Genomic DNA, 57,671 nt, shown 5'->3' with positions numbered 1-57,671 from the left:
AGGAGAAATGATGAAAATAGTGTACGATATTTTGTGTAGCTAGAGAAAGTAAACTAATCTCCTGGGGAAAAGACCGAAACCCTCAATCACAGAGGGTAAAAAACGGAACTATGAAAATTTTTCTAGACTTAATCTAAAGAGGTAGTAAAACAGATGGTTGCCTGAGGCAAATTGTTAGTGAGGTTTAAAGTGTACGTCAGGAGGAGAATTGGAAAAGAAACTAATGTTGAGGAAGGAGAAAGAGTTTAGAGAGGCAACTAAGGAATATTCTTTTAAAGTAGGAAAGCAAGTTTCAAAGATTATGTTTAAGGTCCTTTGCCGGTTAAGTACTAAGGAAACTGATAAGGGTTTAACGTCTGTGGTTAAGAAGTTAATAAGAAAGAAGGAGATTTATAAAGAAGTACAAAAGGAAGCTTACAGATTCTACCAAGAAGAGCAGGAATTAAAGGTAGGTAAGTATTTTGGAATTTTTAGTGTTAGTAAAGAAATTGCTATTAGAATAGCTTCAGATAAGGATGTGGGTCAACACTTGTTGTGGGATGAGGGTGATGGTAACATACCTGTTAGTGAGTTGAGAAGTGGAGGCTTATAGGGATGAGGAAGATAGGAACTCTGGTGATTTTGCTTTTGCTTTCGGTTTCCTGCGGGAGTGAGAAGGTAGAGGAGACGGCAGGAACGGCTTATGCGACGGTAAAGTTTGATTTAGAGGAGCGGGTTGCTGAGGCTTTAAAATATCTTGAGTCTTTAAAAGGGTTGAAAGAAAGTAAAAAATTTGTAGATGCGGTTGATACCTTAGAAGGTTTCCTTAAAGGTACTCACTCTGATGTAGGAGCGACTCTTAGAGCTCTGAGCTACCTTGAAAGACATTCAAAGTTTATCCCTCAGGAAAAATTGATTCAACTAAAGCAGCTTGTAGAGCTCCTTGTTTCTTACCGTCAGCCAGTGGTAGGTTGAAGAGAGGAGATGACGGCTAAGCTGTTTAAGAAACTTTTTGGAGTTTTCGTTTTTGTTTTTACTTTCTTAGTTGCTCCTGTGAACCTTGCAGCTGAGCCTTTTTATCTTTCTTACACTTATCCCGGTTCTATAGGGTTCTTTAAGCTTAAGGAAATACCTAAAAAAGCTAAAGTAGTAGTAAAGGCCGGAAACAGAGAATACACCTTTCCCGTTCTGTCTGAAAAGGCTTACTTTGTAATTCCCTACGGAAGTAAAGGAAAGGTTTTTGTTACTCTGTACGAGGATGGAAAGGAAAAGGATAGGAGAGTTATAAAAGTTGCTCGTAAAAAGTACAGGGTTTCAAGAATTTGGGTAAAAGAGCCGAAGAAGTATCCCCCAGAGCTCCTAAAAAGGATAAAAGAAGAGCAAAAACTTTTACGAACTATCTTCTCTCAGGTAACTCCGAAAAAGTTTAGTGAGACTTTTCTAAGGAGGCCTCTTAAAAAACTAAGGGTCTCAACGCCTTTTGGGGCAAAGAGGATAATCAACGGTAAAAAGCGCTCCGTTCATTGGGGAACAGATTTTAGAGCTCCCCTCGGCGCTCCCGTTTACGCTGCGCTCTCTGGCAAGGTGGTTCTTGCGAGGGAGCTCTACTTTACCGGAAAAACCGTAATAATTGACCACGGACTTGGGATTCATACCCTCTACGCTCACCTTTCAAAGATAACCGTTAAAGAGGGGCAGTTCGTAAAAGCTGGCCAGCTCATAGGAAAGGTTGGCTCTACGGGCAGGTCAACGGGACCCCACCTTCACTTTGGGTTTTACGTAAGCAGCGTAAGGGCGGACCCAATGCTTGTTCTAAAGTCCCGTCTTTGAGGGGAAAAAGGTGTTGCTTACCTGTATTTTTCCATTATCTCAATGACTTCTTCGTCGGTAGTTTGTGAAAAGTCATAGTAGAACTGTCCTACGGCGCTGAAAAACTCAGGGGCGTGAATGACAATTAGGTCGTCAACGAGCTCCTGAAACTCAGGGACTTTATCGGCAGGCATAACGGGAACGGCAAGGATAATTTTTTTCGGTTTTTCCTTTCTCAAGGAAGCTATTGCTGCTTTAACTGTTAATCCTGTGGCTATTCCGTCATCAACGAGGATGACCTCTCTTCCTGTTAGAGGTAATTTTTCCCTACTCCCGAGGTATTTTTCTTTCCTGCGTTTAATCTCTTCAATTTCTTGAAGAGCTTTCCTCCTTATGTAATCTTCTGAGATTCCGAGCCTGTAGGCTACATCGCCAGTAATGGAAGGGTTCATTAAGATTGTCCCGTCCTCTGTAACTGCTGCGACGGCAAACTCCTCGTTAAAGGGAGCTCCTATCTTCCTCGGTATAGCGAGTTCTAAGGGAGCGTTTAAAGCTTCTGCTATCGGCTCTGCGACAACTACACCGCCACGGGGTATTGCGACAACTACCGGGTTTTCAAGCGTTCCGTTGTACTTCTTAAGAATTGCCTCTGCAAGGAGCTCCCCCGCTTCTCTCCTGTCTCTGAATACCATTTCCTTTCCTTATAAACCTTAATCTAAGACTTAAACTTATCCTTCTCTTAGATACCTTCAAGGGACTTGGCCTTCTTCTTTGTCTGTTCTTCGTAGACAGCCCTGTCAGACTCAGCCGCTTTTGAATAAAGGTCAGGGTCTGTGTAAGATAAGTAGGTTGTAGTTGTAACCCATGGACAGTAGAGTTCTATTTCCACTCCGCCAATCTTCCAGAGGGCTCTTCCCTCTGAAACCTGAGGCTTTTTATAGCTCAAAGGGGTGCCGTACTTGTTCTTGAGCAGGTCGTAGTACATGTAGAATGTGGATTTGTCCATGAACTCTTCAAGACGATAGTCAATTTTCATCAGCTTCCCTTTGAAAAACCAGAAGTAGGCGCTTTTAAGCTTTTCAAGCGGAAGGCCTGCAACTTTATAGCCGGTTACATCGGGGTTGGATATGTCGTTTTTTATGACTCTGTAACCAGATTCAACTATCTGCCAGCCCTTATTTTTGACTATCTCTTTAAACTCGTCCTCAGTTGTAACGCCTACCGTTAAACCGAAAGGAGAAGGCCTCTCTTTGGTAAGGGAGATTTTCTTAAGTTCATCGCAGGCGGCTTGGTAGCCTAAGTTGCAGGAAGTGGATAGGAGTTCAGTAACTTTCTTTAAGCTTTCCTCATCCTTTTTACCAACTTTGTAAAGAAGCTTTCCCAAGTTGTAGCACCCCACCTTTTTAGCCGTTATATCGTCAGAAAGACAGGCTATATTGTAGAAATTGAGAGCTTTCTTAATGTCCTTTTTTGCTACTAATCCTCTTTCATAAATAATCCCTACATTGTTGCATCCCGGAGTATAGCCTAAATTGCAAGACTTGAGGAAAAATGAGAGGGCTTTGGAATAGTCCGTATCTACACCTTTTCCAAGAAAGAAAGCCAAACCGGAGTTGTAACATCCTATTTCTTGTCCAAAAGAATTTCTATTGCATGCTTTTAAAAAAAATTTTAAAGCTTTCTTAGGGTCTTTAGAGAACTTTAAACCCTCCATGTACATGATGCCGATGTCGCTACATCCGAGTGCAATTCCTTCTGAACAGGCTTTTGAGAGTAACTGATAAGCTTTATCCAAGTCCCTTTTAACTTCCCAGCCATTCATGTAGAATTCTCCAAGTGAAGCGCAACTTTCCTGATTTCCCGTCTTACAAGAAGCTTCCAAAATTTTGTAGGCTTCCTTGAGGTTACCGGATTTCATGGCCGTCATGGCTTTTTGAACTTCCGGAGATTCCGCAAGAGCGTTTGAAACGAGTAAAACCAAAGCAAGGAGAACTCGGAGTAACATCTTTTCCCCCTGTTAAAATAACCTACTGCTTGGTTTTGAGAAATTCTATCACAGTGGAGGTAGAGGTGGTTTTGGAGGAGCTCTTTGACGTTGCGGAAAAGGTTGTAGAAGGAGTTGAGGGAATTGAGAGCCTTGAGAAGTTTCCGGAGGAAGCAGAGCCTTTAAGGAAGCCCTTTGAAAACCCCTTTAGGCGTTCGGCTTTGATAGTTTCTGGTGATAGACCAAGGCACTTAAAAAAGGTTTTTCTGAGGGAAGCCGACGTTATCATCTTTAACGTTGAAGACGGTGTTGCTGAGAGTAATAAGAAGTTTGCCCGTCTTCTCTTGAAGAAGTTTTTAAAAAATGTTCCTTTTGACGGGAACAAGGAAGTTGTAATAAGGATTAACCCTCTTGATTCAGCGTTCTTCTGGGAAGACGTTTTGGAGCTCCTTCCCGTTGTTCCTCACGCTATAAGGCTTTCTAAGGTTGAAAAGCCTGAAGACGTTGTAGTTCTTGACGGAATTATGAAGGCCTACGAGCTTTCGGCAGGTCTTCCTGAAAAATCCATAAAAATCCAGCTTTCCATAGAAACGGGAAAAGCTGTAGAGAGGCTTTCTGAGATTCTTTCGGCATCAGAAAGGATAAACGCTGCTTACCTCGGAATTCTTGACCTGTTCGCAGACTTAGGACTTTCTCAAGAGCTCACAAAATCTTCCCCCCTTGCCACTTACTTAAAGTCAAAGTTCGTTTCTACCTGTAGAGCCTTTAACGTTTCTCCAATTGCTCCTGCCTATCAGGACTATGCAGACCTTGAAGGTTTTGAGAAAGAAGCCCTTGAGGAGAAGGAGCTTGGTTTTGCCGGTAAGATGTGTATCTCTGTAAAGCAGGTCGGCATAGCCAATAGAGTCTTTTCCCCAACGGAAGAGGAGATTGAGGAAGCAAAGAGGATAGTAGCGCTCTACGAGAGGGCTCTCAAAGAAGGGAGAGGAGGAATTACCTACAACGGAAAGTTCATAGACCAACCCATATACAGGGACGCCATCAATAAGCTCAAGTTCTTGGGGATTTAAACAGTTTGTCTATGTTTCCCCAGAGGACTCTTGCTGCCGGGACGGGGGTGATATCTTTTCTCCTTATGGCGTAGAAACTCCTCTTTATTTCAAGTCCTTTAATTTTCACGGCCTTGAGCCTTCCACAGGATACTTCCTCGCTAACGGAGTATTTAGAGACGAGTCCAAAACCAGCTCCACGCTTGACTGCTTCCTTTATTGCAGTGTTACTCCCGAGAACGCCTGCAATTTTTAGCTCGGCAGGGTTTATACCGCTACTTTTGAGTGCCCTCTCAACTGAAGCTCTTGTTCCAGAGTCAGCTTCCCTTAAAAAGAGTGGGAGCTCCACAAGCTCGCTAAAAGAAATAGAAGGGCGTTTGAAATTAGGAGGGGCTATAAGGATAATTTCATCCTCTATAATTTTTTTCTTCTCAAGCCTCGGGTCGGAAACTTCTATCCCTACAAATCCAACGTCAAAGTCCGGGATGTTTTCGGTGAGTAGCTTAACTACTTTTCTTGAGTCAAGTATTTCAACAACTATGACTGTTTGAGGCAAAAGCTTCCTAAGTTCCGGAATGGCGTGGGGGATGAGGAAATCCCCCGGAATATTACTGGCGGCAATTTTTAGAGTTCCTTCTGAGTTACTGTCTAAGGAGAGGAGCTCTGCGATTGCCTCATCTCTCTTCCTCAAAATCTCTACTGCGTACCTGTAGAGGACCTTCGCCTCAACCGTTGGGACAACCTTCCTCCCTATGCGGTCAAAGAGGCGCTTTCCGAGGGCGTCCTCTAAGTGCTGAACGTGGGCACTAACAGTCGGCTGAGATATTCCCAGCTTCTCTGCAGCCTTTGAAAAGCTCTTTAGCTCAAAAACTTTTGTGAAAACTTCTAACTGCCTTATGTCCATCTAACTGCTATTCAAGGCCGAGAATCTTCAAAACTACGTCAACTGTGACAAAGAAGAGAACGCCGGACATTATGAGGGAAATCATAGTTCCGAATCCCCAGACGATTGGGGGAAGTTTCAGGTTTTTAACGTACTTTACGTAGAAGCTAAAGGTGAGAAGGGCAAAAAGTGCGGCAAGGGATAATTTGAGTCCCATGTAGTGCTTTAGGTCAAGGACACTTGAGAAAATCCCAAGTGGAAGCAAGGAAAACATTGACATCATCATAAAGCCAACGATTGTAGCCCCTAAACCCAGACCCTTTGCGAGGCCATCGTTAAAGCTCTTAGCCATAGTAACCTCCACAAGGCCGTTGGATAAAGTTATTAAGATTTTAGCAAATTTTAAATTTAGTTGGGTTTGTCCTCTCCCTTAACCCTTTCAACTACGAGCTTCCTGAGCTTTTCAGAAATTCCCTCCTGAGACTGCGCCTGCTTTGGTTCTTGCTGTTCTAACTGTTGTCCTTCTTTTATGAGTCCCTTCTTCTTGAGCTCCTCAAAGATTTCCTTTCCAAAGCTTACAGGCCTTCCCTGTGGGTCAATGAAGATGTGCTGCGTAAAGCCCACAGCTAAGACAACATCGTCCCTGAGGATTCTGTAGTCAAACCTGATTCCCCTTGAACCGATGTTCGTTATGGCGGTTTCAACGGTTAAAAGGTCATCGTAGGCAATTGGAGCCATGTACCTGCAGGCGGCCTCAACGACCGGCATGAGGATTTGCCTTTGCTGGAATATTTTCTTGTACTCAAAGCCAAGGGCCCTGAAGAGCTCCGTCCTTCCCCTCTCAAAGACGTCAAAAATTCTTGAGTAGTACATAACCCCGTAAGCATCAACCTCTGCCATTGAAACCCTGTAGGGCATACTTCCAACTATAACCTGAGGCTGTTTCTGTTCCTGTCCTTTCTTTTCGTCAGCCATTTTTCCCTCCGTAGTATTCCTGAAGTGAGCGAACGCTCATCTGTCCCTTTCTCATGGACTCTATAGCCATAACGGCAGCCTGAGCTCCCCTTATAGTTGTGTAGTAGGGGATACCGTAGTTGACTGCAAGTCTCCTTATGCTCTTAGCGTCCCTCTTAGATTTTGCTCCCGTTGGAGTATTTATTATCAGGGCTACCTCTCCATTCTTTATGAGGTCCTCTACGTTGGGACGCCTTCCCTCCTGAATCTTGTAGACAACCTCAACGGGTAGCCCCTTTTCTTTGAGGAACCTGTACGTTCCCTCCGTGGAGACAATCTTAAAGCCCATCTCCACTAACTTCTTGGCAATTCCGTAAACCCTCGGCTTATCCTTGTCCTTAACGCTTATGAAGACCTTACCCTTAGATGGGTCAAGGGGAAGCCTTGAGCCGGCTGCAAGCTGGGCTTTATAGAAGGCAATGCCGAAGTCCTTGTCTATTCCCATAACCTCGCCGGTTGACTTCATCTCGGGGCTTAAGATTGGGTCAACCTCCGGGAAGCGGTTGAAGGGGAAGACGGCCTCTTTTACGGAGTAGTAGTCCGGCTCTACTTCCTCAACTCCGAGTTCGTCAAGGGTCTTACCCATTGCAACTTTTGTTGCAATCTTTGCAAGGGGTAGTCCTATCGCTTTACTGACGAAAGGAACGGTTCTTGAAGCCCTCGGGTTGACCTCAATGATGTAGATTTCTCCGTCCTTAACGGCAAACTGGATGTTTATGAGACCTTTAACGTTCAGCTCTAAGGCTATCTTCCTCGTTATTTCCTTGATTTCTTCAACAATCTCCTTTGGAACTGAGAAGGTCGGAAGAACGCAGGCGCTATCTCCGGAGTGGATTCCCGCCTCCTCTATGTGCTCCATTACTCCACCTATTACGACGCGCCTTCCGTCACAGACGGCGTCAACGTCAAACTCAACGGCGTCTTCAAGGAACTTGTCTATGAGGACGGGCTTTTCTTCTGAGACCTCAACGGCTTCGGCCATGTACTGACGGAGCTCCTCCAAGTTATAAACAATCCTCATGGCCCTTCCACCAAGGACGTAGGAGGGACGCATGAGGACGGGGAAGCCGATTTCCTGAGCAACTTTCTCGGCCTCCTCTAAAGAGCGGGCAATACCGGATGGAGGTTGCTTTAGGCCAAGTTTGTTTAGGAGCTCCCTAAACCTCTCCCTGTCCTCTGCTATGTCAATGCTCTCAGAGGAAGTTCCAAGTATTTTTACCCCTTCCTTTTCAAGGGGAACGGCAAGCTTTAGTGGTGTCTGACCACCAAACTGAACGATTACTCCTTCCGGCTTTTCCTTTTCTACGATGTTTAGGGCATCTTCTAAGGTAAGTGGCTCAAAGAAGAGCTTATCGGAAGTATCGTAGTCTGTTGAAACGGTTTCGGGGTTACAGTTGACCATGTGGGCTTCATACCCAAGTTCCCTTAGAGCCCAGACTGCGTGGACACAGCAATAGTCAAACTCTACACCCTGACCTATCCTGTTTGGACCTGAACCAAAGACGGTAACTTTTTTCTTACTGCTCGGATTAGCCTCACACTCTTTTCCATCGTATGTTGAGTAGTAGTAGGGGGTGTAGGCCTCAAACTCTCCGGCACAGGTATCAACGGTCTTGTATAGAACAGGAACGGTCTTTTTCCTCTTTTCCCTGACCTCTTTTTCTGAAACACCAAGGAGCTCCGCAATATACCTATCAGAGAATCCCCACTTTTTGGCAAACTTCAGGACATCGGAAGGAAGAGTATCTAAGGTGTACTTCTTTATCTCCTTTTCAAGCTCAACTATCTGCCTTATGTTGTGGAGGAACCACCTGTCTATCCTTGATAGCTCGTAGAGCTTTTCAATGCTCCAGCCTCTCCTTAGAGCTTCTGCTATGTACCAGATACGGTCGGCGTTTGGAACTGCAATTTTGCTTTCAAGCTCATCGTCAGATACCTTTTCAGTACCTTTCATAAGGAGGCCGTACCTTCCAATCTCTAAGGAGCGTATCGCCTTAAGGAGTGCCTCCTTAAAAGTTCTGCCTATGGCCATTACCTCACCGACAGACTTCATCCTCGTGGTGAGGGATGAGTCGGCCTCCGGGAACTTCTCAAAGGCCCACCTTGGAAACTTAACGACGCAGTAGTCAATTGCCGGTTCAAAGGAGGCTGGCGTTTTCTTTGTTATGTCGTTTGGAAGCTCATCTAATGTGTATCCGACGGCGAGTTTCGCGGCTATTTTTGCAATTGGGAATCCGGTAGCTTTAGAAGCCAATGCCGAGGAACGGGAAACCCTCGGGTTCATTTCAATAACGATTACTCTTCCGTTTTCGGGGTTTACTGCAAACTGAACGTTTGAACCTCCGGTTTCAACTCCAATTTCCCTGATGATGGCAATGGCAGCGTCCCTTAGTATCTGGTATTCCTTGTCCGTTAGAGTCTGGGCTGGAGCTACAGTTATGGAGTCGCCGGTGTGAACACCCATCGGGTCAACGTTTTCAATTGAACAGATAATCACAACGTTGTCGTTTAAGTCCCTCATTACCTCAAGCTCGTACTCCTTCCAGCCTAAAACGCTCTCCTCTATGAGAATCTCGTTTATGGGGCTTGCATCAAGTCCTCTCTTTGCTATTTCCTTAAACTCCTCTATGTTGTAGGCTACGCCTCCTCCCTCTCCACCGAGGGTAAAGGCCGGCCTGATTATTGCAGGAAGGCCAACTTCTTTAACGACCTCTAAGGCCTCCTCTAAGGAGCGGGCAAGGCCACTCTTTGGAACTTCAAGGCCTATTTTGAGCATTGCCTCTTTGAAGAGCTCCCTGTCCTCTGCCTTCTTTATGGCCTCTACCTTTGCACCTATCAGCTCAACGCCGTAACGCTCAAGGATTCCTGCCTCGTGGAGCTCTACAGCCAAGTTGAGGGCTGTCTGTCCACCGACCGTTGGGAGGAGGGCGTCAGGCCTTTCCTTCTCAATGATTTTCTCAAGAACCTCAACTGTTAACGGCTCTATGTAGGTTCTATCGGCAACGCCGGGGTCTGTCATAATCGTTGCCGGGTTGGAGTTGACGAGAATGACCTCGTAGCCTTCCTCCTTTAAAGCTTTACAGGCCTGCGTTCCGGAGTAGTCAAACTCTGCGGCCTGACCGATGACTATAGGGCCAGAACCGATTATGAGGATTTTCCTGATGTCTTCTCTCTTCGGCAAAGGAGCCTCCAGCTTTAAAGTGTTTTGAAAATTTTACGATAAAAGTAGAATTGGGTTTTGCTAAGATTTAAAAGGGTAACGGAATAAAGGGTAAAGGCGCGATGAAGCTGCTTAAAGACATGTCCCTCGGGAAGAAAGTAACCCTCGGGGGACTGGTTGGAATCCTCGTCCTAACGCTCATTCTGGGCTTCTCCTCCTACAGGGCTACAAAAGAAAACCTCACTACAGAAACCTTCCAGAGGTTAACCGTTGTAAGGGAGGCAAAGAGCCAGCACATTGAGGACTACTTCTCCTACATGGAAAGCCTCCTTTCCTCAATTGCCAACAGTAGCCTCGCAAGGGAAAGTTTAAGGGCCTTTGAGGAGTCCTTCTACAGGCTTTCAGAGGAGTTAGACCTTGATATTGATGATGTTAAGAGAGCTTTAGAAGAGGAGTACGAAAGACACTACCTTAATCTGGTGAACTACGATATTCCCGGAGCTCCACCACGGCGGGAGGTTGAGTTCTACCTTCCTAAAAATCCCAACGGACTACTGGCGCAGTTTCTCTTTATCGTAGAGAACCCCTACCCTGTAGGGAAAAAGAACAGGCTCGTCTACAACGAAAAGTACCCCTGTTCATACGTGAAAGTTCACAAGAAGTTCCACCCAGACTTTAATCACCTCCTTAAGGAGTTTGGTCTCTACGACATATTTTTGGTTGATAAGAGGGGGACTATTGTCTACACGACCTTTAAGGAAAAAGACTTTGCAACAAACCTCATCTCAGGCCCTTACAGCGGTACAGGAATAGCTAAGGCCTTTAGGGAGGCCATAAGCTCCCCTCCCGGCAGGGTAGTTTTTTCAGACTTTAAACCCTATGAGCCAAGCTACAACCAGCCTGCAGCCTTCATAGCGACGCCGGTTTACGAAGGTAGTGAGAAAGTAGGGGTCTTAATTTTCCAGCTTCCAATAGACAAGATAGATGCGATAGTCAACTTTAACTACAGGTTTAAGGAGGCAGGGCTCGGTAAGACCGGGGAAGTCTATATTGCCGGCTCGGATTACACCCTTAAGAACAACATAAGGTTTCTCAGGGAGATAGATGACCCAATAGTAAGGAAGGCGGGAACCACTATAGGGATACTGAAGGTAGATACCCTACCGGTTAGGAAGGCCCTTAAAGGCGAAAAGGGAGTGGCGATTTCCGAGAACTTCTTCGGAAAGAGAGTCTTAGTCTCTTACGCTCCGATTAACGTCTTCGGAAATAGGTGGGCAATTGTGGCAGAAATAGAGGAGGATGAGATACTTTCAGGTATCACCTCTCCCAAGAAAAACAAGATGCTCATCTTCACCCTTCTTTTCCTCCTGATGATGGTTGCTGCCTTTTTAATCTTTGTTAAGAGGAGTATCGTTGCTCCCCTTAACGAGCTTATCCTTACAACTAAGGACTTAGCTGAGGGCGAAGGAGACCTGACGAGAGAACTTTCTATCAACCGTAACGACGAACTTGGAAGGGCGGCTAAATACTTTAACGCCTTCATAGAGAAGGTCAGGACGATAATTGAGAGGGCGAAACAGTCGGCCCGCAGGAACGTAAAGATAGCGACGGTTCTTAAAAACAACGCCGAGAACGTAAAAAGAAGGATAACGGAGGAGAAAGAAACGGTAAATAAGGCAACAGAAACAGCAGCAGCTATAACAGAACCGATTAAAGAGTTTAAGGAGCTTGTATCCTCATCAGAGAAAGAGGTTGAGAGGGCAAGCAGGAAGCTGACATCAACGATGAACAGCATAGAGGAGCTCCAGAAAACCATAGAGAAAACGGAGAGAGAGAGCTTAGCCTCTATTCATGAGCTTAAAGAGCTCAACAGGGAAGCAGAGAGCATAAAGAACATCATAGAGATAATAGAGGACATTGCCGATAAGACTAACCTCTTAGCTCTCAACGCTTCTATAGAAGCTGCTAAGGCAGGAGAAACCGGAAAAGGATTTGCCGTCGTTGCCGAGGAGATAAGGAAGTTGGCCGAGCAGATTCAGAGGAACACGGTAAACATCAACAGGATACTCAATGGTATTGTCCTTTCTATATCGGAGACGACCCAGAAGATTGAAAAGAGTAACTCGGAGAACATGGAGTTCTTAAGATCTGTCTCGGAGCATGTGATAGGTGAAATGAAGGAAGTTACCGACGTAATGGAGAAAACAAGGACTGTATCAAGGACGCTGAGTGAGAGCTCCAACGGGCTTATTGCGCAGGTTGAAAGCTTGATTGAGAACATAAAGGAGATAGACGAGATTTCTGAATCAAACGCTAAAAGCGTTGAGGAAATACTTTTGAAGATAAAGGAGCTCTACAGGGAAATTGATGAGCTCAACAACATCATATCTACCTTTAAGACCAAGATAAGATAAAAGGAGATAGAGATTGAGGATTACTATAACCGGAACGCCGGGGTCTGGAAAGACAACGGTGGCTAAGCTCCTATCGGAGTTAACGGGAATTCCAGTTTTCCACCTCTCTGACCTTATTAGGGAGAAAGGTTTCTATACAGACTACGACGAGGAAAGGGACGCCTACGTTACAGATGTGGAAAAGTTGACGGAATTCTTTAAAGGAAAGGAGAAGTTCATAGCCGAAGGGCTTGTTGCCCACTATCTACCTTCTGACCTGTGTATAATTTTGAGAGTTCACCCTTCAGAGCTCCCCAAAAGGCTCGCCGGCAGAGGGTACTCTCCTCTTAAAGTGGCTGAGAACGTAGAGGCTGAGAGGCTTGCTGTAATAGCTACGGAAGCTTTTGAAAACCCGAGAGCTCCGAGAATAGCTCACATAGATACGACAAACAGGACTCCGGAAGAGGTAGTCCAGTTAATCCTCAGGTGTATAGAAGGAGAAGAGGTTTTTGACGACGTTGATTGGTTGGAAGAGCAGGGAAATAGCTATAAAAATCCTTAATGCTTTTGAGAAGGACAAAAAGTTAAGGGAGCACGTAGAAAAGTTTACCGTTAATCTCTCTCCGCTTGACAGGGCTTTTATAAGGGAAATAGCCTCAGGGACTGTCAGGTATTTAAGACTTCTTGACTTTTCCCTGCAGAGAGCTCTTAAGAAAAACCTAAAGGGTCAGAAACCTTCGGTCAGAAATGCGCTTAGGCTCATAGCCTATCAGCTCTTCTTTACAGGAGTTCCGGCCTACGCTGCGGTAAATGAGACGGTAGAGGCTGTTAAGAGGCTTTTAGGGAAGAAGCCGGCCGGCTTTGTAAACGCAGCTTCCAAAAAGTTACTCGGGTTTAACTATAGGCGTGAGGTAGAGCGTATTCCCTCCTATTTTGAGAGGATTTCTACCCTTTACTCTTTTGAAACATGGATGGTAAGGCGCTGGGCGAGATTTTACGGTAAGGATGAAATTGAAGAGCTCCTTAAATCTCTCAACAAGGTAGCTCCCCTCTGTTTAAGGGTTAACAGGATAAAGGTGACGCCCGAGAAGCTTTTCTCCTTACTTGAGAGTAAGGGAATAGAAGTTGAAAGACATCCCTTCATACCGGATATACTAAGGATAAAGGGAAGAGTTCCCATAGAGAGCCTTCCCGGGTATAAAGAAGGTTACTTTTACATTCAGGACCCCGCGTCTTTCTTGGCTGCCTATCTCCTTGACCCTAAGCCTTCTGAGCTGATACTTGACGTTGGCGCAGCTCCCGGTGGAAAAACTACAGCAATTGCTTCAATAACGGAAAATAGAGCAAAAATTGTGGCCGTTGACGTGAATAAGAAGAGGATGGAGCTCCTAAAGGCCAACTGCAAAAAGCTTGGCGTAAAAAACGTTTCTTTCGTTTTGACGGATATCTCTAAGGATAGAAGCTTTAGGGAGAAGTTCAGGAGCTCCTTTGATAGAATCTTAATAGACGCTCCCTGTAGCGCTACCGGCGTAATACGGAGACACCCTGAGGGCAAGTGGAACAAGTCTATTGAGCTTATAAGGCACAACCAGAAGGTACAGAGAGCGCTACTTAAAAGTGCCTATGAGCTCCTAAAACCCGGTGGAGTCCTGCTCTTTAGCGTCTGTTCATTAGAACAGGAAGAGGGTGAGGAGAACGCGAAAGCAGCGCTCAACTTCGGTTACTCTCCTTACGAGTTTTCAAACCTTTTTGAGGAGCTTAAAGCAGGTTTAAAGGGTAATACCCTAAGAGTATTCCCTCACCGGAACAACATGGACGGTTTCTTCTACGCAATCTTCAGGAGATAACCTGATGTCTGAGCTTGAGAAGCAGGAATTAAACCGTCAGGTCTTGATAAGGCTGATAAAGGCAATAATAGATCAGGAGGAGCTGAAAGTTATATCCCAGATTATTTCCATGGATCCCCACTTGTTGGCTCGTGTCTTAAAGTACGTAAACTCTCCCTACTTTGGGCTTAGGAGAGAGATAACGTCTGTAGAGCACGCTGTCGCCTATTTGGGCTACAAGAAGCTTAAAGAGTTTGCTTTTATCCTGTTGACTACCTCTGTCTTGCAGAACAAGCCGAGGGAGGAGGTTAAGAAAGTTCTACAGTTTGCTTACCTAATGAAGTTTCTGGCGAGGAAACTCTACCCCAAGTATGAAGATGAAGCATTTATGGTAGGACTCTTTGAACCAATAAGGGAAGAGCTTGGGGATGAACTGAAGGAAATATTAATTAAAGCGGGAGTTTCCGATATCGTCATAGAGGGACTGTACAACCAACGTTCAGCTCTTGGAAAGCTTAAATCAATAGTCGCCAAGTTGTTGCCCCTGTGTAAAAAATTTATTGAAGGGGAAATAGAGGAGATTCCCGTTAAAACTCCTGAAAACCTCAAATCTGCAGTCGTAAAAAGCTGTATAGATTCTGAAAATGTAACAAATCAGATATTGGAACTGCTTTAGAAGAGAGGTTATAATCCTTACAGTGTCATAGAGTGAGGAGAGGAGGAAGCTATGGCAGATGTTGAAAGGCTGGAGTTAAATAGGGAAGTAATGCTCAGGTTAATAAAGGCTCTTATAGATGGAGAAGAACTTGATGAGATTGCTAATATCATTAGCATGGACCCTAACCTATCGGCTAGGCTCCTTAAATTTATAAACTCACCTTTCTTTGGATTGAGGAAAGAAATTAAGTCTATCGTTCAGACAATTGCTTACTTAGGTTATAAAAACTTAAAAGATTACGTTTTTGTCCTGCTGACCTCCTCTTTCCTTAAAAGTAAAAGTAGGGACGAGATAAAGGAGATTCTGAAGTTTGCTTACTTGATGAGGAACATGGCTGAAAGGATTATGCCTGAGCATGCTGATGAGGCTTTTATGGTAGGAATCCTTGAACCTGTAAAGAAGGAAGTGGGAGAAGAGATAAGAGAGATACTTGTAAAGGCTGGCGTTTCGGAACAAGTTGTTAACGGGCTTCTCAACCCTGACAGCAAACTTGGAAAGCTGAAGGAACTTGCGGAGAAGCTTATGGAGCTCTGCAACAGTTTAATCGTTGAGGAGGATGTTAAGTTACCTGAGGAGTTTTCAGCTTTCACGAAGGAAGAGCTTATTGAAGGCTGTCTTGAGTCTGAGAAAAGGGCTCAGGCTATACTTTCTACGCTTTAAGGAGGAACCTTAAGAGAACCGTTGCGTAAGCTCCTGAGGGTAAAGTAAAGGTTATTTTCATTCTCCTTTTTGTCTTTTCAAGGATTTTGAAATTTTCAGGGAAAACGACGGCTTTCCTCAGGCCGTCGGTCATTACCACCATACCGGCAACTTCCTTGTCAAACCACTCCCTCTTAATGCCGTACCTCTCCTGAACCTTGTGTATTGCCCTTCTGAGGATTTTATCTTCAGGTAAGTGTTTGTGTCCTGTATATGGAACTTCAAGCTCTCTGAGGTAGTCAAAGTCACTAACTTCAAGGTAGTAGGAAAGTTTCCAGTTGTTAATGAAGGGGACTCTTACGAATGGGTACTTTGCCTCAATGTACTCCCTCAAGTACTCGTTCCAGAGGAAACTCTGAAAGGCGAAGTTGAACATGAGCCTTACGTTCTTTGGAAGGATTCTAAAAGCTTTTTCCGGGGAAAGTCCCCTCATGAGTCCTCTTATGAGGTCCTTCTCGTACTCTTCAAGAGCTGGAGCTAAGGTTCTGTAGAGCTTTTTCCAGTCTCCCCAGAAGTCAACGGAGCTCTTGCCAAAGAAGTAGCTCCTCAGAGCTCCGTCAAAGTCCCCTTTCAGGATGTAGCGGAGAACGAAGTCGTCCCTGCTCTTAACGCTTCCAAACCTCTGTTCTCCAAAGTAGTTGGGAAAGCCATAGTTCCTGACAACCTCAAGATTTCTATAGAAACGCTCTCTTAGGCTTTTTTCAAACTCCCTAATCGTGATGGTGAACTTATTACCCTTAAGGTCTCCAAGACCTAAGGGCCTATTAACGTAACCAACGGGTTCAACGCAGAAACCCATTTCCTTGCCGATTTCTACGTGGGAGACTTCTGTCCAGCGATTTCTAACAGGTTTGAAGCATACTTTTTCAACAGAGTAGTTAACAGGAACGGTGAGGTATTGAGTCGTTACTGCAAACTTATCTTTAAGGCCGGCAAACCCGATTTCCTTTAACGGTATCTTGGTGAAACGCGAAAGAACTCTTAGAGCTTCAAGGGTAGAAACATTTGACTTTACCAGTTTTAATAGATGGAACTTTCCTTTTTCTTGAGGCTCAAGAAGGGGAACCTCTTCAACAATAAAGTCTTCTGGTTTTCTCTTTATCTTGTTGTAGAGCTTCAACTTTCATCCCCGAGAGAGACAATATGTTTGGCTGCGCTTAAAAAATCTGGGAAGAGAGTAGTTCTTACCTTTACTCCACCTTTACAGCCTGCATTTACCGCAAGCTGAATATCGGAATCTCTATCTCCTATGACAAAGCTTTCTGATACGTCAATATTCCATTTTTCAGCAGCTTTTTCAACCATTCCTGTTCTGGGTTTTCTGCAGTTACATCCATCTTCTGGTCTGTGGGGACAGAAGAAGAAGTCGTCAATTTGGACGCCGTAGGGTTTGAGAAACTCCTGTAGTTTCCTGTTGACTGCGTGAAAGTCATCTTCTTGAAAGTATCCCCTGCCTATACCGGACTGGTTGCTGGTGACTATTAGAAGGTAACCACTTTCTTTAAGGAGCTTTAAGCCTTCAGGGACTCCGGGTAAGAGCTTTACCTTTTCTGGCTCGTGGATAAATCCATCGTCATGAATAAGCGTATTGTCCCTGTCTAAAAAAACAGCTCGGTTTTTCACGGGATTTTATCCTTGAGGAAGTGAATCTTTTGGAGGGGTAAAATAAAAATGGCTCCCCGGGCCGGGCTCGAACCAGCGACCTGGTGGTTAACAGCCACCCGCTCTACCAGCTGAGCTACCGGGGAGCTTTGCTGATTAGTAATATAGTAACTGTCCAGTAGAGTGTCAAGAGATAAGAGAGGAAATTTTCAGGTAGAGTCTAATCCTTTGAGGGACAATTTTTCCACTGCTGATCAAAGAATAGGATGAACGGCTTTATTATCGCTTCATTCTCGGTGTAGAGGCCGTTTGGAGCTCCTTTTTCATCAAAGTAGACGATTAGGAGTTTACTGTCATCAACTATCAGAAGGTACTGACAGCAGGCAGCAGCTTCGCAGTACTCGCCTCCGAGCTTTTTAATCTCTTCCTTGCAAGGTTTATCAAACTCTCCCATTGCGAGGATTTTTACCTTTCTCTTAAGGTACTTTTTGAGGTTCCCTTTGCATCCCAGAGTAAACAGGGGCTTAATTCCAGCAATTTTTACCGTTGACCTTGCAGAGCTTATCATTGAGATAGCCTGATTTACGATGGACTCCCTGCCTTCAAGGATGAATACCTGAAAGCCGTTGTCAAAGGAGCTATTTTTGGCTTCAGGTATTTTCTCCTCAATCTTGTCTACGAGCTTCTTTAGATTGTCCTCTCTTATCTCAAATTCAAGTCTTAGCTGCCTTATCCTGTTGTTGAGCGCCTTGCGGGGAGGAATTGGAATGTACCTTTTGGGGTTTGTGTTTTTTACTTGTACAAATCCTTTTCTTTCAAGTGACCTGAGGGCGTCGTAGACCCTCTGCTGGGGTATCTGGGCTTCTCGGGCTATTAATGTTGCCGTTGCCTCTCCAAGTAGAAGCAGAACGTAGTAGGCCTTTGCCTCGTAGCTGTTTAAGCTGTACTCCTTAAGTAGCTTTATAACTTCCTCGTCAAGCTGGATTTTCATCCTATCTCCCAAAGGCGTATTTTGCAAGAGGTAACCAGAGCTAAATATTAGGGTTAAGTTGACACTTGACAACTTAGCTGATATATTAACCACTAAATGGTGGTTAAGGAGGATGCCATGGATAGAAGAAACTTCCTTAAGAACGGCCTAAAGGTTGGTTTAGGTGTTGCTGTTGGAGTTGCGGCTGGAGGTGGTATTGCCCTTGCAAGCAGGGGAGAAAATACCAACCTACCATACCCTTACGTTAAACTTGACCCAGAAAGAGTTGCTCAGAGGGCTTACAACTACTACCGCAAGGGACACTGCGCCTATGCAGTCTTTGCTGCAATACTTGATGAGCTTAAGGAGAAGGTTGGAGAGCCCTATACCTACATACCTTCAGAGCTCTACGTTTACGGTAAGGGCGGAATTGTAGGCTGGGGAACTGTGTGTGGAACTCTCAACGGTGCTTGCGGAATAATAACCCTAACCTGCAAGGACTACGGGAAGCTGATAGATACTCTCTTTAGCTGGTATGAGAAGACGGAGCTCCCTACCTTTGTTCCTAAAGGGAAGGTTGCCTATCCAAAGAGCGTTTCCAACTCTCCACTCTGTCACGTATCTGTTATGAAGTGGTGTAAGGCCGCGACAAACCACTTTGGAAGACACATTGCCTACAACAGCAAGGAAAGGTCTGAAAGGTGTGCAAGGCTCTCTGCAAGCGTTGCGAGGAAGACGGTGGAACTCCTCAACGACTACCACGAGGGTAGGCTTGTCCCTGTAAAGATTAAAGGATTCCAGAAGACGAAGATGGACTGTATGGAGTGCCATTCAAAGACAAGGTAAAAACAGAAGGGGAGGTTTTTCCTCCCCTTTAATAAAAATAAAAAGTAGCTCGGAGGGGTATAAAGGGAAAACTGCAAGCTTTCAGGCTTGCCCTTCCTTTTCCAATATTGTAATATTAAGCCTGTTATGAAAAACAGGATAAAAAAAGCTTTATCCTTGAAGTATTACCTTAACAAGCTTTTAGAGATGAAGGAAAGCCCCGACGAGATGGCAAAGGGGCTTGCACTTGGAGTTTTTATTGGTTTCCTTCCCATTAATGGATTTCAGGTTCTCATTGCCGTTACCATTGCAGCCTTAACAAGAGTCAGTAAAATGGCTGCTGCTATCGGAACTCACGTAACGAACCCTTGGACTACGATTCCAGTTTTAATAATTGACTACTACGTTGGTTGTTTCCTCTTAGGAAGGAAAGCCTGTACTCCCCACGTAGATTTCACTTCATTAAGTAGCCTTATTTCTGCAGGGAAAGAGATAATACTTCCCATGTTTGTCGGTGGAATCTTTCTCGGAACGATATTCTCGGTACTCTCTTACTTTGGTATTAAAAAGCTCCTTGAAAAGGAAGCAACGGTTGTTAAGAACTACGTTAAGAGTATAAGGAAGCATAAGAAAATTTCAGGTTAATCCCCCTTTCCCTTCCTCCTCCCGAAATTCCCTGAGAAGTGGTTGTTCTCTTTGTCAGTAGTTCTCTTAGAGGGTAGCCTTTCTTACAAGCTTAAGTATTAAGGCCTTCTGGGTGTGGAGCCTGTTTTCTGCCTGATCCCACACGATAGACCTTTCACCTTCAAGTATCTCCTCCGTTACCTCTTCTCCCCTGTGGGCAGGGAGGCAGTGCATAAAGAGGAAATCGGGCTTTGCGTGTTTTACAAGCTCCCTGTTAACTTGATAGGGCATGAATACCTCTTTTCTCTCCTCGGCCTCTTTTTCCTGTCCCATTGAAGCCCAAACATCTGTGTAAATAACGTCAGCATCCTTTGCTGCTTCTACCGGGTCGTTTGTAACTACAATCTCAGCGCCGGTCTCTGAGGCAATTTCCTTAGCCTTCTTAACGTAGCGTTCAAGAGGTTCAAAACCTTCAGGCGTTGCAGCGTAGAATTTCATTCCCGTGAAGGCTGCTGCAATGAGCCAAGAGTTACACATGTTGTTGCCGTCGCCTATGAAGGCAACCTTTAAACCTTTTAGTGTCCTCTTGTACTCCCAAATTGTAAAGAGGTCTGCAAGAACTTGACAGGGATGCTCTTCGTCCGTGAGGGCGTTTATAACTGGAACGTCTGAGTACCTTGCCAGCTCCTCTACTCTCTCTTGGCCGAATGTCCTTATAACTATTAGGTCAACGTAGCGGGAGAGAACTCTTGCTGTGTCTTTAATAGGTTCTCCCCTACCAAGCTGTGAGCCTTGGGTGTCCATATAAACCCCGTGTCCTCCAAGCTGGTACACGCCCACCTCAAAGGAGACGCGGGTTCTGGTAGAGGGTTTTTCAAAGATTAGGGCTGCCGTAAAGCCTTCAAGAGGCCTGTAAATTTCCCCTTTTTTCTGCTTTTCTTTTAAGAATGCGCTTAAGTGGATGATGTTCTCTATGAAGAGCATGTCAGCATCAAGCATTGATATAAAATCCTTCATCTCTCCTGCTCCTCCAAGGCTTTTATGAATACCTTGTACTGATTCTGAAGGAACTTTATTTCGCCCTCTTTTCTTGCGAGTTCGTCTGCAAGTTCAGTGATTTTTTTGTCAAGCTTTACGAGTTCAGCTTCTACTTCTTCTACCTTTAAAAATAGCTCTTTCATGTAGAAAAAGAGCCTAATTGAAAAGAGGAACAATCCCATTATAGCAAGTAGTATTAGGATGAGTAAAAGCTGAACCACTCCGCTATCCTCCCCTTGAGAATCTTATCCTTGAAGGTTTCTGCTTCTGCTTCATTTAGTTGCATTATGTGGGTTTCCCCAGAGGGGATGAATACCATTACTGTGTAGTATACCGAATCTCCCTTCGCTATGAGCCCAAAAACTGTAGGGGTATTTCCAGAGAAGCAGTATTTAGAGACACTATGGGACGAAACTATTTTGCCGGGGGAAACGAAGCTCGTTAGCTCAAATCCATCCGGAAAGGGTACTTTATCCCCCGAAACTTCTACGGTACTGTTTTTGAAATCTATACAAACTTCAGGAGTTGAGGAGAAGGAGAATAAGCTTCCCATTACGCTCTTTATCTGATTTTCAAATCCTTCTAAGGAGTTACTTCCTCTATTTACGAAGGCCGGTAGTGTTACTATGGAAACGAGAGAGATAATCACCAGAACTATTACAAGCTCAAGGAGCGTGAAGGCTCTTTTCATTTTGCATCCACCTTACTGCTTTTTTGTAATAAAATGTTCATTAGAACGTGTAGAGGCAATTATGAGTTTTAAAATATTTTAAACTTATGCAGTTTATCATATTGATAGCCAAGATGTATTATAATACACGAGTAGAACTGAAATAAACTTTGGAGCTTACGGAGGGAAGTTGGGTTTCTTTGGCCTGTTTAAGAAACGTTCTGAAGAGGAAGAGTTCAGTCGCGCCGTAAGTAGTAGGGACTACTTGACGGTTGCAGAAATAGGAGAAAAGCTAATCAAAAAGTACCCAGATTCGGTTTCTATACTGAACTCTTACGTAGACGCCCTTGTTAAGCTCGGTAAGAAGGAGAAGGCAGTTAAGGCACTCCTTAGCTTTGCTGAGAAAAAAATTAAAGAGGAGTACTACGATATTGCTATTCCTATACTTAAGAAGGTTCTCAAAATAGACCCCCTTAACGTTCAGGCCCTTAAGCTTCTTATACAGGCCTATAGAAAGAAAGAGCTCTTTTATGAAGCCTTTAAAGTCTTAGAGGAGGCCTACAGGGAGTTTAAAAAGAGCGGTGGAAAGACAGAAATTCTAACGAGCCTCTTTGAAAAGTTCCTTCAGGAACAGTTTCACCCTCTCTTTTACGAGAAGTACGCAGACATCCTTATGCAGGAGGGAAGGAAGGAAGAGGCGTTCACGAATTACATTCTTACGGGGAATATGTATGCCAACCTTGGCAACTTCAAGGCCGCCCTTAGGGCTTTCCTTAAAGCCCGTGAAATAAAACAGACTGAGAATTTAGATAGACAAATAGTGGAAACCCTTTCTTACCTTTCTGACGGTAACGTAAGTACCCTGCTTATCAAGCTAATAGAGGAGTACCACGATAACCCTGATTTCCTTAAGTTTGTCGTTTCTGTCTTCAAGGCTACCCACAGGCTGAACTTCCTTAAAAACATTGCTAAGTCTGTTACCTCTCCAAAGGCTAAGTACTTTTTACTTTCCTTAGTAAACTTTGAGCTGGGAGAGGTAGAAGAGGGTTACGAGTACCTTGAGAAGCTCAAACTCCTTGACAGCAACATGTATAAAGTTCTGTTTACAACGGTCAGCTCCAAGTATCCAGATCTTGAAGAGATGCACGTCTCGTTCTCTGCTGAAGAACTACCTGATGTTGACGAGATACTGGGAGCTCTTGACCAAGTCATAGAGGGCAACTTTGAGACTGTAGCTCAGGAGTATGTAAGGAGCTCTGAGGAACCGAAGGAAGAAAAAGATATAAGCACAGAAATAAGGAGACTGGAAGAAGACGGAACGAAGTATATCTCAATGGCTGAGGCCATGTTGGGTATTGGAAACTTTGACAGCGCTGTAGAGAACGCAAAGAAAGCGATGAACTTTGATAAACACTTCTTTAAGGCTATTCAGCTAATTGCCAACGCCTATAGGCTTAAGGGAAGGTTTAGAGATGCCATTGCCTTCCTTATGGATTACGTCAACGATTCCCGCCTTACAGAAGAGGAGAGGGCAAGGCTCAAGGAAACTATTGGTGAGATATACGAGGAGATGGGGGAAAAGGATAGAGCTCTCCTCTGGTACAGGGAAGCCGACAGGGTCTTAAACGACCCTGACATAAAGGAGAAAATCAACCAGCTTGAGAGGGCAAGCTGATTAGCTCCCTTTACGTTCACGTTCCTTTCTGCAGAAGTAAGTGTCCCTACTGCGACTTCTACTCCGTTCCACGTCTTGATTTAAAAAAGTCCTACGCCAAAGCCGTCCTTCTTGAACTCTCCTACCGCTCTCCAGAGTTTGTTCAGTTTCCAACTATCTACTTTGGAGGTGGAACTCCCTCCCTTATGGGGGTTGAGTTTTTTGAGTCAATACTGAGAGCTGTCGGGCAGTTTTCAGAGGTTACAGTTGAGATAAACCCCGAGGATGTAAAGAGGGACTACCTAAATCTTCTAAAAGAGGCCGGAGTAAACAGGGTAAGCTTGGGTATTCAGAGTTTCTTAGACAAAACCCTTAAAACCCTCGGTAGAAGACAGAGCTCCAGCGAAAACCTAAAAGCCCTTGAAGAGACCCTCTCCGTCTTCTCAAACGTTTCAGTTGACATCATCTACGGCGTCCCCGGCCAGAGCTTAAAGGAACTCCAGAAAGACTTAGAAATACTCCTCTCCTTTCCGGTAAAGCACGTTTCTACTTACGCCCTAACTGTCTACGAGGAAACGCCTCTTTATAGCTTGGTCAAATCGGGGAAACAGGAGTTACCTCCAGAAGAGCTCCTCAGGGAGATGTACTACCTTATAAAGGAATCCTTAGAGTCTTCAGGCTTTAAGCACTACGAGATTTCAAACTTCTCACTACCGGGGTTTGAGTCAAAGCACAACTTAAGTTACTGGGAGTTAAGAAACTACATCGGGATTGGCCCTTCTGCAGCCTCCTACGTAAATGGCCGTTACACAAAGAACATCTCTGACGTTAAGGAGTACGTGAGAGCTCTCTTAGAGGGTAGGCCTTTTATAGAGGAAACCGTTGACCACAGCGAAGAAGAGGAAAAGGAGTTAAGGCTCATAATGGGAATGAGGCTCTTGAGGGGCGTTAACCTTAATGAGTTAGGTTTAAAGGAAAAGTTTGAATCAGCCCTTCAAAAAGAGCCGGCGCTTCAGCTTTTACTTGAGGAAGGTTATTTGGTCTATAGAGAGCCGGAGCTCTCTTTGGGAACTCCGGGACTTTTTATCTCAAACACCGTTATCGGTAAGCTCTGCAGTGTCCTCTTTGACTAACCTACTCTACTATCTTCCCCTCTCTTTTCAGCCTCTCAATCAGGTGGTCTGTAACTCCGACTTCTGCCCAACCTTTTGCCCTTAGAACGCAACTATCGCACTTCATACAGGGAACTTCACTTCCCCTGTAGCACGAAAGGGAATAGGAGTAGTCTGCCCCAAGCTCAAGTCCGAGCTTTATTATTTCTCCCTTAGTAAGGTAAAGTAACGGAGCGTGAATCTGCCACTTTCTTCCCTCGGCTCCGAGCTTTGTTCCCCTGTTAAGGGTCTCCTCCATAGCCCTTAAGAACTCCGGGCGACAGTCCGGATAACCGCTGTAGTCAACGGCGTTCCACCCTCCAACAAGGTGTGTAGTTCCAAGGCTTTCTGCGTAAGCCGCCGCAATTGAGATAAACACGCCGTTCCTAAAAGGAACGTAGGTTACAGGGATTCCCCTCTCCTTTATCTCCTCAACGCTCTTTGTTTCGGGAACTTCTATGCTTTTATCGGTAAGGGCTGAAGCTCCTACCTTAGAAAGGTCAACCTCAAAGAGGAGGTGTTCTTTTACCTTAGCGTTCTTTGCAGTTATCTTTGCCATTTCAACTTCTAAGGAGTGCCTTTGACCGTAGTAAAATGTTATGGCGTAAACCTCGTCAAACTCCCTCTTTGCCCAGTAGAGGGCCGTTGTGGAGTCAAGACCACCTGAGAAGATAACTACGGCAGAAGTCATCTTTCCCCTCCGAAAGAATTTGACTGAAATTTATTATCAAACTAAAATTACGCAGGCAGAACACTTCTTGTAAGGGAGAACTACCTTGACCTTTCAGGAGATAATTTTCACGTTACAGGAGTACTGGGCTTCAAAGGGATGTATTATAGCTTCTCCCTACGATGTTGAACAGGGTGCAGGAACGATGCACCCGTTTACCTTCCTGAAAGTCCTCGGAAAAGAGCCTTGGAACGTTGCCTACGTTCAGCCCTGCAGGCGTCCTGCCGACGGCCGTTACGGTGAAAACCCCAACAGACTCCAGCACTACTTCCAGTTTCAGGTAATCTTAAAGCCGTCACCAGAAAACTCTCAGGAACTTTACTTGGGTAGCCTTGAAGCCCTCGGGATAAAGTTAAATGAGCACGACATCCGCTTTGTTGAGGACGACTGGGAGTCCCCGACACTTGGAGCTTGGGGACTTGGCTGGGAAGTCTGGCTTGACGGTATGGAGATAACTCAATTTACCTACTTCCAGCAGGCCGGCGGGATAACCCTTGACCCCGTTTCTGTTGAGATTACCTACGGCCTTGAAAGAATTGCGATGTACATTCAAGGGGTTGACAGCGTTTACGATATAGAGTGGACAGAAGGGGTCAAGTACGGGGATTTATACAAGGAAAACGAAAGGGAGTGGTCAACTTACAACTTTGAGAAGGCAGATACCGAAATGCTCTTTTCTCTCTTTAACATGTACGAAAAAGAGTCTGAAAGGCTCGTTGAGGAGGGGCTTGTTTTACCGGCCTACGACTACTGTCTCAAGTGTTCCCACGTCTTTAACCTTCTTGACGCCCGCGGAGCTATCTCTGTAGCCGAAAGGGCTGCCTTTATAGCAAGGGTTAGAAGACTCGCCTCTAAGTGCGCCAAAAAGTACCTTGAAAAAGAGGGTAGAGGTGAAGACGCAAAACTTTCTTCTTGAAATAGGCTGTGAAGAACTTCCAGCATCTTTTATTAAACCTGCACTTTCCTTCCTTAAAGAGAAGATTCAGGAAAAGCTCTCTTCTGCATACATTCCTCCTTCCGGCGTAGAAACCTACGGAACGCCAAGAAGGCTTATAGTTATCGCCTACGACGTTCCTGAGGTTCAGCCAAATAGGGAAGAGCTCATAGTTGGGCCATCTGTAAGGGCTGCCTTTGACGAAAATGGCAACCCAACAAAGGCCGCCCTCGGATTTGCAAGGTCAAGGGGCGTTAGTGTAGAGGAGCTCATCAGGGTAGAGAATCCTCCCGGAAGGAAAGGGGAGTACGTTGCCGTCAGGAGAACAGTAAAGGGTAAGCCGGCAGTTCAGATTCTCTCTCAAGTTTTGCCGGAGCTCATCCTCTCAATTCCCTTTAAAAAGAGTATGCGCTGGGGAACTAAAAAAGTTCGCTTTGGTAGACCTATCCGCTGGATAGCAGCCGTTTACGGTGAAGAGGTTGTGCCCTTTGAGGTGGACGGCATTAAAAGTGGAAAAACTTCTTTCGGCCATAGATTCCTCTCCCCTGAACCTTTTGAAATAGAAAACGTAAACTCCTTTATTGATGAGCTTGAGAGCCGTTTTGTTGTTGCTAGTTTAGAGAAGAGGAAGGCAATTATCCTTGATACGGCAAGGAAGTTGGCAGAAGAGGCAGGTGGGGAGCTCTTAGCCGACGAGGAGCTCCTTGAAGAAGTTGTAAACCTCGTTGAGTACCCCTATCCGATACGTGGCTCTTTCAGCGAGGAGTTCCTACAGCTTCCAAAAGAAGTTCCCATCGTCGTTATGAAGGACCATCAAAAGTTCTTCTCAGTCGTTGACGGTGAAGGTAAGTTAAAGAACTACTTCATTGGCGTTGCAAATATAAAGCCCGTAGATGAGGATATTATCCGTAGAGGGTATGAAAAAGTCCTAAGGGCAAGGCTATCAGACGCCCTCTTCTTCTTTAACGAGGACAGGAAGAAGAAACTTGAAGAGAGAGTCCCTGCCTTAAAGGGTATCGTCTTCCACGAAAAACTCGGAACGATGCTTGATAAAACCGAAAGGATTAAAGAGCTCTCTCCTTTCGTTTCAGAAAAGCTCGGCTTTGATGAAAATGAAAAAGTAAAAAGGGCAGCAGAGCTTGCAAAAACCGACCTCTTAACAGAGATGGTTAACGAGTTCCCAGAACTTCAGGGAACTATGGGTAAGTACTATGCCCTCCTTGACGGAGAGGAGGAAGAGGTAGCCCTTGCAATAGAGGAACACTACTTCCCGAGGTTTTCAGGCGATAAGGTTGCAGAAACTAAAGCGGGAATCTCCTTAGCGATTGCCGAAAAGGTTGACAACTTAGTTGGCTTCTTCGGCGTCGGAATAAAGCCAACAGGCTCTGCAGACCCGTTTTCTTTGAGGAGAAACGCCCTCGGTATAATCCAGACTCTCGTTTTAAATAAACTCTCCTTAGGTCTTTCTCAGATTCTTGAGAAGGCAGAAAACCTCTACAGGGAGCTTGGGATAGACGTTTCAGAGGGAACGTCTCAGGAAGTCCTCTCATTCATCAAGGAAAGGTTAAGGGTCTTCCTCAGAGAGAAGGGACACAGGCCAGACACGATTGAGGCCGTTCTTCCTGTAACCGACGACATCTACGACATCCTTTTAAGGGCTGAGGCGATAGACGACCTGAGGAATTCTGAGGAGTTTGACGACGTTCTCATAACGATGAGAAGGGTTATAAACATCATTCCCGAAGGCTTTATTAAGATAGAGCACCTTGAGCCTGAAGGTGAGTACGAGACTAACCTCTTTAATAGCTTCAGTGAAAAGAGGGAAGAGCTCCAAAAGCTCATATCCTCTGGAGATTACAGGGGAGCTCTCCTCCTTATAAAGGAGCTAAAACCGGCAGTTGATGCCTTCTTTGACAACGTTATGGTTATGGACAAGGACGAAAACGTAAGAAATAGAAGGCTTAGCCTTCTTAAAACCATAGCCGACGAGTTACTCAAACTCGCAGACTTCTCAAAAATTGGACTTTAAAGGGGGGCACGGCATGTCCGGCAAAAAGATGGTTTACTACTTTGGCGGTGGAAAGGCCGAAGGTAGAGCAGATATGAAACTTCTCTTAGGTGGTAAAGGAGCTAACCTTGCCGAAATGACCAACCTCGGTCTTCCAGTTCCTCCGGGTATAACCATAACAACAGAGGTTTGTAGGGAGTACTACGCCCTTGGAAAGCAGTTCCCAGAAGGTATGTGGGAGCAGGTTCTTGAAGGGCTCAAGAAGATTGAAGATGAAATGGGCAAAAAGTTCGGCGATAAGGAAAATCCACTCCTTGTTTCTGTTAGGTCTGGAGCTCCAGTCTCCATGCCCGGAATGATGGACACAATCCTAAACCTCGGACTCAACGACGAAACCGTTGAGGGACTTGCAAAGTCAACCGGAAATGAAAGGTTTGCTTGGGACTCTTACAGGCGTTTCATCCAGATGTTCGGAAACGTTGTAATGGGAATTCCCCACGACAAGTTTGAGCACATCTTGGAGGAGAAAAAGAGGGAGGTCGGAGCAAAGCAGGACGTAGACCTAACGGCAGAAGACCTAAAGGATATTGTAGAAAAGTATAAAGAGCTCGTCAAGAAGGAAACCGGTAAGGACTTTCCTCAAGACCCCTACGAACAGCTCCGTATGGCCATAAGGGCTGTATTTGACTCATGGAACAACCCAAGGGCTATAAAGTACCGCGAAATTCACAACATCCCAGAAGACTACGGAACGGCCGTAAACATCGTTGCAATGGTCTTTGGAAACATGGGAGACACCTCCGGAACTGGCGTTGCCTTCACGAGAAACCCATCAACGGGAGAGAACGAGTTCTACGGTGAATACCTCAAGAACGCTCAGGGTGAGGACGTCGTTGCCGGAATCAGAACTCCACAGCCCCTTACAAAGTCTCAGAAAACCTCCGAAGGCCAGACTTCCTTAGAGGAGGAGTTTCCCGAGGTTTACAAACAGCTCTTAGAGGTAAGGGAGATACTTGAAAAGCACTATAGAGACATGCAGGACATTGAGTTCACCATAGAGAACGGCCGTCTCTGGATGCTCCAAACAAGGGCAGGAAAGAGGACGGCGAGGGCTGCTGTAAAGATTGCCGTTGATATGGTTAAGGAAGGTCTCATTACAAAAGAAGAAGCCATTATGAGGGTTGACCCCCTCCTCATCAACCAGCTCCTCCACCCAATGATTGACGAGGAGGACAGGAAGAGGGCAATTGCAGAGGGGAGGCTCATTGCAAAAGGTCTTCCTGCAGCTCCCGGAGCAGTTTCCGGAAAAGTTGTATTTAACGCTGACGACGCCGTAGAGCTTGCCGAAAAGGGCGAAAAAGTAATCCTCGTAAGGCACGAAACTTCCCCTGAGGACATCCACGGAATGCACGCAGCCGAGGGTATCCTCACCGCCCGCGGTGGAATGACATCCCACGCTGCCGTTGTTGCAAGGGGAATGGGTAAGACCTGTATCGCTGGAGCTGAGTCCATCCAGATTGACTACGACAAGAAGGAGTTCCGCGTTGGCGACGTTGTCGTCAAGGAAGGTGAGGTTATAACCATAGACGGCTCTACGGGAGAAATCTTCCACGGTGAGGTGAAGACAATCCCTGCCCACATATCCGGAGAGTTTGAAGAGCTTATGAAGTGGGCAGATGAGATAAGGGATATGCAGGTCAGGGTTAACGCCGATACTCCAGAGGACGCAAGACAGGGTAGAGAGTTCGGAGCAGAGGGTATCGGACTCTGTAGAACGGAGCACATGTTCTTTAAGGAAGAGAGAATCCCCGTTGTTCGTGAGATGATTCTTGCTAAAACACCTGAGGAGAGGAAGAGAGCTCTTGAAAAGCTCCTTCCAATGCAGAGGGCTGACTTCATTGCAATCTTTGAGGCTATGAACGGCCTTCCCGTAAACATCAGACTCCTTGACCCACCACTCCACGAGTTCCTCCCAAGAACAGAGGAGGAGTTTGAGAGAACGGCCAAGGAGATGGGGCTTCCGGTTGAAGAGGTTAAGAAGAGGGCTGAAGAGCTCCAAGAAGTCAACCCTATGCTCGGTCTTAGGGGTTCAAGGCTTGGAATCGTTTACCCTGAGATATACGAGATGCAGGTAAGAGCTATCCTTGAAGCTGCCTGCCACTGCAAGAAGAACGGTATAGAAGTATTCCCCGAGATAATGCTTCCACTCATTGCAGACGACAAAGAGCTTGCGGAACTCAAAAAGCTCATAGACAAGGTTGCTGCAGAAGTATTCCTTGAGACCGGCGTAGAAGTTCCTTACCAAGTTGGAACGATGGTTGAAATTCCCCGTGCAGCTCTAATTGCAGACAAGCTCGCCCGTTACGCCGAGTATTTCTCTTTCGGTACAAACGACCTTACACAGATGGCCTTTGGACTTTCAAGGGACGATGCCGGCAAGTTCATAGGAGAGTACATAGAGCGTGGAATTCTTGAAGGAGACCCATTTGTCCACATAGATGAAAGCGGTGTTGGAGAGCTCATAAGGATAGCCATAGAGAAAGGTAACAAGGTAAGGGAAGGCATTAAGACCGGTATATGTGGAGAGCACGGAGGAGACCCTCGCTCCATAGACTTCTTCCAGAAAGTTGGCGTTAAGTACATAAGCCCATCTCCGTTCAGAGTTCCAATAGCAAGACTTGCCGCCGCTCAGGCCAAGATAAAGCAAAAGAGGGGAGAGCTCTAATCCCGGGGGCTTCTGCCCCCTTTTTCCTATTTGACTTTACTTAGGGACATAAAGAATATTACAACACACTTTGTCTAAAAATATTTTCAACTTTTTAAAATCATTTCAAGACAAGCCTTTGAGGAAAGCTATTTTTCATATTTTCCCTTTCCTTTAACAAAAAAGGATAAAAAGGGGATAAAATCAGAATTAAGGAATTACAAGCAGTAGAACGAAACTCAAATTTCGGAGGAAGAAATGACAGAGAATACCGTAGCAACTGTCATCGCTAATGTAGTCTTTATTGCAATGTGCGTTAAGTTAATTCAGGAACTACGAAAGTTTTTAGAAGAATAGAGATAGTTGTCCGCGGTTAACCTTATATTTTACTTTAGCGACTTATATTATCTTCTAGGGAAACAAAAATTGGAACAAATACAAGTGTCATAAACGTTCCTATTATTAGACCGCCGATTGCTACAACGGCTAAGGGGGCAAGTCTTTCAAGTCCTAAGGCTAAACCGAGGGCAATAGGGAGCATTCCGGCGGATGTTCCAAAGGCCGTCATTAGGACGGGACGGGTTCTTACCCTTATACTGCCGAGTATTGCCTCTTTTGTTGTTTTTCCACTTTCTTTTGCTTCCTTTATGAAGTCTATAAGGAGAATGGAGTTTTTAACGATTATTCCGGCAAGGAGAATCATTCCCATAAAAGAGGGCATGCATTGGGGTTTGTGTGTAATGAGCATTGAGAAGGCAGCACCAATAAGGGCTAAGGGAATTGCTGCAATGATTGAAATTGGATAAGAGAAGGAGGAAAAGGCCGGAACTAATGAGAAGTAGAGGAGAATAACGCCTATCGCAAGGGCGCGAATGAGCCTCTTAAAGCTTTCGTTCATCTCCTTTATTTCTCCCTCGTGGGAGATTTTGTAGCCTGAGGGGAGCTCCACCCCCTCCTCTAACTTGTTCACCTGCATTTGTAGGAAGGTAACCGGAACTTTTGCCCTGTAACCTTCAACGTCTAAAACGTTCATGAGGTCTTTACGGGTAATTACGTTCTGTGTCTTTTTAGTGCTAACTTTCGCAAAGTAGGAAAGGGGAATTAAGCCTTTTTCTGTTGGAATCGGGATGTTCTTGAGCTTTTCTACTGAGTCCCTTTCGCTATCTGGCAGAACGACGCGGATAGAAATTCCGTTTTCCATCGGAACGACAAAAGAGGAGGCATTAATACCTCTTAGGAAACCGCCGACGTATTCGGCAATCTTGAGGGGAGTAAGTCCAAAGGAGAGAGCTCTATTCTCGTCTATCTCTAAAAGGAGCTCCTCCTTGTCCATATACCAGCCCCTTGATGTGGAGGTGATGCCTTTAACCTTTTGAAGCAGAGAGAGGAGCTTGTTGCCGAGAGTGTCAAGAACTTCCGGGTCTTTTCCGTAGATTACCTCGTTTATCGTTGCCTTTATTGATGAAAGGGGAGTCGCCCCAAATTCCATCACGTTAACGTATCTAAGTCCGGGAATTTTGCTGAAAGCTTCCCTGAGTTTTTCCTCTATCTCCCATATCGTCTCTTTCCTGTGGAAACGGTCTATAAACTGAACGGTCATCTCTATCTGCTGGGGCAGTTTGCCACTTCCAAAGGAGAGAACTCCCGGCTCTGAACCGATTACAGAGGACACCCTGATAACTCCCGGCATTGAATAAATAATTTTTTCCATCTCATTCAGTATCTCTTCCGTCTTCTCCAAGGAAGAGTTTGCGTCTGTCTCTGCCCTAACAATTACTACTCCTGTGTCCATAGGGGGCATGAGGTCTCTTCCGAGAACCGGGACAACGTTTTTCATCGTAACGGCAAAGAGGGCAAAACCGCAGATGACAAAGAGGACTTTTAAAAGTGGCCTATCAAGGAGAGGTTCTACTAAGGCAACGTAGAAGTTCCTTATCCTATTGACGATTGCCTCTACAAACCAGCTGTAAATTTTCTGTTCAAGGAGGTTTTTATCCGGAACTTTCTTTAAGAGGCGTGGAGCGAGGATAGGAATAACGGTGACGGCGACGAAGTATGAAACGACGAGAGCGATTATGAGGGTAAGGGCTAACGGTGCTAAGATTTTCTGAACGTAGCCTCCGATAAAGACAATTGGAAGGAGCATAACGATAGTTGTGTAAGTTCCACTTAAAACTGCGGCCATTACCTCCCTTGTTCCCTCAACGGTAGCTCTCCAGATGTCCTTTTTAAGCTCAAAGTAGTGCCTTTCTATGTTCTCAAGGATAACGACGGCGTCGTCTGTCAGCATACCGAGGGCTAATATCACTGCCGTAAGGGTTACAATGTTGAAGTTAAAGCCAAAGAGCCACATTAACCCTACGGTTATTAGGTAGGTAATAGGGATTGAGAAAAATGAAACAAGGAGCATCCTTACGTTTGCAAGGAAAAGGAATATAACAAGGAGGGTCATAATAATGGCGTCCCTTAGAGCCTCAACCATGTTCTTGTTTGAGAGCTTTATCAGCCACTCTTCCGTGTAGGGAATCTGAAACTCAAGCTGTGGATACTCTTTTTTCAGTTCCGGGAGGAACTTCATTACAGACTCTATTGCAGGGAGCTCGTAGCCTGACGGGGAGCGAAGGATTGATATTCCAATGGCAGGCTTTCCGTTTCCGTGGTAGGCAGAAAGCCTCTCTTTATATCCCCACTTAACTTCTGCTACGTCTTTTAAGCGAATGTTTGGCTTTACGTAGATGTTCTCAAGCTCTTCTATCCTTTTTGCCTCATCCTCCAGCTTTAAAACTACAAGACCTTCCTTGTTTATTACCATTCCGACGGGAAAGTTGCTGTTCTGCTCCTTAAGAGCTCTCACGAGCTCCTGCAGGGTTACCCCGTACTTTGCCATCTTTAAGTAGTCGGGGTGTATCCTGATTTCCCTCTTATAACCTCCAAAGACTTCAACGTCTGAAACGTGGGGGAGGGATAGGAGCTTGTCCTTTATCTCGTTCTCTGCAAGCTCCCTTACCTGAGCCATTGAGAGGTGACTGCCCGGCTTTGGAGAGACAGAGATAATCATTACAGGTCTTGTGGCGTCTGTAACTTTGTAAACCTGAGGGGGGAGAATGTCCTTTGGAAGTTGGGGAAGAATCTTTGAGAGCTCGTTGGATACGTCTGTTGCAGCTGAGTCTATGCTCTTTTCATACTCAAACTCAACGGTTACAACGGAAACTTCATCTTTCGTTACAGACCTTACTTCCCTAACAAGTTCAAGGGTTTTCATCCTTTGCTCAATAGGACGGGTAACGTGGGAGGCGATGTCGCTTGCAGAAGCTCCCGGCTCAACTGTTACTACTGCAACCTGAGGCCTGTTTGCGTCGGGGAAGAACTTGCGGGGGATTTCCTTAAAACCGATAATTCCTATAACGCAGAAGAGGAATAGAAACGCAAGAACGCTGTGGGGCTTTTTGACGTACCACTCTATTACTCTATTCATTGATGACCTCCACAGGTAGAACAACTCCTCTCCTGTAAACTTCAAGGAGCTTACTCTCCCTTCCAGTTACAACTTTCGTGCCGACGGGAATGTCGGAGGAGATGAGAGCTCTCCCCTCAACCACCTTCAAAACTTTTACATTTACCGGCTTTACTCTGTTTCCGTTCTCAATTGCAAGGACGTAGTCGCCGTCCTTAAGGTGTAGGATGGAGCTGACGGGGACAATTTTTCCTCTGAAACTCCTTCCATTTACTTCGGCTATAACCCTTTCTCCTGCCTTAAAGTTTCCACCTTCAACCTTTACCTCTAAAACGTAGAGGGAGTTCTCTGTAGCCGGATAGACTTTCACAACCTTTCCGACCGATAGGCCGTTTAACTTAACCGGACTTCCGACAGGTATCTCCTTTGCCTCTTCTGGGGGGACGTTTAAGAGAACCCTCATCCCAAACTGAGGGTAAATCACCTTCATTAACGGCTTTCCGGGGAGTGCCGTATCTCCCTCGTGGACAAATAACCCTGATACTACGCCGTCTTGAGGAGCTCTTATCTCTGTGTACTTAAGCCTTGATAACAGGGCTTCTCTTCTTTCCTTTAGGGCTTCTTTTTTAAGTTCCGTTTCCTCTATCTTTGCCTTTAAGGACTTAACCTTTGACTCTGCCAGAGCTAATCTGTTTTCTGCCTCTTCAAGTGAAACTTTTGGAACTGCACCCTTTTCGTAGAGGAACTTTTCCCTCTCATAGTTTTCCTTTGCGTTCTTTAAGAGGACTTTTGAAGATGTGAGCTCTGCCCTTAGTGCCGAAAGTGCCTTCTCGCTTGCCTCTATCTCCCTTTCAAGAGCTCCTATCTCCTTCCTTATCTCTGAGTCGTCAATTTTTAGAAGGAGCTCTCCCTTTTTAAAGGATTCTCCTTCTGACTTGTAAACCCGTAGGACTGTTCCTGAGATTTTTGTTGATATACTTGCGTCCCTGTAGGGCTTTACAGTTCCGACGTATTTAAAGGTTTTCCTTAACTCTCCTTCACTGACAACCGAGTAGTTAACCGGTATGGGGTAGGTTTTTGGAGGTGGAGTCTTTGCCATTTCAAGTTTTCTCTTCTTTACTGCCTTAACCCCTACGATTACGCTGACTACAAGAATCAGTCCAAAGATTATCCAAGCCCTTTTGCTTTTCATTTTTCCTCCAGGAGAGCTCTGATTCTTCTCCTTGCAATCTCCCACCTGTAGTAGGCCTCTTTTAGCTCAGCCTCTGTTAAAAACCTTTCAGACTTTGCAAGGAGGAGGTGGTTAATATCCCCTTTGCCACTTTTGTACTTTAGCTCCTCTATCCTCTCAACCTCTTCAGCAAGTTTTAGCTTCTCCTTAAGAGCTCCTATCTTTGACTGAATCGCCCTTAAGTCTGAAAGGCTTTCAGAGAGCTCTTTCTTTAGCTTTAACTTCTCCGTCTCAAGCTCCTTTATCCTTGCAAGTTTTTGAAGTTTTGCACTTAGAACGCTTAACCTCTTCCTCCCGAACTCAAAGACCGGGTAGGAAAGGGTAACGCCTGCGTAGCCGTAGCCCTCGTTCTCTGAGGAGTTAAACCCGTAGTTTCTGGTGTAAAAAATTTCGGCCTTAACTTTCAGGCCAAACTTTCCTTCCTCAATCTCCTTCTCCCTCTCGGATACCCTTACTTCCTTTTCCTTTGCCTTTAAGAGGCTGTTGTTTTTGACGAGCTTTCTGTATAGCTCGTTTAAGGAGAGTTCCACCGGAGCGTAGGAGACTTCATAGGCTTCAACGGTTTCCACCTCTTTACCGATGAGGATTTCAAGAGCAGTCTTTAAAGACTCTTTTTTAGCCCTAACCTCGTCTATCCTTGCCTCTGTGCTCTTTATCTGGGAAGTCACCTTTAAAAGGTCAACCTTTGCAAACTTTCCTGCAGAGATTCCGGCCTCAATGCTCTCTTTTAGCCTCTCAAGGCTTTTCCTGTAGTCTTTGAGAGCTCTCTCCACCTCATCAAGGGCAAGATAGCTTAAAAAGACGGAGTCCACGTTGAACTTAAGTTGCCACTTTGTAGACTCTTTAAGGTTTTCAAGAATTTCAGACCTTAGCTTTAGTACCTTTACCTGTCTTGCCGTATTTCCTCCGAGGTATAGAGGAATGGAGTAGTCTATTCCCCAAGAGAGCTTGTCCCTGTCAAAGGGAGGCCGGTTTAAGGGCAACGGAATAGAGGACATTGGGACTAAGAGGTACTCCTTATCAAAGTGGCGAAGGTCTAAAATGAGGTTAACCTCTCCAAGGCGGAAGAGTTTCGTAGAGAGAGCTCTTTTCTTTAAACCTTCCGATTTAAGGCTGAGGGCTTCAAGCTGTGGGTAGTTTTTAACTGCGAGCTCCTCTGCCTCTTTTAGTGTAATGGCCTTTGCAGAACTAAAGAGAAAAAAAAGGACTACAGCGAGAGTGGATAGTTTCACCGTTCCCTCCTGAAAGTTTAATTTTCTTATTGCTCCTACCTTCTGACATTGATTTTTGTCAACTGTGTTGGCCTTTGTTGTGCTTATTTATCTTTCCTTTGAAATAGGAGGTTTCTCGCATATTTTTCCTGTAAAATACCTTCAACCTTTTCAAGGGAAACTTTATGGATGCTAAGCTTCTACAGCTGATAGCGGTGTTTACAGTAGGGCTTGTAGGCTCTTTGGTTTTCCTCTACTTTGTCCTGAAGAAACTTTAATTGGTAGGAGATTTCCATGGTGAGGGACATTCACGAGAGTAAAGTTCTAATTCTGGACTTTGGCTCACAGTACACACAGCTCATAGCCAGAAGGCTAAGGGAAAAGAATATATACTGTGAGATACACCCCTTTAACACTTCCATTGAAAATATAAAGGAGTTCAACCCAAAGGGAATAATCCTTTCTGGAGGCCCTGCAAGCGTTTATGAGGAGGGAGCTCCCAAGGTAAGCAAAGAAATCTTTGAGCTTGGCGTTCCGGTTCTCGGAATTTGCTACGGAATGCAGCTTATAACCCACCTCTTTGGGGGCAAGGTAGTAAGGGCTGAAAAGCACGAGTACGGAAGGGCAGAGTTACAAGTTCTTGATTCTTCAGACCTCTTTAAAGGGCTTCCAGAAAAGTTTGTCGTCTGGATGAGCCACGCCGACAGAGTCCTTGAAGTCCCAGAAGGTTTTGAGCCCATAGCAAAAACGGAAAATGCTCCTTTTGCAGCTGTAAGACACAAGGAAAAACCAATTTACGGCGTCCAGTTCCACCCAGAGGTAAAGCACTCCCAGTTTGGAGATAAGGTTCTTGAGAACTTTGCAAAGGTAATCTGTGGCTGTGAGCCTTTATGGACTATGGAAAACTTCATTGAGTACGAAGTAGAGAAGATAAGGGAAACCGTTGGCGATAAAAACGTTATATGTGCCCTCTCCGGTGGTGTTGATTCTTCAGTCGTTGCTGCCCTCCTTCACAGGGCAATAGGAGACCAGCTGTACCCAATCTTCGTTGACACTGGTCTTTTAAGGAAAGGAGAGAGGGAGTCCGTTGAGAGGACATTCAAAGAAAAGTTCAACATGAAAAACTTTAGGGTTGTAGATGCAAGTGACCTCTTCCTTGAGAGACTAAAGGGTGTTGTTGACCCCGAGAAAAAGAGAAAGATAATTGGCCATACCTTCATTGAGGTCTTTGAAAAGGCTGCAAAAGAAATACCAAATGCCGAGTTCTTAGCACAGGGGACTCTCTACCCCGACGTTATTGAGAGCGTTTCAGTTAAAGGGCCTTCCGCCACTATCAAGTCCCACCACAACGTAGGGGGACTACCCGAAAAGCTCAACTTTAAGCTGATTGAGCCACTTAGGGAGCTCTTTAAGGACGAGGTAAGGGAACTCGGAAGACAGCTTGGACTTCCTGAGGAAATCATAAAGAGACAGCCATTCCCCGGCCCCGGACTTGCCATTAGAATCATCGGGGAGGTAAAGTCTGAGTACTTAAGGATTTTAAGGGACGCCGACGCCATAGTCCTTGAAGAGATAAAGAAGGCAGGCCTCTACGATAAAATTTGGCAGTCCTTTGCAGTTTTCCTTCCCATACAGACGGTTGGTGTTATGGGAGATGAGAGAACTTACGACTACGTTATTGCAATAAGAGCTGTTGAAAGTGTAGACGGAATGACGGCCGACTGGGTTAAGCTTCCCTACGAGCTCTTAGAGAGGATATCAAATAGGATAATAAACGAGGTAGAAGGCGTAAACAGGGTGGTTTACGACATCACCTCAAAACCTCCGGGAACAATTGAGTGGGAGTAGGATAATGGAGAAAGTGCTGGAGAGGATAAAGGAGCTTAAAGAGTCCAAGAACGCTGTTATCTTGGCTCACTACTACGTTGACGGTGCAATACAGGACGTAGCCGACTTTGTAGGGGACTCCTTAGAGCTTGCAAGGAAGGCAAGGGAAGTAGACTGCGATATCATCGTCCTCTGTGGCGTTTACTTTATGGCCGAAACGGCAAAGATTCTTAACCCAGAGAGGAAGGTTCTCATTCCCTACTACAAGGCCGGATGCCTCATGGCAGACATGGCCATTGCAGAAGAAATTAAGGAGTTTAAGGAGAAGAACCCAGACTACGTTGTTGTTACCTACGTAAACAGCTCTGCCGACGTTAAGGCCGTTTCAGATATCTGCTGTACCTCTGCAAATGCCGTTAAGGTTATTGAGGCCGTTGAGTCGGATAAGATTCTCTTCGTTCCCGATAAAAACCTTGGAAGTTATATAGCAGAGAAGGTAAAAGGGAAGGAGATTAAACTCTGGGACGGGTACTGTCCCGTTCACCAGAAGTTAACGCCTGAAGAGGCAGAACGTAGAAAGAAGGAAAATCCGGACGCTGTCTTTGTAGCTCATCCAGAGTGTAGGAAAGAAGTCAGGGATATGGCCGACTTTGTCGGTAGCACGTCAAAAATCGTTAAGTTCGTTAAAGAGACAACTGCCAAAAAGGTAATAGTTGGAACTGAAAGGGGGATAATTCACCAGCTTAAAAAGGTGCGTCCGGACGTTGAGTTTATCCCGGCTTACAGTGAGTTTACCTGCGACCAGATGAAGATGATAACCGTTGAGAGACTTCTCAAGTGTTTAGAAACTGAACAGTTTGAGATAACTGTTCCCGAAGAAGTTGCCGACAAAGCACGCACAGCAATAGAGAGAATGCTTGAAGTAAGTTAAAGGGGAAAAAATGAAAGAGTTCAGGGTTAAGCAGGATTTGGCCTTTGTTGTGATTCCTCTCGTTCTTAACCTCATAGTTTTTGTTGGAGCTCTCTTCATAGACAGCTTCTTCAAGTGGATACTTATTGCCCTTTCCTTAGGTTTTGCAGGGGTTGTCCTCTGGCAGTCAAGGCCAATCTACAGGAACTATCAGCTCCTTTTAACCCCTAAGGAGATTAAGGTTCTGAACTTAAAAGGAGAAGTCGTTAGAAGGTTGGATTGGAAAAAGGTAGAAGCTGCAGCTGCAGGCTATAAAAAGACGTGGAAAATCTACTCCTACAGTTTCTTCTTTAGAGTTAAGAAGGACGAGGACTTACTCTTTGCCCTCATCTCCAGAGAGGAAGGTCTGGCAGGAAAGTTCCAGAACTTTGTAAAGGTCTTTGTTAGGAGAAGGATTCCTGTCCAGATAGTTAAAAGTTAAGCAGGAAGTTTGCAATATCCCTCCTTTGAAGTTACTTTATATAGTTACGATGAGCCAGGAGCTCTGGAGGTTCTCATACCTTGAGCAAATAAACCTAAGGAGTGGATAGATTGAAAGAGACTTCCACAAGGCTCGTTCTGCACTTCCCGAAGGAGACGTGGGATAAGCCGGTAATCTACAAGCTCGTCAAAGACTACGACCTGATAGTAAACATACTCAGGGCAGAGATACTCCCCCGTATGGAAGGTTCTGCCGTTATTGAGCTGAGGGGAGACAGGAAGAAGCTCGGAGACGCCATCAGGTTCTTAAGAAGTCTCAAAATAAAGGTAAAGCCCTTAGAGCTTGATATTTTCAGGGAAGACGAAAAGTGTGTTCACTGTGGCGCTTGTATAGCCCCCTGTCCGACAAACGCCTTTTACTTAGACAAGAAAACCTTTAGAGTTGAATTTGATAAGGATAAGTGTGTCGGCTGTGGCCACTGCATACCTGCCTGCCCCTTAAGAATCATATACTCTGCCGAGTTTTAAGGTAGTAAAGTTGGGAAAGTCGTTAAAGGTCGGATTCATCTGCACGGGAAACTCAGCCAGAAGCCAAATGGCAGAAGGTTTTGCCCGTTACTACGCCGATAAGTTTGGTAAAAAGGTAGAGGTCTTCTCTGCAGGCTCAAACCCTTCCGGTTACGTTCACCCGTTGGCAGTAAAGGTAATGGAAGAAAGGGGCATAGACATCAGCCACCAGAAGTCAAAGTCCTTAGAGGATATCCCCTTTGACTTCCTTAACGTTGTGGTTACCCTCTGTGGCGACGCTGCCGAAAGCTGTCCTGTGGTTGACGGAGCAAAAGTTATCCACTGGGGACTACCAGACCCTGCAAAGGTTCAAGGAGAAAAAGAAGAAAGGCTAAAGGCTTTTCGGGTAGTGAGAGACGAGATAGAAGAGAAAGTTAAGAATTTGCTGGAACAACTGTAAAGTTCACTAAGCCCTGAGGAGTCCGGTATGGTTATAATCGGCGTTGATACTGGAGGAACGTTTACAGATTTCGTCTATAAGAAGGGAAAGGAGTGGGGAGTCTTAAAGGTTCTTTCAACCCCGGATAATCCGGCAAGGGCAGTCCTTAAAGGATTAAAGATAATAGCCGGTGAAGAGGAGAAAAACATCGTTCACGGAACGACCGTTGCAACAAACGCCGTCCTTGAGAAGAAAGGAGCTAAAACGGCCTTTGTAACAAACAAGGGCTTTGAGGATATTCTCATCATAGGCAGGCAGAACAGGGAGGAGCTCTACAACCTCCACTACAGGAAAAGACCTCCTCTCGTTCCTTCAGAGCTCTCCTTCGGACTTAACTGCAGGGTTTCGGCTAAAGGGGAGATAGTTCAGGAGCTTGAGTTAGAGGAAGTTGAAAAACTTTCAGAAGAGCTAAAGGAAAAGGGCGTAGAGTCTGTTGCCGTTTCATTTCTCTTTTCCTTCTTAAATCCAGAGCACGAAGAGTTAGTAGAGAAAGTCTTAAAAGAGAAGGGCTTTTTCGTTTCTATCTCAAGCAGAATAGTTCCAGAATTCAGGGAATATGAAAGGGCTTCTACAACGGTCATAAACGCCTTTGTCATGCCAAAAATGAAAAGTTACGTTTCTTTCTTAAAAGAAAACCTCGGGAAAAAAGACAAGTTCCGGATAATGCAGTCAAACGGTGGGGTTATCTCTGCCGAAACGGTAATGGAACAGCCGGTTAGAACTATTCTCTCTGGGCCTGCCGGCGGCGTGGCTGGGGCGTGGAAGATAGGAAAACTTGCAGGGTATGAAAAGCTCATAACCTTTGATATGGGAGGAACGTCAACCGACGTTTCACTCATAGACGGTAGGCCGATAGTTACGACTGAGGCAAAAATAGAAGGCTATCCCATAAAAGTTCCCGTAATAGACATTCACACCGTTGGAGCTGGTGGAGGTTCAATAGCGAGGGTTGACGCAGGCGGAGCTCTCACCGTTGGCCCTGAAAGCGCCGGAGCTGACCCCGGTCCGATATGCTACGACAGGGGAGGAGACAGAATAACGATAACCGACGCTAACCTCTTCCTCGGACGCCTCATTCCTCACCGCTTCCTTGGCGGTAAGATGAAACTGAACGATAAGAAGCTCCTTCCCTTCTTTGAGGAAATGGCAAGGAAGCTAAAGCTTACACCGCTGGAGCTTGCAGAAGGTATTCTGGAAGTAGCAAACACAAAAATGGAAAAAGCTATAAGGGCTATCTCTATTGAAAGGGGATACGACCCGAAGGACTTTTCCCTCTTTTCCTTTGGAGGAGCTGGAGGGCTCCACGCTGCATACTTAGCAGCACTCCTTGGAATTCCAAGGGTAATTGTTCCTTCCAATCCCGGAACTCTCTCAGCCCTCGGAATGGTTCTTTCAGACATAGTAAGGGACTACTCCCTCACAGTCATGCTCTCCGGAAAAGCCTTTAAAAAGGAGAATCTTGAGAAGTTCTTTAAAGTCCTTGAAGAAAAAGCCAGAGAAGAACTAAACGTAGAAGGAATTCCGGAAGAAAAACAGAAGTTAGAAAGATACGTTGACCTACGTTACAAGGGACAGTCATTTGAAATTACAGTCCCCTTTAGCGATAACTTTGTGGAAACTTTCCACAGGGAGCACGAAAGGCTCTACGGTTACGCCCACAGGGGTAGACCAATAGAACTTGTAAACGTGAGGGTAAGAGCGATAGGAGAAACGGAAAAGCCTGAAATTAAGAGGGCTGAGACCTTCTCAGAGAGGATACCGGAGGGAGCTCTCCTTGAAGTCAAAAAAGTCCACTTTGAAGGAAGGTGGCTTGACACCCCCGTTTACGACAGAGAAAAACTCCTTCCCGGTAACAGGATAGACGGAGCTGCAATAATCGTTGAGTACAGCTCTACCGTAGTTATCCCTCCCTTTGCTAAGGCCTTCGTTGATGAGTTTAGGAACTTGGTGATTGAGGTTTAGAATCAGACTTTAAGTAAGCAGGCAATTATTCCATATGCACTTTCTTCATTTTCAACTTTTTTAATCACATCCTTCCATTTAATCTCAAAATCGTTTCTTCTAGAAACGGATTTACATTCTTCTAATATGTTGTTAAGTCTCCGTTCCACTACTTTGTTCGCTTTGCCTCCCTCATCATAGTAGTCTGTGTAGACTGTAATAATTCCAAACTGAACCTTAGAATCCTTATTCCTTGCCAGCCTTAGAAATTCTGTTATTTCCTCTAAGTCGTTTCTGATGGGATTTAAGGAATTGTTTCTCATAACCTTTACTTCAATAACTCCGCGCGGGTAACCATTTTTCCACCATAATGTTATGTCAAATCTGCCATTTAGCTTTAGTGCTCTTGGGTAGCGACCCGGATACTGTATATCAGCGTTGAATATAGTCTCTCCTACCTTACTTTCCAGTTCCAATAACAAGTTGAGTTTTGAAAGTTCTTCAAAAATTTTTACTGTTATGAAATATTCGGGAGCTGTCCACAACCACTCTCCACCACTTATTTCATAGTATTCTTTCCATGCCTTTTTTGTTCCATTTACACAGGCTTTTAAAATTGAATCCATACTGGCATTTGGTGGCATTTTACCCCCCTTTTCTTAGCAGTTTCCATCTAGTATAAGCTGTTAAAAATTATAGCACAAGGGGTTAAGCCGTTGTAATGTAACCTTCAAGAACTGAATATTTATTCCCTTAAAGTTTTAATTAACAATAGTTTAAAGCAGTGAAACATAGTAAGAACCTTTCAGGCAATCGTTTAAGGATTCTACAATGCTTAAAGCTGTTTCCTTGCTCAGGTTCAAGGATGGATGAAGTTTAGTTTAATGTGTTAAACTTAAAATACCAACTTTAGTTTAATGGGCTGAACTAATGGAAAGGTTACTTGAGGTAGCCAAGCGTCTGACCGTTCTTAAAACTTCCCAAAAAGTGCCGGAGTATAAAAGGTTTCTCTACAGTCAGGTTAAGAATAGTCCCTCTAAACTGGTTGGTATATACGGCGGTCGTGGCGTTGGAAAGACAACCTTAATGGTTCAAATTTTAAAAGAGCTGAACCTTCCTCCATCAAAAGCTCTCTTTATATCCTGCGACCATCCTGCCTTTTCTGGTTTTTCGTTATTTGAATTCTTAGAGGAATACGCATCCTTAGGAGGAAAGTACGTCTTTATAGACGAGATTCACAGAGTGAAAGACTTTCAGTCTCACCTAAAATCTGTCTACGATTTCCTTGACCTAAAAGTTTATTTTTCAGGTTCTTCTGCTGTATACCTTAATAACCCAGACTTTGCAAGACGTTTTTCAATGTTTAAACTGCCAGTTCTCTCTTTCAGAGAATTTATAGAACTTTCTACTGGAATAGACTTTTCTCCTCTTACCCTCACAGATATCATAGACAATCACGAAGATATTGCCTTTGGGATAGTTAGAACTTTCAGCGACAGGAAAATACTTGAACTATTTGAAGAATACAAGTTACATGGAGCTTACCCTTTCTACTTTGAAGACCCCGAAAAGTTTCTTGAGAAGCTTGCAGCTTCTGTGGATTTGGCAATCTCCTCTGACATTGCTCTTCTCTACTCTGTTAATCCTGAGAAAGTTCAAACGATAAAAAAACTCTTGGTTACGATATGCGTTTCAAAACCTATGGAACTGTCCGTTGAAAACGTGGCGTCCCTTGTTGGAGTTTCTAAAGCTACCCTCTATAAATACATAGAGTATCTTTCAAGGGCTGACCTTATTATTCACGTTCAGCACGAAGCCAAAAGGTTTCGGGCGGTAAGAAAGCCAGATAAACTCTTCCTTGCCAATACAAACCTTTTAAATGCACTATGCTTAGAGAGAGAAAAGGGAACAGAAAGAGAAACCTTCTTTGCCTCTGTAACCTCTTACAGGCACAAATTAAACTACGTTGATAGAGGAGACTTCTTCGTAGACGAAAAGTTCATCTTTGAAGTAGGAGGTAAGAACAAAAAGTTGGAACAGGTAAAAGGTCTTAGTAATGCTTATTTAGCAGTTGACGGAGTAGAAATCGGCTCTGGAAAGAGAATTCCTCTATGGTTGTTTGGCTTCATCTACTGAAAAAAGGAGGCCGGTTTCATGGGAGTTAATCCTATACTCCTTGAAGTCTTTAAGAACAGGTTTTCTTCTATTGCTGAAGAGATGGGAATCGTCCTTCAGAGGACTTCCTTTTCTCCGAACATAAAGGAGAGGAAAGACTTTTCCTGTGCCATATTTGACGAAAACGGTGAAATGGTTGCTCAGGCTGCCCACATTCCCGTTCATCTTGGCTCAATGCCTCTGTCTGTTAAGTCCGTGATAGAGAGCTTAGAGCTTAAAGAAGGCGATATGGCAATTCTAAACGACCCTTTTAGGGGAGGAACTCACCTTCCAGACGTTACGATAGTTGCTCCCGTTTACGTTGACGGAAAACCTGTTTTTTACGTTGCAAACAGAGCTCACCACGCAGACATAGGGGGAATCTCCCCCGGCTCAATGCCCCTTGCAACTTCCCTCTTTCAGGAAGGTATAAGGATTCCTCCTCTAAAAATTGTTGAGGCTGGAAGGATAAACGAGGAGTTCTTAGCCCTCATAAAAGCAAACGTCAGGACTCCAGAAGAAAGAGAAGGAGACTTTACAGCCCAAATCATGGCAAATAGAGTTGCCATAAAAAGGCTTTTAGAGCTCGTAGAGAAATACTCCCTTTCTACGGTTAAAGATTACAGCAGAGCTCTCATTGACTACTCCGAAAAAATCATGAGAAAGACCATAGAGTCAATACCAGACGGTGTTTACGAGTTTGAAGATTTCATGGAAGACGACGGACTTGGGAGAAAAGACGTAAAAATAAAGGTAAAAATCACAATAAGCGGAGACAGTGCCGTAGTTGACTTTTCAGGTTCAGATAAAGAAGTTGAGGGAAGCATAAACAGCGTTAGGGCTATAACACTTTCAGCAGTTCTCTACGTTTTTAGGTGTCTTGTGAAGGAGGACATTCCGACAAACGCCGGCTGTATGAGACCCATAAAGGTGATAACCAAAAAAGGGACGATAGTTGACGCTAACTTTCCCCGTGCCGTTTCTGCCGGTAACGTTGAGACGTCTCAGAGGATTGTTGATGTATTGCTTGGAGCTCTATCAAAAGCCCTCCCCGACTTCATTCCTTCTGCCTCTCAGGGAACTATGAACAACGTAACCGTAGGAGGAATTGATCCAGAAACTGGTACTCCCTTTACCTACTACGAAACAATTGGCGGAGGAATGGGCGCTTGGGCTAAAGGCAACGGAGAAAGCGCAGTTCACTCCCACATGACAAACACCCTCAACACTCCGATAGAAGCCCTTGAATTTGCTTACCCATTTATGGTTACAGAGTATTCCGTTAGAAGAGGTTCGGGAGGAAGGGGACTTTTTAACGGAGGTGATGGAATTGTCAGGGAGTTTAAGTTCCTTACGGATGTTGAAGTAACAGTGGTTTCCGAAAGGAGAAAAATTCCCCCTTACGGCCTCTTTGGAGGAGAGCCCGGTAAAGTTGGTGAAAACTGGGTTGTAAAGAACGGGAAGAAAGTTCTAAAACCTGCCAAGTTTACAGAGAAACTTTCTGCTGGAGACCTTTTAAGGATAGAAACTCCCGGAGGCGGAGGCTGGGGAAGAAACAAATAGGACGAATTCACAGTTCGTTAGAGAGAATGTTCCTAATTTCAGAACTATTATGTTTAGACATAAACAACTTCTCTTAGAATAGTTTCCTTTAGCTCTGGTCTGAGAGCTTTCTTGGTGACTAAGTTAACTTTTCTTCCAAAGAGCTCTTCAAGGAAAAGTTTAAGCTTTATGTAACTTATAAGTCCAATTTTATTCTTTTCAACTTCAATCAAGATGTCAATATCGCTATCTTTCGTTTGTTCTTCTCTTGCAAAAGAACCAAAGAGCCCAATTTCTTTAACTCCGAAGCTCTCTCTGAGGTAATTTTTGTGTTCTTTCAAGATTCTAAGGATATCTTCTTTCTTAAGTTCAATAGATTCTGCTGTTTTTAGCATCTTTCTCTTTTTGATTTTGATTAAAAAATAAGTGGAGGCGGCGGGCGGAATCGAACCGCCGAATAAGGGATTTGCAGTCCCCTGCCTTACCACTTGGCTACGCCGCCATTAGTGGAGCGGGCGACGGGACTTGAACCCGCGACCTAAGCCTTGGCAAGGCTTCGCTCTACCTACTGAGCTACGCCCGCTCTTTATGGTGCGGGAGGTGGGAGTCGAACCCACACGCCCAGAGGGCACTGGATCCTAAGTCCAGCGCGTCTGCCAGTTCCGCCACTCCCGCATGGCGGAATGTGGGGTGGGAGACGGGACTTGAACCCGCGACCGCCGGGGCCACAACCCGGCGCTCCACCAACTGAGCTACTCCCACCATAATAAAATGGCTGGGGCGGCAGGATTCGAACCTGCGAATGGCGGATCCAAAGTCCGCTGCCTTACCGCTTGGCTACGCCCCAGCTCTACACTGCAGAGAGAAATTTAAACCACCAGCCCTCTTTTTTCAAGGGGGTAGTGTCAGGTTTTTCACCTTTTATGATGGCAAATACGCACGAGCCGCTTCCACTCATTAAAGGCTTTAGTCCTATTTCCTTTAGCTTTTCCTTGACTCTGAGGACCTCCTTCACGCAGGGGGATTCTGACTTTTCAAGGTCGTTTTCCATGTTGTCTATGAGCTCTGAAAAGTTCTCGTTTATGAGGGGAGATATTATGAGCCTTTCTGCGTCTTCAACGGCAACCTCCCTCTTAATAGAGGGAAGGTTCTGATAGACCTCTGCCGTTGAGCAGGGAAAGCCGGGGAAGACCAGTAGGATTTCAAAGTTGGCCGGACTAAAGAACTTTAGCTTTTCACCCCTTCCGTAAGCTATGGCGAGCCCACCTTTTAAGAAGAAGGGAACGTCACTGCCGAGCTTGGCCGCTAACTCGTGGAGCTCCTCCTCGCTTAACGGATTACCGTATATGGTATTTAGCCCCTTCAGTGTCGCCGCTGCGTTAGAGCTCCCGCCTCCAAGTCCCGCGCCGACGGGTATTCTCTTTGTCAGCTTTATGCTTACCTTAGGGTTTATCCCCGTTTTTTCCTTAAAGAGCCTGCAAGCCTTTATTATGAGGTTACTCCTATCAAGTGGTAGAGAGTTGTTCCCCCTGACGCTTAAGACCAATCTGTCTGAGGGAAGGAAAGACAGAACGTCAAATAGGTTAACGGTGTGCATAACGGTTACGAGCTCGTGGTAGCCGTCTGGACGCTTTCCTTTGACCCAGAGGGAGAGGTTTATCTTTGCTGGGGATGGTAGTATCAGCCTCATATTTTCCTTCTTGACTTTCAAAGACTTAATTCTGATTATATCTAAAACCATTCAGAGGAACAGGATGAAAAAGATAACCCTTATCCTTGAAATTTTAAAATTACTTTCGGAGAACGGGGATAGATTTCTTTCCACAACCGATATTTACAAAGAACTTAAAAGAAGAGGTGTTTTAGGGGAAGGAAAAGCTGAAAGGAAAAGACTTCAAAGAGCTCTTTCTGACCTCTACAAGGAAGGATACGTAGAGAAAAAATCTGATAACCTTCGGGGCAAAAAACCACAGGACTGGAAACTCAACATAGAAGCTTTTCCCTATCTCATTTCCTACACTGAAGAGGAGCTAATATCCCTCTTTACTCTTGTTTCTTTCGTCCCTAAGAAGTATAGGCAGCTTCCTATATTGGAGCCGGCCCTTAATGCCATAAACAGGTTCGGAAAGTTTCTTGATAGTGAAGAAAAAGAAATAGCCAAGGAGTCCTTTGATTATCTGCCTCTCCCTGTTGAACGTTACAACAGGGTTGAAAAAGAAACCCTTGAACTGATTTTTAAAGCGATTATACAGAGGAGGGCTCTCATTGTTTCCTACAAAAGTAAACAAATAAAAATTCTGCCCATAAAGATTTTTCACTACAATGGCACTTTTTACCTTTTAGCTTTAGATGGAAAGACAAAAAAACTAAGGACTTTTCTTGTTATGATGCTTAAAGCTTATGGACTAACGGAAGAAACATATCCCCTCTTTTACTGGAAACGCTACAAGGACACGTTTTTTACTTTTCCTGAGAAACCCTTTATTTTTAAAGTAGAGCTCCCTCCAGACTATACAGCCTATTGTAGACCTGAACACGAACTATACCTCTATCCTACTCAGTTCCACTTGAAAAGTGATAAGGAAAAAACGCTGGTCTGGCTTGTTGGTTATGCCAGTTATCGCTTTGTAAGCTGGCTCATTTTGGATGAGGTTAAGGCTCTTTACCCTCCAAGTGAAGAGGACATTGAGTTAGCCAAACAAAAAAGGTTAAAAAGAATCTATCCTGACCTTTCTCTTGACCTTTCAAAAAACCTTGTTCGCTACAGGGTCTTTCTTAAGGAGCTCCGTAGATTCTTTGAAGTTAGGAAAAAACTCTTTAAAAACCTATAAATGGCCCAAATTTTGGGTTATTCCCTTCTTACACTAAAAAAGACAAAAAGTTTGGGAGGTTGGGACAATGGCCGTCTTCATCTGTTCTAAGTGTGGTTCTATGGTAGAGAGTACTTCAACCCCTTCTGGAGTAGGTTGTCCCGCTGGAGGTTCTCACCTTTGGTATCGGATTTGTAGCTCAGGGGGTGTTGCTCCTAAATCCGGAACCAAAGCTTACCAGTGTAGGAAGTGCGGGAAAATCGTTTATTGCACAACGACTCCAGCTGGAGTAGGTTGTCCCTCTGGGGGTTCTCACCTCTGGATAAGACTTTGAAGGGAGGGAGAGAATGAAAGATGAAAAATACTGGCTTGACGTTTTAGAAGTGGGAGAATACTTGGTGGAACGTTTGGACGAGGAGACGAAGAAGTTTGAGCTCCAAAAAGACACTAAGAGCAAGGGAAAAGAAGTAAAGATAAAAGTTCTCCCTAAGAGCTCCAAGAAAACACTTTCAGATTCGGAAAAGGTTGAAACTATTGTAAAAGTTCTTCAAGGAATTATAGAGGCAAGGGAGGATATTAAAGAAATCTTATACACTTACAAGGAGATTCAAAGGCTCAGTTTAGAAGCTCAAAAGCTTTACGTTGAAGTTGAAAAGAGGAGAATAGCTCTTGAGGAATACAGGATTTCTTTAAAGGCCAAAGCCGAGACAGTGAGGAAGATACTTGAAAACTATAAAAGTCAACTGGAGAACATAATGAAAATAGCAGAAAAGATTCCCAGTAGTGATGACAAATTATTTGAGAGAAAACTCCACTTAATAGACAGGGCGAACAAACTGCTGGAGAGGATTTCAGAGTTGATACTACAGTTCATGACCCTTTAAGGAGGGGAGATGACCTCACAAACGCCCTCCCTTGAAAAGATAGAATCCACACTCTTAGAGATTAAGGAAAAAGTAGACCAAAGTTTATCAGTTCTTGAAATGGACATTGATAGTATAAATCAATCTTTTCTAAATATCCTTGAAGAATACAACAACCTTATGAGTAAGGCTTCCCAAATGTTTAAACAAGCCTTGGAGGATTTAGATGATTCCGACCTCTTAGTTGGGACTGTTAAGTTCGTTGTTAAAGGAATTGGTGCGGCTTTTAACTATGGAAAGGCTTGGTTTAAGAAAAAGTCGTGGGAATGGGAATTTAGTTCTAAGATGGAGGAGCTGAAAAACGCAAGAGTTAACGTTATCTACACAAAGCTTGCTAACTTAAAGATTCTGGAAGAAAAAGAGCTTCCTTACTTGAGAGAAAAGATTTTGTGGACGTTGAATCAACTTGGCTCTTATGAACCTTCAGATACGAGAGTTTTAGACTTTGCCGTTGAGAAAGCAGAAGAAGCTCTTTTACTATTTTTTAAAACCTACTTCATTGAGGGGGGAATTGCCTACTTAAAGAGTGCTCTCAACGACGCAAAGGAAGGGAAAGCAGTAGTTGGAGATGCTTCTGTTTGGAAGGAGGCTTTGACTAAAGCTCCAAGAGACTTAGAGAAAAAGCTTTCGGAGCTTAATGTTAAGGAGAACTCAGCGGTTGCTCTTGTAGTTAAAAACTGGAGGGAAAGATGGCTGTAAGGACTACTTCTCAAGTTAATAGGTTCTTTGAGGAAGAACTGAAAATAGTTGAAAATTTAGAAAAAGAAGAAAGTAAGAAAATTTCCGAGATAAAAGAAACTGCTGAGAAACACTTAGAAGACCTAAACCAGCTCTATAAAAGAAGACTTTGGTTTATAGACACTGACTCTAAACCTCCGTGGTTTGAAAAGTTTAAAAGTTTCCTCTCAAATCTTAATGAAAATCCCCGTAGTGCACTTCTTGAAGATGTCTTCATCTTAAAACAGTTAGAAAGCTTACCAATTAAAGCTTCCAATTTTTGGTTTCTTGAGTTCAAAAAGTATTTTCTCTCAATTCTATTTTTAACTCCCATTCTCCTCATGATTGACGTTTTTCTCCTGCAATGGGACAGCCTTTTTTGGTTTTTTGCTGTTAACCTCTTCTTTGTCTTTAGATTTCTTTTTTTACCTCCAAAAAGAGACCTTGTTATTTTGACCTCAATTTTTTCTCTTTGTTTTTACTATCAGCCAGTTATTGAGTGGTTAATAACAAAAGATTGGTTTTCCGTTCTTTTTCAGAAGTGGCATTCGCTAACCCTTGGAGAAAAGTTTCTCCTTGTAGAGGCCTTTAGTATAGTTTACGCTCTCAGTGAGTCTCACACAGAAGCTTACTACGATGCGGTAAATGTCCGTTTCTCCATTGTTTATGAATGGTTAAAGAAGTTCCGGTTCGGAGATTAGGAAACTTGGTTATCCTTTCAAAATATTATACCATATCAGTGCCTTAAAATATATCTACTCCTTTCAGGAGAAAAAGGTTGTCAGGTGTTGTTTTCCTCCTCCATAGGGTTTATCCGGACAGAGGAAAAAGGGACGATATAGATATTGATACTTTCCAAAGAGCTCTCAGTCTCATAAAGAGCCGTTTTAAGGTAGTTCCCCTGCAGGCGATTTTTGAAGAAAATGACACGTGCCGTAGGGCGGCAATTACATTTGACGACGGCTACGCAGATAACTTTGTATATGCCTACCCTGTTCTGAAAAAGCTCGGAATTCCAGCCCACATTTTTATTACTTCTGGAAGGATAAGGGAGGAAGGAGTTAGAAGAACCCTTTTTGACTACTGGGAGGGGAAGGTTTCTTTTAAAGAGCTCTTTTCTCCAAAGTCAATGCACGAAGGACACGTTGAGTTTGTAAGGAGGGGAAGTTCAGAAGAGTTTTTAAGCTGGGAAGAGCTTGACAGGATGAGGGACGTCTTTTCTTTTGGAGCTCACGGTAAGTATCACTTCTCTTTTCCTGTATCCCCAGAGATAGAGGATTTCTACGATGGGAAAAACTTTCGCTGGACAGCCCTTTTATATTCCAGAGAGCTCTTTATCGGTCTTCCCCTCTTTAAAACGGGGAGTGAGCTCAGTGGAAGAAAGTTCTATCCTTCTGAAGAGTTCCTAACCTTTTGCAAAGACTTTAAAAAAGAAGGGAACTGGAAGGAGAGCTTAAAGAGGGAAGTAGAAAAGAGGTTTAAAACCCTTGGAGAGTTTGAAACGGAGAGTATTGCAAGGGAGAGAATAGAGAGGGAGCTCTTAGAAAGTAAGGCGGAGATAGAGGAAAAGCTCGGCGTAAAGGTAAACACCTTTGCTTGGCCCTTTGGACACTACTCAGAGTTTAGTAAGGAGATTGCGGCAAGGGTTTATGATTACATCTTCACGACGAAGAGAGGAGTTGTTACTGAAATGTCAGACTTTAAGGAGCTCCCCCGAGTTTCCCTTGGAAAGGATATCTTTACAGTTCTTGGAAGGCTCTTTTCCTTTTCAACCGATTTGGGTCTATCCCTTTACAAATTCTTTAAGAAGGGGAAGGTACTTTGAAGCTCTCGGTAGGAATTCTCACTTTTAACTCTGAAAAGAGGATAGGGGAAGTTTTAAACAGCATTAAAGACGTTGCCGATGAAATAGTTATTCTTGATTCAGGTTCAGAGGACAGAACCCTTGAAATAGCTGAACGCTTTGGCGCACGCGTATTTTATAGGAAGTTTGACAACTTCGTTAACCAGAAAAACCATCTTCTTTCTCTATGCCGTGGAGATTGGGTTCTCTTTTTAGACGACGATGAGATTGTAAGTGAGGAGCTTGCAGCCCAAATATCAAAGATTAAGAAAGAAAACCCGCCGGTTGACGGCTACTACGTTAGCCGTCTGACAAACTACCTTGGAAGGTGGATAAAACACGCTTGGTATCCCGACTGGCAGTTAAGGCTTGCTAAGAGAGAGAAGTGCCGCTGGGTAGGGGATTGGGTTCACGAAAGGCTTCTCGTCAACGGAAAGACAGGTTATTTAAAGGGAGACCTCCTTCACTACTCGTATCCTTCTGTATCCTTTCACCTAAAAAAAATTGACCTTTATACGAGCCTTTACGCTGAGGGTGCGTTCAAAAAAGGGAAAAAGTTTTCCCTCCTAAAACTCCTACTTTCCCCTGCTGGAGCTTTTTTAAGGCGTTACCTTTTAAAAAGGGGCTTCCTTGACGGTTTTGAAGGTTTCGTCTTAAGTGTTATGGCCTCCCACTACACGTTCTTGAAGTATTTAAAACTTTGGGAACTGGAGAAAAATGAGAAAGCTCGTCGTTCTTGATGAGAGGTGGAACAGCGCCCTTACAGACCTTGGGGTAAAAATTGCCTCTGTACTTGAAGGGAAAGTTGCCTGTGCCGTACTAAAGGGATTCCCTGCAGAAAAGAGGTGTAAGGAACTTGGAATTCCTACCTTCTACATAGAAGACCCAAGAAAGAAGTTTCCCCTCTCTCCCTTCCTCTCCCTTAAAAAGGTCATTGAAACCTTTAGACCACAGGTGGTCTTAACGATTCGTGGTGATGAGATGCTCTTCTCTGCCCTCCTAAAAAAGCGCTTTTCCTTTAGGCTCTATAGACTCCACGGCGAGGCAAAGGGAATAAGGGAATCTTTCCTCAACAAGTTCTTACACGAGAGGTACGTTGACGGCGTAATACTTTCCTCACGCAAAGCGCTTAACTCGGTTGTAGTAAACCTTCCAAAGCTCTTTGTTCCCGGGGCGGTTGATGTTGAAAAGTTTCGTTTCTCTGAGGAGGGAAGAAAAAGGGTCAGGAAAGAGTTAAAGGTCGGTAATGAACTTCTCTTTGGAGTAGTTGGAAGGCTTGACCCCGTGAAAGGTCATGAGGTTTTTTTGAGAGCTCTCTCCCTTTTAAAGAAAAGGGGATTAAAGTTTAAGGCCGTTATCGTCGGTGAGGAAAAGAACGTAAAGCTGAGTGAACTTTTGGAGCTCTGTCGCACTCTCTCTTTAAGTAGCGACGTAACTTTTATCCCTGAGCGACGAAAAGATATAGTTGATATTATGTCGGCCATTGACGTTGGGGTTGTTCCTTCCTTAGGTTCAGAGATGATAGCGAGGGTTCCCTTAGAGTTTATGGCCTGCAGGAGGCCGGTTGTTGTAAGCGATGTTGGGGTTCTACCCGAAATTGTTAAGGAAGATTTTGGTATTGTTGTTCATCCCACCCCTCCTTCACTTGCGGAAGGTTTAGGGGCTACTTTTAAGAAAGATTTAAAGAGAATGGGGCTTTTAGCCGAGGAGGAAGTCCGTGAAAAGTACTCCCTTGATGCTCTTAGGAGCTCTGTTAACAGCTTTATCCTTTAGCTGTAAGACTGCGACCTCTGACTACACCATTACCTACCCTGCAGGGCTAATCGCCAACCATCCAAAGGAGTTTGTAGGCTGCTACGTAAAGCTCGTCGGAAGAGTCTCCCTTAAAAGACCCCAAGACCAGTTTCCTCCCTTTTCCCTTAACGACGCTCTTCTCTGCGATAGCTCTGGGTGCATCTATATCCACGACGATACTAAAAACCTGAAGGATTTTGTTGGAAAGAGGGTTAAGATTCTCGGCTACGGTAGGGTCACCCAGTTTAACTTTCCCTACGTTGAAGTAATAGAGATTAAAGAGGCGGGGAAGGAATAGTTGTTCGTAGAAGTTGTTCTTGACATTCCACTTGATAGGACCTTCTACTATAAAGTTCCAGAGGTGATCTCCTACCCTCCAGAGGTTGGAAAGAGGGTTATAGTTCCCTTTGGCGCTAACGACCTTTTAAGGACTGGAATAATCGTAAGCGTTAAAGATGACGTTGACTTTCCAGAGGAAAAGATAAAGGAGCTATTTGACATCCCGGACGACTTTCCACTTTTCACTCCATCCTGCTTGGAACTTTGCCGTTTTGTCTCAGACTACTACGGCGGTTACTTTGGAGAGACCCTCTTTTCCTTCCTTCCGGGAGGATTTGAGGTAACAGAGTCCCTTTTTGTAAAACTCTCAGAGCCTACTCCTTCCGTAAAGCTTACTGAAAATGAGAAAAAGATAGTTGAAACCCTTAAAAACTCCTCTGGGAAGTTAAAAGTATCTACTTTAAGGAGAAGGGTGAAGCTGTCATCCTTTTATCAGGTTTTGAGGAATCTCGTTTCCAAGTCTGTTGTTGTAAGGGAAGAGCTAATAAAAAGGGACTCAGTTCCCCGTGAGCGTTTTGCTGTCTTTGTAAAAGACGGGGAGGTCAGAGGAAAGAAATCAAGAGAGCTCCTACATTACCTCAAAGAGAAGGGGAAAGAAAGCGTTAATACTCTTAAAGCCTTAGACTTTAGCTTACAGGTGATAAATGGATTAGTTAAGAAAGGCTTAATAGAGATTGTTGAAGAAAAGGTTACCCTTGAAAACAGGCTTTGGGAGCTTAAGGACACCAAGAAAATAAAGCTAACGCCCTCTCAGGAAAAGGCCTTCAAGGAGCTCGTAGGGGCAAAAGAGGGGAAGTTCCTCCTTTACGGTGTTACCGGCTCTGGAAAGATGGAAGTCTATTTAAAGGTAGCCTACGAGGTGGTAAAAAGAGGAAAGTCCGTCCTCATACTCGTTCCTGAGCTCTTGCTCACGCCAGAGCTCCGCGCCCGCGTTGAAAGTTATTTTGGCAAGAACATAGGAATCTATCACGGTAAATTAACTCCAAAAGAGAAAGTTTCCACGTGGCTTAAAGCGTTAAGGGGAGAAGTGAAGGTCTTCATAGGAACCCGAGGAGCGGTTATGCTCCCTATAAAGGATTTAGGTCTCATTGTTGTTGATGAAGAGCAGGACTCTTCCTACAAAGAGCAGCAAAAGCCCTACTACCACGCCCGTGAAGTTGCCCTTAAGAGGGGAGAGATTGAGAAGTTTCCCGTTCTCCTCGTTTCAGCAACGCCCTCTGTAGAAACCTACTACAGAAGCAAGCTCGGAGAAATCAAACTCCTTGAACTAAAAGAAAGGGTCTCAACTGTTCCCCTTCCATACATAAAGCTTGTAAACCTTCAGGAAACAGAAAGGATAAGCATCTTCTCTAAGGAGCTCCTTGCGGCCATAGAAAATACCGTTAAAAAGGGCGAGCAGGTTCTCCTCTTCATAAATAGGAGGGGCTTTTTCGCGAAAAGTTTCTGTTTAAACTGCGGCTACGTGGCGGAGTGTAGCGACTGCTCCGTCCCTCTCGTTTACCACAAAAGCGAGAGAAAACTCATTTGTCACCTTTGTGGAAAACGCTATGAACCTATCTACCGCTGTCCAAAGTGCGGCAAGAGGCTTGACTTTTTTGGTTACGGGACAGAAAGAGTAGAGGAAGAGTTAAGAATTCTCTTCCCAAAATTTAGGGTTGTTCGTCTTGACCAAGACACTGTTAAAAATCCAGAGGTTGGAGCTCGTCTCATAAAAGAAATCAAAGAAGGAAAGTACGACGTAATCGTTGGAACGCAGATAGCCACCAAGGGGCACAACTTTCCAAAGCTCACCCTTGTAGGTGTTCTCCTTGCAGACCTCCTCGGAGGAGCTCCAGATTACAGAACCTCTGAAAGAATCTTCCAGCTAATCGTTCACACAACGGGTAGAGCTGGACGCTTTAAACCCGGAGCTGCAATTGTCCAAGCCCTAAAGCCCGACCTTCCTGCCGTAAAGTATGCTGCAACCTACAAGTTTGACGAGTTTTACCGTGAAGAGTTAACGGCGAGGGAATTCTTGGGCTTTCCCCCTTTTACAAAAACCTTGCTCTTGGAATTTCAGCTTGAAAAACTCGCCGAGTTTAAAAAGCTAAGAGAGAAATTTGAAAAAATAAAAAATGAGCTCTCCCTTTTCTTTTCAGTTTCAGACCTTACCCCTGCTCCCCTTCCAAAGGTCTCTGGCCGCTACAGGTTTACCTCTTTCCTCAGGACGAGCTCTGAAGAAAAGTTAATGAAGGGAGTTGCTGTAATAAAAGAAAGATTTCCGTCAACTTTCAGCGGAATCAGGTATAAAATAGAGGTTGAGCCAATGCGGATAGTCTGAGGGGGTAAACATGAAAAAGTGGATGTTCCTGCCAGTACTTCTTATAGCACTTTCGGCCTGTGCCACTACTGCAACCCAAGAGAAAAATGCCCAAGAGCTCCAGACCCAAACGGTGAAGCCGGAGCTCCTTCTTGGGGATGAGGTTCCCGTTTATCCCGGGTTTAAGTTCATTCCTACGAAGAGCTTTACCTACGAGTCCGGAAACATAAAAGTGGGAAGGCTCTTCTTTAGCGGGAAAGCCTCTATCAAGGAAATTGTAAGCTATTACAAGGACGTTCTTCCTCAGCAGGGATGGGAACCTGTAGCAATTAGCGTATACGGAAATCAAGCAACCCTTACCTACGTTATGCCGGATAGAACCCTCCAGATTCAGGCGAACAAGGGCTTTGCAGAGACGGTAATTATCATCCAAATTGGTCCTCGTGGAGAGTTGACAACGAAGGAAGAGTAGCTAATTTATTAACTCTGCATGAAGAGCGGGCGTAGCTCAGTAGGTAGAGCGAAGCCTTGCCAAGGCTTAGGTCGCGGGTTCAAGTCCCGTCGCCCGCTCCATTAACATCCTGAATAAGGATGCCCGTAGCGGCTGGTTGGCATCGTCTATCAAACGATAGAAGACTTGACACTTCTTAAAGAGAAACTATATTTTCCACCCGCGAGCGACAGAATCCCTCAAGCGGGGTTGACAGAAGCCCCGTGAGGGAATAGATTTAAAAATTGCGCGCCACAAAAAGGTCTTTGACAGGAG

The 57,671-nt window shown here is 44.6% G+C and carries 53 protein-coding genes and 7 tRNA genes; 35 read left to right on the top strand and 25 right to left on the bottom strand.

All coding sequences use genetic code 11. From position 1 onward, the window contains the following. Positions 1–208: 208 nt before the first annotated feature. Genes CLV27_RS07950 through CLV27_RS07940 form a run of 3 tightly spaced genes read left to right on the top strand, consistent with a single transcriptional unit; the run spans position 209 to position 1,809 of the window. Positions 209–592: a hypothetical protein gene (locus tag CLV27_RS07950; RefSeq protein WP_132527588.1), complete on the top strand. Its 384-nt coding sequence runs from the start codon at positions 209–211 to the stop codon at positions 590–592. Between the two features lie 2 nt (positions 593–594). Further along, a complete protein-coding gene (locus tag CLV27_RS07945; protein ID WP_132527586.1) occupies positions 595–954 on the top strand; it encodes a hypothetical protein in 360 nt (119 codons plus the stop codon). 9 nt (positions 955–963) lie between these two features. Next, entirely contained in the window at positions 964–1,809 is an 846-nt protein-coding gene (locus CLV27_RS07940; protein WP_132527584.1) for a M23 family metallopeptidase, read from the top strand. A gap of 17 nt (positions 1,810–1,826) precedes the next feature. Here CLV27_RS07940 and CLV27_RS07935 read toward each other — a convergent pair whose 3' ends face one another. Both CLV27_RS07935 and CLV27_RS07930 read right to left on the bottom strand, forming a co-directional pair. Then, positions 1,827–2,480: a phosphoribosyltransferase gene (locus tag CLV27_RS07935; RefSeq protein WP_132527582.1), complete on the bottom strand. Its 654-nt coding sequence runs from the start codon at positions 2,478–2,480 to the stop codon at positions 1,827–1,829. Positions 2,481–2,527: 47 nt separating this feature from the next. After that, positions 2,528–3,793 carry a tetratricopeptide repeat protein gene (locus CLV27_RS07930; RefSeq protein ID WP_132527580.1) on the bottom strand — a complete coding sequence of 422 codons (1,266 nt, stop codon included), beginning with the start codon at positions 3,791–3,793 and terminating at the stop codon, positions 2,528–2,530. Positions 3,794–3,858: 65 nt separating this feature from the next. Here CLV27_RS07930 and CLV27_RS07925 point away from each other — a divergent pair, with 65 nt between their 5' ends. Beyond that, positions 3,859–4,842 (top strand): HpcH/HpaI aldolase/citrate lyase family protein, encoded by a 984-nt coding sequence (locus CLV27_RS07925; protein WP_243644917.1) that lies wholly within the window; start codon positions 3,859–3,861, stop codon positions 4,840–4,842. Here the strand turns inward: CLV27_RS07925 and CLV27_RS07920 are convergent. From CLV27_RS07920 to carB, 4 genes are read right to left on the bottom strand one after another with little or no spacing between them, the layout of a single operon-like run. Beyond that, positions 4,823–5,725, bottom strand: coding sequence for a selenium metabolism-associated LysR family transcriptional regulator (locus CLV27_RS07920; protein WP_132527578.1), 903 nt, complete (start codon positions 5,723–5,725; stop codon positions 4,823–4,825). The two genes, CLV27_RS07925 and CLV27_RS07920, sit on opposite strands and share 20 nt — an antisense overlap. A gap of 7 nt (positions 5,726–5,732) precedes the next feature. Beyond that, entirely contained in the window at positions 5,733–6,056 is a 324-nt protein-coding gene (locus CLV27_RS07915) for a hypothetical protein (RefSeq protein WP_132527576.1), read from the bottom strand. A 56-nt stretch (positions 6,057–6,112) separates the two neighbouring features. Then, positions 6,113–6,679 carry an acyl-CoA thioesterase gene (locus CLV27_RS07910; RefSeq protein WP_132527574.1) on the bottom strand — a complete coding sequence of 189 codons (567 nt, stop codon included), beginning with the start codon at positions 6,677–6,679 and terminating at the stop codon, positions 6,113–6,115. Further along, positions 6,672–9,899 (bottom strand): carbamoyl-phosphate synthase large subunit, encoded by a 3,228-nt coding sequence (gene carB / locus CLV27_RS07905; RefSeq protein ID WP_132527572.1) that lies wholly within the window; start codon positions 9,897–9,899, stop codon positions 6,672–6,674. Before carB ends, CLV27_RS07910 begins: the two co-directional genes overlap by 8 nt. Positions 9,900–10,000: 101 nt before the next feature. On the opposite strand from carB, the gene CLV27_RS07900 reads away from it, so the two are divergent. Genes CLV27_RS07900 through CLV27_RS07880 form a run of 5 tightly spaced genes read left to right on the top strand, consistent with a single transcriptional unit; the run spans position 10,001 to position 15,475 of the window. After that, positions 10,001–12,292, top strand: a complete 2,292-nt coding sequence (locus tag CLV27_RS07900) for a methyl-accepting chemotaxis protein (RefSeq protein ID WP_132527570.1) — start codon at positions 10,001–10,003, stop codon at positions 12,290–12,292. Positions 12,293–12,305: 13 nt separating this feature from the next. Then, complete coding sequence (locus CLV27_RS07895; RefSeq protein ID WP_132527568.1) at positions 12,306–12,833, top strand: adenylate kinase family protein; 528 nt, start codon at positions 12,306–12,308, stop codon at positions 12,831–12,833. After that, on the top strand, positions 12,790–14,118 hold the full coding sequence (rsmB, locus tag CLV27_RS07890) for a 16S rRNA (cytosine(967)-C(5))-methyltransferase RsmB (RefSeq protein WP_132527654.1): 1,329 nt from the start codon (positions 12,790–12,792) through the stop codon (positions 14,116–14,118). Before CLV27_RS07895 ends, rsmB begins: the two co-directional genes overlap by 44 nt. A gap of 4 nt (positions 14,119–14,122) precedes the next feature. After that, entirely contained in the window at positions 14,123–14,773 is a 651-nt protein-coding gene (locus tag CLV27_RS07885; RefSeq protein ID WP_132527566.1) for an HDOD domain-containing protein, read from the top strand. A gap of 51 nt (positions 14,774–14,824) precedes the next feature. After that, positions 14,825–15,475, top strand: a complete 651-nt coding sequence (locus CLV27_RS07880; protein ID WP_132527564.1) for an HDOD domain-containing protein — start codon at positions 14,825–14,827, stop codon at positions 15,473–15,475. Here the strand turns inward: CLV27_RS07880 and truD are convergent. The 4 genes from truD to CLV27_RS07860 all read right to left on the bottom strand — a co-directional run bounded on the left by truD (position 15,465) and on the right by CLV27_RS07860 (position 18,107). After that, a complete protein-coding gene (gene truD / locus CLV27_RS07875) occupies positions 15,465–16,634 on the bottom strand; it encodes a tRNA pseudouridine(13) synthase TruD (protein WP_132527562.1) in 1,170 nt (389 codons plus the stop codon). The two genes, CLV27_RS07880 and truD, sit on opposite strands and share 11 nt — an antisense overlap. Further along, positions 16,631–17,137 (bottom strand): D-glycero-alpha-D-manno-heptose-1,7-bisphosphate 7-phosphatase, encoded by a 507-nt coding sequence (locus CLV27_RS07870; RefSeq protein WP_132527560.1) that lies wholly within the window; start codon positions 17,135–17,137, stop codon positions 16,631–16,633. The genes truD and CLV27_RS07870 overlap by 4 nt, the downstream gene beginning before the upstream one ends. A gap of 49 nt (positions 17,138–17,186) precedes the next feature. Further along, positions 17,187–17,262, bottom strand: a tRNA-Asn gene (locus CLV27_RS07865). A gap of 74 nt (positions 17,263–17,336) precedes the next feature. Continuing rightward, positions 17,337–18,107, bottom strand: a complete 771-nt coding sequence (locus CLV27_RS07860; RefSeq protein ID WP_132527558.1) for a TrmB family transcriptional regulator — start codon at positions 18,105–18,107, stop codon at positions 17,337–17,339. A gap of 117 nt (positions 18,108–18,224) precedes the next feature. Between CLV27_RS07860 and CLV27_RS07855 the strand changes: the two genes are divergently transcribed. Together CLV27_RS07855 and CLV27_RS07850 are read left to right on the top strand one after the other, a co-directional pair. Then, a complete protein-coding gene (locus tag CLV27_RS07855; protein ID WP_165863714.1) occupies positions 18,225–18,932 on the top strand; it encodes a C-GCAxxG-C-C family protein in 708 nt (235 codons plus the stop codon). Between the two features lie 156 nt (positions 18,933–19,088). Continuing rightward, positions 19,089–19,556 carry a DUF2062 domain-containing protein gene (locus CLV27_RS07850; protein WP_243644916.1) on the top strand — a complete coding sequence of 156 codons (468 nt, stop codon included), beginning with the start codon at positions 19,089–19,091 and terminating at the stop codon, positions 19,554–19,556. A 66-nt stretch (positions 19,557–19,622) separates the two neighbouring features. Here CLV27_RS07850 and argF read toward each other — a convergent pair whose 3' ends face one another. The 3 genes from argF to CLV27_RS07835 are packed head-to-tail and all read right to left on the bottom strand — an operon-like array spanning position 19,623 to position 21,264. After that, positions 19,623–20,552, bottom strand: a complete 930-nt coding sequence (gene argF / locus CLV27_RS07845; protein ID WP_132527552.1) for an ornithine carbamoyltransferase — start codon at positions 20,550–20,552, stop codon at positions 19,623–19,625. Further along, a complete protein-coding gene (locus CLV27_RS07840) occupies positions 20,549–20,794 on the bottom strand; it encodes a hypothetical protein (RefSeq protein WP_132527550.1) in 246 nt (81 codons plus the stop codon). Before CLV27_RS07840 ends, argF begins: the two co-directional genes overlap by 4 nt. Next, positions 20,770–21,264, bottom strand: a complete 495-nt coding sequence (locus CLV27_RS07835; RefSeq protein WP_132527548.1) for a type II secretion system protein — start codon at positions 21,262–21,264, stop codon at positions 20,770–20,772. The genes CLV27_RS07840 and CLV27_RS07835 overlap by 25 nt, the downstream gene beginning before the upstream one ends. Positions 21,265–21,433: 169 nt before the next feature. Here CLV27_RS07835 and CLV27_RS07830 point away from each other — a divergent pair, with 169 nt between their 5' ends. Continuing rightward, positions 21,434–22,918, top strand: a complete 1,485-nt coding sequence (locus CLV27_RS07830) for a tetratricopeptide repeat protein (RefSeq protein ID WP_132527546.1) — start codon at positions 21,434–21,436, stop codon at positions 22,916–22,918. Next, a complete protein-coding gene (gene hemW, locus CLV27_RS07825; protein WP_132527544.1) occupies positions 22,915–24,030 on the top strand; it encodes a radical SAM family heme chaperone HemW in 1,116 nt (371 codons plus the stop codon). Before CLV27_RS07830 ends, hemW begins: the two co-directional genes overlap by 4 nt. Before the next feature lies 1 nt (position 24,031). Here hemW and queC read toward each other — a convergent pair whose 3' ends face one another. After that, the gene (queC, locus tag CLV27_RS07820) at positions 24,032–24,739 is read right to left on the bottom strand and encodes a 7-cyano-7-deazaguanine synthase QueC (RefSeq protein ID WP_132527541.1); all 708 of its coding nucleotides are present in this window, start codon (positions 24,737–24,739) and stop codon (positions 24,032–24,034) included. 85 nt (positions 24,740–24,824) lie between these two features. Here queC and CLV27_RS07815 point away from each other — a divergent pair, with 85 nt between their 5' ends. From CLV27_RS07815 to ppdK, 3 genes are read left to right on the top strand one after another with little or no spacing between them, the layout of a single operon-like run. Beyond that, a complete protein-coding gene (locus CLV27_RS07815; protein WP_132527539.1) occupies positions 24,825–25,694 on the top strand; it encodes a glycine--tRNA ligase subunit alpha in 870 nt (289 codons plus the stop codon). Next, on the top strand, positions 25,669–27,741 hold the full coding sequence (gene glyS, locus CLV27_RS07810) for a glycine--tRNA ligase subunit beta (RefSeq protein ID WP_132527537.1): 2,073 nt from the start codon (positions 25,669–25,671) through the stop codon (positions 27,739–27,741). Before CLV27_RS07815 ends, glyS begins: the two co-directional genes overlap by 26 nt. A 13-nt stretch (positions 27,742–27,754) precedes the next feature. Then, positions 27,755–30,445 (top strand): pyruvate, phosphate dikinase, encoded by a 2,691-nt coding sequence (ppdK, locus tag CLV27_RS07805; protein WP_132527535.1) that lies wholly within the window; start codon positions 27,755–27,757, stop codon positions 30,443–30,445. Positions 30,446–30,815: 370 nt separating this feature from the next. Here ppdK and CLV27_RS07800 read toward each other — a convergent pair whose 3' ends face one another. From CLV27_RS07800 to CLV27_RS07790, 3 genes are read right to left on the bottom strand one after another with little or no spacing between them, the layout of a single operon-like run. Continuing rightward, complete coding sequence (locus tag CLV27_RS07800; protein ID WP_132527533.1) at positions 30,816–33,899, bottom strand: efflux RND transporter permease subunit; 3,084 nt, start codon at positions 33,897–33,899, stop codon at positions 30,816–30,818. Then, positions 33,892–35,070 (bottom strand): efflux RND transporter periplasmic adaptor subunit, encoded by a 1,179-nt coding sequence (locus CLV27_RS07795; RefSeq protein ID WP_132527531.1) that lies wholly within the window; start codon positions 35,068–35,070, stop codon positions 33,892–33,894. Before CLV27_RS07795 ends, CLV27_RS07800 begins: the two co-directional genes overlap by 8 nt. Continuing rightward, positions 35,067–36,341 carry a TolC family protein gene (locus tag CLV27_RS07790; protein WP_132527529.1) on the bottom strand — a complete coding sequence of 425 codons (1,275 nt, stop codon included), beginning with the start codon at positions 36,339–36,341 and terminating at the stop codon, positions 35,067–35,069. The genes CLV27_RS07795 and CLV27_RS07790 overlap by 4 nt, the downstream gene beginning before the upstream one ends. Before the next feature lie 273 nt (positions 36,342–36,614). Here CLV27_RS07790 and guaA point away from each other — a divergent pair, with 273 nt between their 5' ends. The 6 genes from guaA to CLV27_RS07760 all read left to right on the top strand — a co-directional run bounded on the left by guaA (position 36,615) and on the right by CLV27_RS07760 (position 42,505). Continuing rightward, positions 36,615–38,168: a glutamine-hydrolyzing GMP synthase gene (guaA, locus tag CLV27_RS07785; RefSeq protein WP_165863713.1), complete on the top strand. Its 1,554-nt coding sequence runs from the start codon at positions 36,615–36,617 to the stop codon at positions 38,166–38,168. A 4-nt stretch (positions 38,169–38,172) separates the two neighbouring features. Next, complete coding sequence (gene nadA, locus CLV27_RS07780; protein ID WP_132527527.1) at positions 38,173–39,078, top strand: quinolinate synthase NadA; 906 nt, start codon at positions 38,173–38,175, stop codon at positions 39,076–39,078. 10 nt (positions 39,079–39,088) lie between these two features. Next, entirely contained in the window at positions 39,089–39,538 is a 450-nt protein-coding gene (locus tag CLV27_RS07775) for a hypothetical protein (RefSeq protein WP_132527525.1), read from the top strand. A gap of 110 nt (positions 39,539–39,648) precedes the next feature. Then, complete coding sequence (locus CLV27_RS07770) at positions 39,649–40,065, top strand: NIL domain-containing protein (RefSeq protein WP_132527523.1); 417 nt, start codon at positions 39,649–39,651, stop codon at positions 40,063–40,065. 10 nt (positions 40,066–40,075) lie between these two features. Further along, complete coding sequence (locus CLV27_RS07765; RefSeq protein WP_132527521.1) at positions 40,076–40,504, top strand: arsenate reductase ArsC; 429 nt, start codon at positions 40,076–40,078, stop codon at positions 40,502–40,504. A 27-nt stretch (positions 40,505–40,531) separates the two neighbouring features. Next, a complete protein-coding gene (locus tag CLV27_RS07760; RefSeq protein WP_132527519.1) occupies positions 40,532–42,505 on the top strand; it encodes a hydantoinase/oxoprolinase family protein in 1,974 nt (657 codons plus the stop codon). A 2-nt stretch (positions 42,506–42,507) separates the two neighbouring features. Here the strand turns inward: CLV27_RS07760 and CLV27_RS07755 are convergent, their stop codons facing one another. Next, a complete protein-coding gene (locus CLV27_RS07755; protein WP_132527517.1) occupies positions 42,508–43,128 on the bottom strand; it encodes a hypothetical protein in 621 nt (206 codons plus the stop codon). Between the two features lie 286 nt (positions 43,129–43,414). Between CLV27_RS07755 and CLV27_RS07750 the strand changes: the two genes are divergently transcribed. Beyond that, positions 43,415–44,620 (top strand): ATP-binding protein, encoded by a 1,206-nt coding sequence (locus CLV27_RS07750; RefSeq protein ID WP_132527515.1) that lies wholly within the window; start codon positions 43,415–43,417, stop codon positions 44,618–44,620. An 18-nt stretch (positions 44,621–44,638) separates the two neighbouring features. Beyond that, a complete protein-coding gene (locus tag CLV27_RS07745) occupies positions 44,639–46,201 on the top strand; it encodes a hydantoinase B/oxoprolinase family protein (protein WP_132527513.1) in 1,563 nt (520 codons plus the stop codon). A gap of 53 nt (positions 46,202–46,254) precedes the next feature. On the opposite strand, the gene CLV27_RS07740 is transcribed toward CLV27_RS07745, so the two are convergent. From CLV27_RS07740 to ispE, 7 genes are all read right to left on the bottom strand, one after another. Then, positions 46,255–46,575 (bottom strand): nucleotidyltransferase family protein, encoded by a 321-nt coding sequence (locus tag CLV27_RS07740; RefSeq protein ID WP_132527511.1) that lies wholly within the window; start codon positions 46,573–46,575, stop codon positions 46,255–46,257. Between the two features lie 32 nt (positions 46,576–46,607). Next, positions 46,608–46,682, bottom strand: a tRNA-Cys gene (locus CLV27_RS07735). 5 nt (positions 46,683–46,687) lie between these two features. Next, positions 46,688–46,763, bottom strand: a tRNA-Gly gene (locus CLV27_RS07730). 6 nt (positions 46,764–46,769) lie between these two features. Next, positions 46,770–46,855: transfer RNA gene (locus CLV27_RS07725), tRNA-Leu, on the bottom strand. Positions 46,856–46,866: 11 nt separating this feature from the next. Then, positions 46,867–46,942, bottom strand: a tRNA-His gene (locus CLV27_RS07720). A gap of 10 nt (positions 46,943–46,952) precedes the next feature. Further along, positions 46,953–47,027 (bottom strand) — tRNA-Gln (locus tag CLV27_RS07715). Between the two features lie 3 nt (positions 47,028–47,030). After that, complete coding sequence (gene ispE / locus CLV27_RS07710) at positions 47,031–47,870, bottom strand: 4-(cytidine 5'-diphospho)-2-C-methyl-D-erythritol kinase (protein WP_132527509.1); 840 nt, start codon at positions 47,868–47,870, stop codon at positions 47,031–47,033. A gap of 64 nt (positions 47,871–47,934) precedes the next feature. Here ispE and CLV27_RS07705 point away from each other — a divergent pair, with 64 nt between their 5' ends. The 11 genes from CLV27_RS07705 to CLV27_RS07655 all read left to right on the top strand — a co-directional run bounded on the left by CLV27_RS07705 (position 47,935) and on the right by CLV27_RS07655 (position 57,478). Beyond that, on the top strand, positions 47,935–49,011 hold the full coding sequence (locus tag CLV27_RS07705) for a helix-turn-helix transcriptional regulator (RefSeq protein ID WP_132527507.1): 1,077 nt from the start codon (positions 47,935–47,937) through the stop codon (positions 49,009–49,011). A 326-nt stretch (positions 49,012–49,337) separates the two neighbouring features. Continuing rightward, positions 49,338–49,874, top strand: a complete 537-nt coding sequence (locus CLV27_RS07700; protein ID WP_132527505.1) for a hypothetical protein — start codon at positions 49,338–49,340, stop codon at positions 49,872–49,874. A 9-nt stretch (positions 49,875–49,883) separates the two neighbouring features. Beyond that, on the top strand, positions 49,884–50,612 hold the full coding sequence (locus CLV27_RS07695) for a hypothetical protein (protein ID WP_132527503.1): 729 nt from the start codon (positions 49,884–49,886) through the stop codon (positions 50,610–50,612). Next, positions 50,603–51,331: a hypothetical protein gene (locus tag CLV27_RS07690; RefSeq protein WP_132527501.1), complete on the top strand. Its 729-nt coding sequence runs from the start codon at positions 50,603–50,605 to the stop codon at positions 51,329–51,331. Before CLV27_RS07695 ends, CLV27_RS07690 begins: the two co-directional genes overlap by 10 nt. A gap of 77 nt (positions 51,332–51,408) precedes the next feature. Next, positions 51,409–52,455 (top strand): polysaccharide deacetylase family protein, encoded by a 1,047-nt coding sequence (locus tag CLV27_RS07685; protein WP_132527499.1) that lies wholly within the window; start codon positions 51,409–51,411, stop codon positions 52,453–52,455. Beyond that, positions 52,452–53,213, top strand: a complete 762-nt coding sequence (locus tag CLV27_RS07680) for a glycosyltransferase family 2 protein (protein ID WP_132527497.1) — start codon at positions 52,452–52,454, stop codon at positions 53,211–53,213. The genes CLV27_RS07685 and CLV27_RS07680 overlap by 4 nt, the downstream gene beginning before the upstream one ends. Continuing rightward, positions 53,191–54,246 (top strand): glycosyltransferase family 4 protein, encoded by a 1,056-nt coding sequence (locus CLV27_RS07675; RefSeq protein WP_132527495.1) that lies wholly within the window; start codon positions 53,191–53,193, stop codon positions 54,244–54,246. Before CLV27_RS07680 ends, CLV27_RS07675 begins: the two co-directional genes overlap by 23 nt. Next, on the top strand, positions 54,191–54,565 hold the full coding sequence (locus CLV27_RS07670; protein ID WP_132527493.1) for a hypothetical protein: 375 nt from the start codon (positions 54,191–54,193) through the stop codon (positions 54,563–54,565). The genes CLV27_RS07675 and CLV27_RS07670 overlap by 56 nt, the downstream gene beginning before the upstream one ends. Beyond that, entirely contained in the window at positions 54,566–56,926 is a 2,361-nt protein-coding gene (priA, locus tag CLV27_RS07665; protein WP_132527491.1) for a replication restart helicase PriA, read from the top strand. 10 nt (positions 56,927–56,936) lie between these two features. After that, complete coding sequence (locus CLV27_RS07660) at positions 56,937–57,377, top strand: hypothetical protein (protein ID WP_132527489.1); 441 nt, start codon at positions 56,937–56,939, stop codon at positions 57,375–57,377. Positions 57,378–57,402: 25 nt separating this feature from the next. Further along, positions 57,403–57,478, top strand: a tRNA-Gly gene (locus CLV27_RS07655). The last annotated feature ends 193 nt before the right edge of the window (positions 57,479–57,671 follow it).

It is taken from the genome of Phorcysia thermohydrogeniphila, from assembly GCF_004339575.1.
GTDB classification, from domain to species: domain Bacteria; phylum Aquificota; class Aquificia; order Desulfurobacteriales; family Desulfurobacteriaceae; genus Phorcysia; species Phorcysia thermohydrogeniphila.
Note: the sequence above shows the minus strand (reverse complement) of the source record. Positions and strands in the feature narration are given on the sequence as shown.

Bases quoted from the DNA above. Each gene is read 5' to 3' on its own strand.
- CLV27_RS07945 (WP_132527586.1), top strand. From the start codon at position 595: ATGAGGAAGATAGGAACTCTGGTGATTTTGCTTTTGCTTTCGGTTTCC.
- CLV27_RS07940 (WP_132527584.1), top strand. From the start codon at position 964: ATGACGGCTAAGCTGTTTAAGAAACTTTTTGGAGTTTTCGTTTTTGTT.
- CLV27_RS07935 (WP_132527582.1), bottom strand. From the start codon at position 2,480: ATGGTATTCAGAGACAGGAGAGAAGCGGGGGAGCTCCTTGCAGAGGCA.
- CLV27_RS07930 (WP_132527580.1), bottom strand. From the start codon at position 3,793: ATGTTACTCCGAGTTCTCCTTGCTTTGGTTTTACTCGTTTCAAACGCT.
- CLV27_RS07920 (WP_132527578.1), bottom strand. From the start codon at position 5,725: ATGGACATAAGGCAGTTAGAAGTTTTCACAAAAGTTTTTGAGCTAAAG.
- CLV27_RS07915 (WP_132527576.1), bottom strand. From the start codon at position 6,056: ATGGCTAAGAGCTTTAACGATGGCCTCGCAAAGGGTCTGGGTTTAGGG.
- CLV27_RS07910 (WP_132527574.1), bottom strand. From the start codon at position 6,679: ATGGCTGACGAAAAGAAAGGACAGGAACAGAAACAGCCTCAGGTTATA.
- CLV27_RS07900 (WP_132527570.1), top strand. From the start codon at position 10,001: ATGAAGCTGCTTAAAGACATGTCCCTCGGGAAGAAAGTAACCCTCGGG.
- CLV27_RS07885 (WP_132527566.1), top strand. From the start codon at position 14,123: ATGTCTGAGCTTGAGAAGCAGGAATTAAACCGTCAGGTCTTGATAAGG.
- CLV27_RS07880 (WP_132527564.1), top strand. From the start codon at position 14,825: ATGGCAGATGTTGAAAGGCTGGAGTTAAATAGGGAAGTAATGCTCAGG.
- CLV27_RS07860 (WP_132527558.1), bottom strand. From the start codon at position 18,107: ATGAAAATCCAGCTTGACGAGGAAGTTATAAAGCTACTTAAGGAGTAC.
- CLV27_RS07855 (WP_165863714.1), top strand. From the start codon at position 18,225: ATGGATAGAAGAAACTTCCTTAAGAACGGCCTAAAGGTTGGTTTAGGT.
- argF (WP_132527552.1), bottom strand. From the start codon at position 20,552: ATGAAGGATTTTATATCAATGCTTGATGCTGACATGCTCTTCATAGAG.
- CLV27_RS07835 (WP_132527548.1), bottom strand. From the start codon at position 21,264: ATGAAAAGAGCCTTCACGCTCCTTGAGCTTGTAATAGTTCTGGTGATT.
- queC (WP_132527541.1), bottom strand. From the start codon at position 24,739: ATGACTTCTGCCGTAGTTATCTTCTCAGGTGGTCTTGACTCCACAACG.
- ppdK (WP_132527535.1), top strand. From the start codon at position 27,755: ATGTCCGGCAAAAAGATGGTTTACTACTTTGGCGGTGGAAAGGCCGAA.
- CLV27_RS07800 (WP_132527533.1), bottom strand. From the start codon at position 33,899: ATGAATAGAGTAATAGAGTGGTACGTCAAAAAGCCCCACAGCGTTCTT.
- CLV27_RS07795 (WP_132527531.1), bottom strand. From the start codon at position 35,070: ATGAAAAGCAAAAGGGCTTGGATAATCTTTGGACTGATTCTTGTAGTC.
- guaA (WP_165863713.1), top strand. From the start codon at position 36,615: ATGGTGAGGGACATTCACGAGAGTAAAGTTCTAATTCTGGACTTTGGC.
- nadA (WP_132527527.1), top strand. From the start codon at position 38,173: ATGGAGAAAGTGCTGGAGAGGATAAAGGAGCTTAAAGAGTCCAAGAAC.
- CLV27_RS07775 (WP_132527525.1), top strand. From the start codon at position 39,089: ATGAAAGAGTTCAGGGTTAAGCAGGATTTGGCCTTTGTTGTGATTCCT.
- CLV27_RS07760 (WP_132527519.1), top strand. From the start codon at position 40,532: ATGGTTATAATCGGCGTTGATACTGGAGGAACGTTTACAGATTTCGTC.
- CLV27_RS07755 (WP_132527517.1), bottom strand. From the start codon at position 43,128: ATGCCACCAAATGCCAGTATGGATTCAATTTTAAAAGCCTGTGTAAAT.
- CLV27_RS07750 (WP_132527515.1), top strand. From the start codon at position 43,415: ATGGAAAGGTTACTTGAGGTAGCCAAGCGTCTGACCGTTCTTAAAACT.
- CLV27_RS07745 (WP_132527513.1), top strand. From the start codon at position 44,639: ATGGGAGTTAATCCTATACTCCTTGAAGTCTTTAAGAACAGGTTTTCT.
- CLV27_RS07740 (WP_132527511.1), bottom strand. From the start codon at position 46,575: ATGCTAAAAACAGCAGAATCTATTGAACTTAAGAAAGAAGATATCCTT.
- ispE (WP_132527509.1), bottom strand. From the start codon at position 47,870: ATGAGGCTGATACTACCATCCCCAGCAAAGATAAACCTCTCCCTCTGG.
- CLV27_RS07705 (WP_132527507.1), top strand. From the start codon at position 47,935: ATGAAAAAGATAACCCTTATCCTTGAAATTTTAAAATTACTTTCGGAG.
- CLV27_RS07700 (WP_132527505.1), top strand. From the start codon at position 49,338: ATGAAAGATGAAAAATACTGGCTTGACGTTTTAGAAGTGGGAGAATAC.
- CLV27_RS07695 (WP_132527503.1), top strand. From the start codon at position 49,884: ATGACCTCACAAACGCCCTCCCTTGAAAAGATAGAATCCACACTCTTA.
- CLV27_RS07690 (WP_132527501.1), top strand. From the start codon at position 50,603: ATGGCTGTAAGGACTACTTCTCAAGTTAATAGGTTCTTTGAGGAAGAA.
- CLV27_RS07675 (WP_132527495.1), top strand. From the start codon at position 53,191: ATGAGAAAGCTCGTCGTTCTTGATGAGAGGTGGAACAGCGCCCTTACA.
- CLV27_RS07660 (WP_132527489.1), top strand. From the start codon at position 56,937: ATGAAAAAGTGGATGTTCCTGCCAGTACTTCTTATAGCACTTTCGGCC.